Source organism: Rhizobium sp. AN73 (assembly GCF_030757975.1).
GTDB classification, from domain to species: domain Bacteria; phylum Pseudomonadota; class Alphaproteobacteria; order Rhizobiales; family Rhizobiaceae; genus Agrobacterium; species Agrobacterium arsenijevicii.
Genome location: NZ_JARWME010000001.1, coordinates 115,343 through 173,013, shown reverse-complemented (window position 1 = coordinate 173,013; position 57,671 = coordinate 115,343). Strand labels below are relative to the sequence as shown.

The window sequence follows — 57,671 nt, the reverse complement described above, 5'->3', positions numbered from 1 at the left end:
GGATGTTACGCCATGCCCGGCGGCACCGCGATCGTCGGTTTCAAGCGCACCAAATATCCTGAGGATGTCGCCCATTTCGTCGAATTCCTCGGCTCTGAAAAGGTGCAGCGGGAAATCGCCGAGAATTATGTGATCCTGACCGGCGCTGAAATCGTCAATCCGCAATACAAGCTGAAGAGCGAAAACGCCAAGGCGGCGATGCAGGTCTTCCTCGACAACAAGAAGAACGTGCCGCAGGCCGCCCGCGAATTCGAACATGCCAAGGGCGGTACCGCCATGTACCAGCAGATCGTTCAGCGTATGAGCCAGCTCATCGTCGGTGAGTTGACGCTCGACCAGACCTACAAGGTTCTGGAAGACGACGTCGCCAAGATCAACGAGGCCGTCGCGGTCAAGAAGTGATGAACGCCCGTTCTCTTCTGACGAAATAACGAGCTTTCGATCTGCCCGGAGTGACGCTCCGGGCAGATATCCCCGCTTGTGCGTGGGCCGCACCGGCATATGTGATCTGCCTAAATCAGCAAGTCGAAAAAAAACTGCAATACGCCCGGCATAAAGCTGTCGGCGTGGCGCGACGGAAGCTCTGCGCGCGCCCGCTCTAGTCACGCGTTAAATCATAGGATTCGTCATGGCCAAACTGAAGATGTCGTCTTTTCCGTCCGCACGGTCGACCTTGCTTGCCTCCGTCGCATTGCTGGTTCTTGTGCCGAACGCACTGGCATTCGAGCGCACTCAACCCGCAGGTCAGGGTTATGCCATTACGGTGCCCGAACCCACTGCTAAATACCCGCTGCCGCTTTCCGACACCTATCGCAACCAGACCGGCAAGAATGCCAAGGGCGAAGACGTCCGCGCCTATGACGACCGCGACAATCCCGTCATCGAAATCCTGTCCGGTTTTAATCGCATCTGGACGCTGGGCGATGAAAAATGGGCGGATGGCGGCGCCAATGGTGACGGACCTGCCGATTTCAGCCATGTGAAGGCCGTCGACCCTGATGTCTGGCAGGAAAACATGCGTTACGTGCTGTCCGTCACCGGCGAGAACCGCACCCCCGCTGCGGCTTTTGACGCCTATATGAACGACCGCCGCTCGCAGAGCTACAGCATGATCGACGGCATGGGACCGCTTGCCGACTGGTATCGCGAAGGCGCGGGCGCAACGACGACGATCAACCATACATTGGCGGATTTCGATCCGAACGAGGTCATCACCCGCAAGGAAGAGGACAAGGGCACCGAGGCCGGAACGGAGGATTCCGAGTTGAAGAATGTCGTCGCCCTCATGAAGGTGATGCGTGGCCCGGAAGGCACGACGTCGCCAGCGAAGTATTTCTATTCTTCGCCGCGTCCCTGGCGCATGAACGACAAGGGCGAGGTGATAGAGAACGGCACCGAAACGATCGGCGACCGCAAGTTCGAAAGTTACCAGTCCGGTGCCGGCGTTGTCGTGCCCGCGCTCAAATATGTGCGTGAAAATCGCGGACGCGCCAAGGATGGCGGTTTCCCGAGCGGTCACACCAATGCCGCCTATCTTGCCGCCATTGCTTATGCCTATGCCGTACCGGAGCGGTTTTCCGAATTGCTGACGGGTGCTTCCGAACTCGGTGAAAGCCGCATCGTCGCCGGCATGCATTCGCCGCTCGACGTGATCGGCGGCCGTATCACGGCAACCGCCATAGCCGCCGCCGTTCTGCAGGATCCGAAAAACGCCGGGATCAAGAAGGCCGCCCATGATGAATTGCAGGCCTATTTTGCAAAACGCCTGCCTGCGGGGCAATCCCTGATCGACTTTGCCCATGGTGGCAAAGCGGATGCCGGTCTTTCCGCCGATGACGCCGCCAACAAAGCCGATTATCGCCGGCGCATGACCTTCTCCTTCAGCCGGGACAACGCCGTTGGCGATGCGCCGATGGTGGTGCCGAAGGGCGCCGAGGTGCTGCTGGAAACGCGCCTGCCTTACCTCGATGCCGCACAGCGGCGGGCGGTTCTGTTTTCCACCGGCATCGAGGCGGGTTATCCGCTGCTCGATGACAGCAATGGCTGGGGCCGAATCAATCTGGTTGCCGCCGCTGGCGGTTACGGCTCGTTTAACGGCGATGTCGATGTGACGATGGATGCCAGTGCTGGCGGGTTCAACGCCGCCGACCGCTGGACGAACGACATTGCCGGGGCAGGGCGTCTCGTCAAATCGGGCAGCGGTGCGCTCACGCTCACCGGCGCCAACAGCTATAGCGGCGGCACGATCCTGCAGGACGGAACGCTCGTGGCTTCCTCCGCCGATGCGCTTGGCACTGGCGGCGTGCTGGTTTCCGGCGGAACGCTTTCGGTGAAGGGCGACCACGGCGTCGTCATCGGCGGCGATTATGCGCAGACGGGCGGCACGCTGGCGCTTGACTCGCAAAAGGCTCCGTTGCGGATCAAGGGCAAGGCGACGCTTGACGGCGCAACCCTGCGGCTTGCCTTCGATGGTGCCGCACCTGCCGCTGGTACGCGCTTCGACCTGATCGCCGCGGATGGCCTCACCGGCACCTTTGCCACGATCGATGCGGGCAACGTGAAGGTGCGTCCGGTCTATACCGGCTCGGCTTTGTCCGTGGTGGTCGAATAGTCCATTGGGATAGTGTTTCCGGGCGCGGTGCAAACCGCCGCGCCCGGTTGACCGGGCTACAGGAAATAACGGACCCTGAGCGGCAAAAGTGTTGCCCCGAGAGCCGAGGGGTCGCCTTCTGTTTCGCCGAGGACCAGCTTTGCTTCCTTCGGGCCGACGCCGTAGCGGTGTTCGCGTTGCGACGGCATGTGCGCGCGTTCGATCATCATCCGGCCGAGCGCGAGGCGATCGGTCACATCATTGATGCGACCCTGCCGCCGCTCGTCGACGTGTAGCCCCAAAACCATGCCGACGATTGCGACCGTATTACGCATCACGCCGCTATGTGGCGACTTATACCTTTCCCTAAGTGCCGAGCGCGTTCCGAATGTGCGCAAATTATGCGCATCCGGTTCGACATTCTGAATTCGCATCTTGCCGTCTTGCTGGATGACGCCGCCGCGGCCATGTCCATCGAAACGGTTAATGTCGACGAAAACGTGTGCGCCATCAATCACAATGGCGCAGAAGTTCGGCGCCTGCGGCAAGGCGGGAGATACAAGGAAATCAAAAGAGGCTGGAGCAAACTACACACAGGTGCGTCTTATAGACGAGACTGACGGCTTACTTGATTGCCACCAACATAGGTTGAGCTACGCCCCAGTATCCCAGTTCGATGTTCGCGTACAACTCTGCATAGCAGTCGGAGAAGCCGCATTGACGCATGTCGTCGATGAGGTCAAAACCGAAGCTCGTAAAGCACAGTGACGGCGGGCCGAGAGGGTTACCGTGGTACTCTTCCGGAAGAAGGTGAACAAGCTCACCTTTCTCGTCGATCTTAGCTCTGACGTGGCTAACGCGCGATGCCAAAGTAATCGGAACAGTGTAAAATAGGACACCGCCCGGCTTTAGAGTGCGATATATCTCGCGGAGAGCCTTTCGATAGTCGGGAACGTGTTCGATAACATCGAAACTCAAGACAAAGTCGAAGACGTTATTGTCAAAGGTCAAATTCATGATGTCCTGGCACAGGACACCGTCTTTCTTTTTACCAAGTGGCGTATCTAAGAGATACTCACTGCCGATAAGATTGGGAAAATCACGGGAGAGCTCCCGAAACATCGGCGTCACCTGTTCCGTTATATAAACGGATTGATTAGGCCGCGGATTGAACATCTCGAACAGGTATTGGAGCGACGCCCTCATGCGCGCATTCAGGCTGGTCTTGTTACAGCTCAAAGCCTCTCGGTACAGGAACCCATGACCTTCCAGCCATAATTCGAGCCCGAGACGAAAGGTCGTCTCGACGCCCGTCAGACCATTGAAGCCGTCGAGTACGATGTCGTGCGTCGGCTTTGTTTTGAAAGGATCAATCCAACGAGGCAACCGCAGTTGCTGGTATTCTTCATATGTCCTGATCTTGCCGAGCCAAGGCGATTGCCCCATGCTGTCTGTCCAAGGCGGCCCAGATTTGCTTAACGTATTTACATTTGACATACTGCCTCGGCGACTAACTAACTTTCGGGGGTCTGCGACGTAATTTCAGATGATTTGGCATCAAAAGTGATTCTTGGCAATTCGATCCTCTGATGGTTCATAAATTAACGCGGAAGCAAAAGAACTAAGAACCCTAGGTAATCTGCAGCCTTCTCGATCTTTGGAAACGATATTCGAGCTACCGCACCCTTGATCGCACTGATTTCAAATCATATCAAGCAGGCAGTCGATTGAGGTCTCGTTCACAAAGAACGAATTGTTTTTTTTAATTATAAAGGGGGAAATTATCAGTGCTCGCGCGGCGACAGCCATGCACCGATAGCGTATCCTACGCTGGCAGAAGCGACCTTGGACGAACTATATGTCGAACTCGCTGAGCACGGCGTCGATGTCCACAGTGCAATCGACGGGCGATTTCTGCATCGGCTTGGGCCGAGCAATAAAAAAGCCTGAAGGCAAGCGAGCAGCGCAGACCGGAGATCGCCAAAGCATGTGATCTGTGGATCAACCGCTGTAAGCGGTTCTTCAACAAGGCATAGTCGCGGCTCATCTTTATCGAGGGGACACCGACTAACGCACGCCTGACGAAACGCACCGGATGGTCTCAAAAGGGAAGCCGCTTCGCAGCCTTTGCTCCCTGCGGTCACTGGAAACGCAGACCTTCATCGCTGGGCTGCGCTGCCATAGCTTCACAGCACCATGGATCGTCGATACGCTGATGAACAGCCGCATCTTCGAGACTCGGATCGAGACGCAGCTTGCACGGACCCTGTCCAAGGGTGACGTCATCATCCTTGAGAAGGTCGGCTTTCACAAGAGCGAACGCGCCTAGCAACTAATCAAGGCCAAGGGGGGCTTCTGTTTCTGCCACGGTATTCGCCGGACATAAACCCCATCGAAATGGCGTTTTCAAAACTCAAGGCGCTTCTGCGAAAGCGCGCCGCCCGCAGTTTCGATACCATTGCCGAGGCTCTCGGCGACATTATCGCCTTTTTCTCTGTCATGGAGTGTAAAAACCTCTTCCCAGTAGGTGGCCAATCCGACTTGGACAAGCACATTGAGGAGATCCACGCGGCGCTCAATTCAAAATCTGACTAGAAGACATTTCCGTTATCTGCGGCACAAAATACAACTAAAGATTGTTATGGTGATTTACTGCGCCGACCTGAAAACTTGGCGAGGCTTCGCATCCTCCGTGGGTTCGAATCCCACACCTACGCCATCACGATTATAGGCTTTATCTTAAGCCAAAGAGGAATGGTTATTGGGGGGGGCGATCAGAGTTTGCTTGGGTTTGGCTATGCCCGGTCAATCGACGGGTGGCCGTTGCGAGATGGCGGAAAAAGAGTCGTCGTCCCGGCGACGGGACGGGTGCAGGTCAGCGACGGTGAAGGCCTTCGCCGTCTTGCGCTTGCCGGTGTCGGGTTGGTGTGCCTGGCGGCTTTTACTGTGCGGGAGGATATCGCCTCCGGCCGCCTCGTTTCCGTACTCGACCATCTCGATACGGCCAAAGGGAGACATTCCACACCGTTTATGTCGGCCAGCGCGGACCGCCGTCCTCACGCATCCGGGCACTGCTCGATTTCTCGGTGAACACGGACGGGTGAAATGAGGCACCACAGAGCGGTAGCCCGTTAAAGAAGACACCCGTTGTTAGTTTCACGACTGATCGTGGGGAAAACGGGATCGTTCAACCGATGGGCGGGGGCTTATTTTTTTGGACCCGTCAGCGTGAAAGCACCGACCGATTCCAGCCGTATGCGGGTATCGGCGGAAAGTGTGCTGGGTATCGCACCGCAGAGACTGCCCGTCGTCACCACGTTGCCTGCTTTCAGTATGCGACCCGTATTGAGTGCCCCATTGGCAAAGGCCAACAGCGGCGCGAGGGGATCGACATTCGGGTGTTTCACCGTGGCATTGAAGAGTTCCACTGATCCCTCGGTGACAACTAGCAGCGGCAGAGACTTACCGTTACCGGCAAAAACATCCACTATGTCCTCCTCTACCTGCGGACCGATGACGAAACCGTGGTTGGCGAGACGGTCTGCGAGGAAAAGCGGAAATGGCACCTGATTTTTCTCCGCCAGCCTGTAGCGGAGAAGTTCGACACCCAGATGGACCTTATCGATATAGCGCATCAGATCGGTTCTGGTCAGCGGCCCTTCGGTCGCGGCGGGGATGTCGGCGGAGAGCGTAAAGCATATCTCGACTTCTATTCCTTCGGTGCCATCAAGCGGAAAGGAAGCTACATGGTCATCGTTCAGCTGGCAGCAATCAAACATGGGTGCCCCAACGGCATCGCCGTCCGGGCGGATCGCCAGCTTCCAGCCGCCAATCGGTTTACCCCAATATCCGGCAAAGTCACGCTGAACCGCCATCGCCTCCCTCGGCGTGCCGGGAACAAGACCTTCCGCTTCCAGCGTCGCCAGGGAAATTCTCGCCCCGTCTCGACTTGCCTTTGCAAAGCGCTCCGCCAGTTGTTCAATCGCCGTCATTCCGCTCATGTCTCCTGATGATCTCACGTGCCGAATGCTGTCACGATTTGGCGCTGTTTGCCAAGGCCATCGATGCCAAGTTCGACAACGTCTCCGGCTTTCAGGAAGACCGGCGGCTTCATTCCAAGGCCGACACCGGGCGGTGTGCCGGTCGTGACCACGTCTCCGGGCATGAGGCGCATGAAGCGGCTGATGTAGGAGACGAGCGTGGCGATCGGGAAGATCATTTTCGCGGTCGATCCGGTCTGCATGCGCCGGCCGTTGACATCGAGCCACAGCCCGAGGTTTTGCACATCGTCGATTTCATCCGGGGTGACAAGCCATGGGCCGAGTGGTCCGAAGCTCGGGCCGCTCTTGCCCTTGGTCCACTGGCCACCGCGCTCGATCTGGAAGGCGCGTTCGGAAACGTCGTGGCAGACGCAATAACCGGCGACAACGGAAAGCGCTTCCTCTTCGCTGACGTTATAGGCGGGTTCGCCGATGACGAAGGCGATTTCCACCTCCCAGTCGGTCTTTTCCGAATCCTTCAGAAGCACGATCGGGTCATTCGGGCCGGAGATGCAGGAGGTGTGCTTGTTGAACAGCACCGGCTCCTCCGGAATAGGCGTGTTGGTTTCCAGCGCATGGTCGCTGTAGTTCAGGCCGACCGCCACGAAGTTGCCGACTGCGCCGACACAAGCGCCGATCCTGACATTGGGTGATACGATGGGGAGCGACGAGAGATCGATTTTCCGGAGATCGTCCAGGGAACGGCGCGAAAGCGTCTGACCGGTGATGTCGGTGAGAACGGAGGAGAGATCGCGGATATTGCCTTCGGTATCGATTGCTGCCGGCTTTTCATGACCGGCTGGGCCATAACGGAGAAGTTTCATGCTGTTTTCCTTATGCGGCGGATTGCTGAAGGGCGTTTTCGCCAAGCGAGAATTCGAGCCGGTAAAGCCCGCTTTCCACTGACCCCGTCAGGTCCTGTTTCGACAGTTTCTGTGCCAACGCGTCGCTGGCGTTTGTAACGGAAAGGGCCGAGCCGCCTTCGATCAGGATGATCCAGTTGGGTACGCCCACCTGCCGTCCCTTGCGTTCGGCGGTTTCAAGGCTGCTTGCGCCATTGTCCGCGATGCACAGATGCACGCCGCTGACGCCGTTCAGTTTGCCGATCTCGGTCAGGGCTTCGGATAGCGCCGATTGCAGCTCTGTCTTCCGCTCATCGGCGGCATCGAACCGGAAGGTGGCGATAAAGCCGCCGTCACCACATGCGTGCGAATATTCGGTGTTGCACACGCCGCGCGTCGTGTTGCGAAAGTCGGCGGTGGATTTTTTCGTCCAGGGCGTGGGGCTGTTCAGCCGCTCCAGATAGGGCTGCCCGACCAGCACCTGTGCGTCTGCCGCCTCGTAAAGCGTGAAATATTCCGGTGTGCCCTGTTCGGCGACATAACGGCGTCCGCGCAGGAAGCCGGGGATCGCCACGCGTTCCGGAATATGCTCGCGATTGTGCCATTCGATGAAGTTTTCGCGGCCTTCCGGCAAGATGTCGTTCCAGATGGCGACGACGGCCTTTCCCAAAAGAGACATAGGTTACCTCAATATGTTGCACGACCGCCGGACAGGTCAAAAACCGCGCCGGTCGAAAAACTGCATTCGGAAGAAGAGAGCCAGGCCACCATGTTGGCGACCTCGGCGGGTTCGAGAAAACGCCGCATCGGTATGCGGGAGAGAATGTCGTCCAGCCGTTCCTTCGGTGCGTCGATGCTCATCGCCGTCATGGAAGCGGCGGGTGTGATGGCATTGACGAGGATATCCGATGTCGCCAGTTCCTTGCCGAGGCTTTTCGTCAGTGCCACCAGTCCGGCCTTGGCGGCGCTGTAGGCCGCGGCCTGATGCATGCCCTCTTTCGCCTGGATCGAAGCGACATTGACGATGCGGCCGGAGCGGCTCGTCTTCGCCGTCTCGATCATCAGCGGCACGAGGGCGCGGCAGACCAGAAACGAACCAAAGAGATTAACGTCGATGATCTTGCGGAATTCCTCCACCGGGATTTCCCAGAGCGGCGCGACGTTGCCGACAATGCCGGCATTGTTGACGAGAATATCGAGCCTGCCGAATTGGCTGCGCAGTTCGGTAGCAGCCGCATCGATGCTGTGCGGTTCGGTGATGTCGACGCCGGATGACGCAAGACTCGCGAAGTGGCCCTGTTTTACGGAAGCCGGCAGATCCCAATGAACGACCGTTGCCCCGCAATCGCGAAGGCGCCGGCTGATGGCGGTGCCGAAGCCGCCCGCGGCGCCGGTGACAACCGCCACCTTGCCCTCTAAATCATAATATGTGGCCATGTTTTAAACCATTGTTCCGCGTCCCAGCCCGGCGGCATCCGCCGGACCGGGAGCGTCTGCGCTTACTTGGCGATGAGGCCGTTGGTGAAGAAGGCGTCAGCCGGCATATCGGTCTTGATGTCCTGATATTCCTTCATCAGGTCGAGCGTCTGCTGCCAGTCGGAGGTTGCCATTTCGCCCAGCGGGGCGGAGGGAGCGGACGGGGAGGGCAGAAGCTTGAGCGAGATTTCGAGCTGCTCCTTGAGGAGTTTCGGATCGCCGGTGGGCTTTTCCTTTACCGCTGCCGCAACCGCCGCATCTGGATCGGCCTTCGCCGCCTCGATGGATTTCAGCGATGCCGCGACAAAACGTTTGACAAGGTCCTCATTGCTTTCGATCAACTTCGTACTGGTGATGATCGTCAGGCCCTGCGTGTTGACGCCGAGTTCCGCAAAGGCAAACACCTTCTGTTGCAGACCCTTCGAATTGAGAACTACCACCTGGTTTTCAAGCCCGCCGAGAATGCCCGCCGCACGATCCTGCATGATTGCGATGATCTTGCCGGGGCCATCCACGTTCAGAATGTTGACCTTGGAGGCATCCACGCCGTTTTTCTTCCAGATGGCGGGCAGGAGGGCGAGCGATGCCTCGCCAGCGCTGGCCGCAACCGTTTTTCCTTCCACATCCTTGATGGACTTCACGCCGGAATCCGCCCGGAACGTCATCGCATAGGGCGAGGTGTTGAGCAGGCCAAGCACGGATTTGACCGGTGCGCCCTTCGAGGCGCCGGCAATCACGCTGCCGCCATCGGCAATGCCGAACATGTCGCCGCCGGTTGCGACCGACTGTACGGTGCGTGCCGAACCCTGGCCTTCGCCGATCTGCAGATCTGCAGATCGATGCCAGCATCCTTGTAAAAGCCCTTCTCGGCGCCGTAATAAAAGATGGTGTGGACGCCGCTCAAAAGGAAATTGAGCCGCAGCGTTACCTTGTCCTCGGCCGCGGCCGACTGCACGCCCGCCAGACCGACGGCGAGGGCAAGCACGCTGCCTGCCAGTGTTTTCTTCATTGTATTGAACATTTTATCCTCCCTTTTTAATTGAAGCATTCCTAGTAAAAGTGCGTAGCGGTTTTACGTCCGGAAAATGGCGCACTCTAAAGTCCTGGTTCAGGTCGCGCTCTTGCCCACGGTGAAATCATCCCGGCGCTGGGAGACATGCCAGGGGATGGCGAAACGCTCGATCAGTTCCACGATGCCGTAAAGAAGCAGGCCGAGCAGGCTCAGCACGATGATGACGGCGAAGGTCATGCTGGTGTTCATGTTGCCGTTATAGTTCAGCAGCAGGTAGCCAAGCCCGTTATCGGAAGCGACGAACTCCGCCACCACGGCTGCCGTGGCCGAGAGCGCGGCGGCAACCTTGAACCCGGCGAAAAGCGAGGGCAGGGCGCCGGGCAGTTCCACTTTCCAGAAAATCTTGAGGCGTCCGGCGCGATAGCTTTTGGCGAGATCATAGACGTCAGGCTCGATGGATTTGAAGGCCACGATGGAATTGACGACGATCGGGAAAAAGGAAAGCAGGAAGACCAGCAGGATTTTGGAGGGCAGGCCGAAGCCGACCCAGATGATGAAAAGCGGCGCGATGGCGATCTTCGGGATGATCTGAAGGATCACCAGCAGCGGGTAGAAGATAGCTTCGAAAGCGCGCGAATAAACCACGAGAAGTGCTAGCAGCGTTCCCATGACCACCGCGACAAGGAAGCCCAACACCATGGGCTGCAGCGTGTAGAGCGATGCCGTAAATACGATGGGCATATTGCTGTAAAGATCTGCAAACACTCGGCTCGGGGCCGGCAGAATATATTCCGGCACCTTGAGCGCCCGGACCGCGATCTCCCACACGATCCCAGCGCCCACGAGACTGCCAATCGTGTGGGCTTGGCCTTTGACGGCCCCCATGACTTTCGAAAACATGTTTCCTCCCGAAATTGCCCGATCGTTCAGCGGACAATTTTTAATTCATGGAACAATGTTCCATATGGACTGATGTTTCGTCAAGTGGTAATTCAGACAGAACAAGAGAATTGGAATGCAGCGGGAGGAGTGCATGTTGCAGAAGAAAAACGAACGGACGGCCTATGAGCCCGGCGTGCTGCTGGAGGGAGTCAGCAAATATTTCGGGCACCCGGATGCACCGGTCGTGGCGCTGGAAAAGCTCGATCTGACGATTGGCGACGGGGAGTTTGTGGCGATTGTTGGCCCTTCCGGCTGCGGAAAATCAACGATGATGCGGTTGATCTCGCGGCTTTCGCACGCGAGCACCGGCCAGATTTCCGTCTTTGGTGACGTTTCAAAGGACCCACCGCCCGGCATGAGCATCGTTTTCCAGAATCACGTGCTTCTGGCCTGGCGAACGATTATCGACAATGTGCTGTTCCCCGCCGAAATGACCGGGCGGAACCGGGAGGAATTGAGACCTCACGCTCTGGCGCTTCTTGAATCCGTCGGCCTGAAGGACTTTGCCGACCGATATCCGCACGAATTGTCCGGCGGCATGAAGCAGCGCGCCTCCATTGCGCGGGCGCTTCTGCTTCAGCCGAGGCTTTTGCTGATGGATGAGCCTTTCGGTGCGCTGGATGCGCTGACACGCGAACAGATGCGTATCGACCTTGAGGCGCTCTGGCTGAAGAGCCGCATGACGGTGGTGTTCATCACCCATTCCATCGACGAGGCGGTTCTTCTGGCGGACCGCGTCATTGTCATGACGCCGAGGCCGGGCCGGATCGAGAAAGTACTGGAGATCGACATGCCGCGTCCACGCGGACTGGCAGCGCGACGCGAGCCGGAATTTATCGAAAAATCCGAGGAAATCACCGAGATATTCCTTTCGCGTGGCATTCTGCAGCGCCATGCCTGAGCAGGCGGCGTCTCTTGTTTTCAGTTGAAGCAAGAGACGCCGCAACAACCTATTTTCGCATCGCCCGGGGTTCCCTCCCGATAAAGGCCGTGCACCTTCGACCGGAGAGTGAGATGGACAGGACGATCAATATACCAAGCGGCGGTGTCGAGCGGACGATCGCCATGCTGGAGCTTCTCGCCCTGGCCGAGGAGCCGCTGAAACTATCCGATGTCGCGCACCAGCTCGATATTCCCAAAAGCGCGTGCCACCGCATCCTGACATCGCTCATCGAAAACGGCTGGGCGTGGCAGAGCTCTGAAAGCGATTGTTACGCGCTGACCATGCGCATGGCACTGGTGGGCCAGAAACAGCTGGCACGGCTGCAGGTATCGGATCTGCGCCAACCGATCCTCAACGATCTGGCGGAGCGCACCCGCGAACTCGTTCGCCTGACCGCCGTGCAGAACAACACGCTTGTCTGGGTCGGTTCAGCCCGCGGCCGTCGTTCCGGTCTGGTGTTTGAGCCGGATATGAGCGCCGGCATCGTTCCTTATGCTACGGCGAACGGCAAGATTTGGCTGGCAAGCCTCGAAAGGGAGAGGGCGCTGAGGATCGCGCTTGAGGCGGGGCTCGGGCAACCCGGCCAGCAGGCTGCCAACGCGATCAACACCATCGAGGCACTCAACAGGGAGCTGGATGCTGTCGCCCGCCTCGGTTACGGCCGCGCGGTTGGCGAGGCCGAGGAGGGGGTAGGGGCAATTGCGGTTGCTATCCGTCAGGGAAAGGAAGTCGTCGGCACCATGAGTGTTGCCGCGCCGCTGACCCGGCTGACCGATGAACGGGTGGCGGAAATTCTGCCACTTCTGGTGAGGTCAGCGAGTGATATGGAAATCGCCTGGTAACGGACACCAGTCGGCCCGGGTGCCGCCGAGTATCATGAAAACGAAAAAGCGAAGGTTTGGGCGGCGTTGCCGCCCAAATTTGTTGGCTTATGCGACGTCCGCATCGAACTGGATAGTGTGCAGGCGCTTGTAGAGACCATCCGTTTCAAGCAGTTCGCGGCGGCTTCCCTGTTCCACGACCTCGCCATTATCCATGACGACGATCTTGTCGGCACGGTTGATGGTGGAAAGCCGGTGAGCAATGACGATCGACGTCTTGTTGTGTGTCAGCCGTTCCAGGGCGTCGCGCACGAGAGCCTCGGATTCGGAATCCAGTGCGCTCGTTGCTTCGTCGAGGATCAATATGTCCGCGTCTCTCAGCATGGCACGGGCGATGGCAACACGCTGCCTTTGGCCGCCCGACAGGCCGGAGCCGTTTTCGCCGAGCTTGGTGTCGTAACCGTTCGCCATTTTCATGATGAAATCATGCGCATTGGCGGCCTTGGCCGCAGCGATGATCTCCTCTTCCGTCGCGTTGTCGCGACCGACGGAAATATTGTGCTTTACGGTTCCCGAAAACAGGAAGGTTTCCTGGCCGACGTAAGAAACATGCTCGCGCAGGCTGGCGAAGGAAACGTCGCGCAAATCCATGCCGTTGATTTCGACAGAACCGTTCTGCGGGTCGTAAAGACGCATCATGAGATTGATGATGGTGGACTTGCCGCTGCCGGAAGGACCGACAAGAGCCGTCATCTTACCGCCTTCGAAGAGGACGCTGACGTCCTTCAGAACCGGCTGACCCGAAACATATTCGAAGCTGACGTTTTTCAGCGCCACGTCGCCGCTTGCCTTGGGAAGAGGTGCGGCGTCCTTCTTTTCGGTGAGCGTGAGCGGGGCGTCCAGAACTTCGAACATCATCCGCACACCGATCATGCCGCCTTCGATCTGCACGCGCATGCGTGCGAGACGCTTGGCAGGCTCATAGGCGAGAAGGAGGGCAGTAATGAAGGCCATCAGGTCGCCCGGCGAACCGCCTTTTTCGAGAACAGTGTAACCGGACACGGCGATGACGACCGCAATGGCGAGACCGGACAGAGTCTCCATGATCGGGCTCGTTGCAGCCTCAAGCTTCGCAATGCCATTGGCGCGTTGCTCGACGTCAGATACCGCCTTGTTCATGCGCTGGCGCATCAGCTTCTCAAGCGAAAACGCCTTGATGACGCGAACGCCGATGCTGGTCTCCTGCACGACATTGACGATTTCGCCAAGCGACGCGAGTTCCGCTTCCATGATCTTGCGAACTCGACGCAAAACAAGGCGAACGCTGAGGATCGCGATCGGTCCGATAATCATGGAAATCGCACTCAGAAGGAAATTCTGGGCGAACATCACGATGATCAAGCCGACGAGCGAAAGCAGATCGCGGATAAAGGATGTGACGATGGTGTCTATGACACTACGGGCGGCCTGGGCGTTATAGGTGACGCGAATCAGCAGTTCCGAGGACGGCAGGTTCTGAAAGAAGGAAACCCCCTGCTTCAAAAGCCTGTCGTAGATTTTGCGCTGTTGCTCTGCGACAATGCTGTTACCCGCTTTGCTCAGGTAATAGCTCTGCACGAAGGTGGCGAGGCCCTTCACAATGAAGATAGTCGCAACCGCGAAGGCAATCTTCAGGACAACGTCGAAGCCCTGCTTCAAATAAACGCTGTTGACGATATCGCGCATGATCCAGGCGCTGAGAGATGTCGTGCCTGCGACAACAACCATTGCAGCAATTGCCGCAGCGTACCATCCAACGTGTTTTTTGAAGTTTTCTTTAAAAAGTCGCGCCAGCAACTTCTTGTCGTTTGGCGACAAAAACGATCCGATCACTGCGATATCCTTGCGAATTCAAGATAGATAGAGTTCCGAAGCAAGACCTGCTCACTGCCCAATGGCGAAGGAAATTGTCGTGTCACCTTGTCGGCATGTCACTTGTATTCACCTTGTTACACCATCAATTCGCGCTGCGCGGGGATGTGCAGAACACGGATAGAGATAGTCCGGCAAAGACTTGCGCTTGCGAGGACTAAAAGCTCCAATTCGAAGCCATATGTGACCCACATTAGTCGCTAGCAGATAGTCTTCATCATTCTGTCTGTCAATATCCTCGTGCTGGACTGGCTCGCAGCCAATGCACGATCAGAACTCTCCGTCCTGGTTGCCCGAAATAATCGTATTAATTGTGTGTCGTCTGCAAAAAAATATGTGTATATATCCACCATATAAATGTATTGATTGAATTAATGAAATTAATTATAAGTGAATTTGTCTGAAAGTTCATGGTTTTTTCAAATTATATTAATATATTATAATAATAATTTTTCGTTTAATTAAAATATACTACAAATAATAAAGATATAATATTTTAGTGTAAACTAAGATTATTTGATTGATCGCATAAAATTATTTGGTGAAATATATGGATATATCATTAAAAATTCGTAGAAAGCATTATTGTCATTGGTGCGCCGAATTACTATCCCCGCGAGGTGTTTCGATTTGTCCGTAGTTCGATATTTTGAGATTGGCTCCAATCATCCTCTTGCTATCAGTGCGACGTATCTTCTTTCTCGCGAATTGGGGATGAGTGGCGTCCTCGTTGAGGTAAATCTGGCACTTATAGCCAATTTGAAACAGGTCTGAAAACAAGGCTTGTTTTGAACAAAGCGATCGTTGGCAAATCCGACGCCGATCTTCGTCCTTCGAATCTGGCGCTCTGAATTATCGCGCATACGCGTGGCTCGCCGCGTTTGAATGCGAGCGATGTGCGCGTCAGAGCCTCTCCATCGATCTTATCGGTCTTTTGCACGCCGACGTCGACGGGAGGTCGCGATCGAAGCTGTGTCGACGACGTAGCTCTCGATGCCGTGAGCCGCCACAAGCGGTGTATCCAGAAGCCGTCCAATCCGGCCTCTTGGATTGTCACGATGGGAAAGAACTTCCCTGTTCTCAACCGCGCCTTCTGTTGTAGCTGCTCAAACCGATCCAGCAGCTCTGCCGCATTGCCGCCGGCCACTGCTTCGACATCTTCTCGCCACTGCCCGGCGACAACGAAGTGATCAACGGGGTCGATCGGCCCAGTTCCAATGACACAAAATTGCGCCACGATCAGTGCGGACAGCGGTTGAATGAATGGATGCAGGTTCCATAAGCTGCTCCGCCTGAGCGAGTATTTTGATGCGACGTCACTTTGCCAGAGCGGCGGCGGCTGTTCACTCCTCATGGGATCTGAAGCCGAAGATACCAATTACCCGCACTTGGTCTACCCTCTGTAATCCCGGCCAGCGCCGAGCAGGCCAAGCGCGCTGATCGCCTATAGGGGTGGAAGTTTGATAAGTGAAAGGGGTGAATGTTCGATGTTGATTGGCATGCGTGGCGAGATAGTGTCTTCGTCGAGCGGCTCTGGTGTTTGATCAAATACGAAGAAGTCTACCACCATGACTACAAAAGCGTGGCGGAGGCCCGAATTGGCATCGGTCGATATCTGACTTTTTACAACACCGGACGCCCACATTCATCCCTTGATCGGCAGGCGCCGGATCAGGCTTACTTTAACGCGCTGACAACAATGATGATGGCGGCATAATCGAGGCGAAAAATGCACTTAGCGAAACGTCGCAAGCTGTTCAGACCAACCGAGCCACCTGATCGCGTGTATCGCGCGCCTGCTGTCGAGACTCGCGCATACCCGTAAATCATACCCGTTTTTCGGAACAGATTTTCGGAGTTCGCAAGCCCGTAATTTTGAGCTCGAAAAGCGTTCCATAATTCTTGATTTTGCGACAGAGCGACTTTTTGTTCAGGCTGGCGGATTGCAGTGATGGCGCGGACGATTTACAAGCTTCGTCAAGAAAGCGGTACGGTTACGCTAAAATCATCGAAATCAGGGACGATAAATATGGATCAGCCGGTTAAGCAATCAAATCGTCAAGATGACGTGATGGATTATTTTTCCGAAACGGAAAAAGCCATACGGGCTTCCCGAGTGCTTGCTGCCGACATTGACCGTGCCGCAGATCTCTGCGTTTCGGCCTTGCGCAATGGCGGCAAAATCATTTTTTGTGGGAATGGAGGTTCAGCGGCAGATGCTCAGCATTTGGCAGCCGAACTTATGGGGCGCTTTCTGATCGACCGGAATCCGCTTCCGGCATTATCCCTCACTGTTGATACGTCGGCATTGACCGCGATTGGCAATGATTACGGCTTTGATAAGGTGTTCTCGCGCCAGCTTCGCGGTATCGCCCAGAAGGGGGACGTCGTCTTCGGATTGTCGACAAGCGGCAACAGCGCGAATGTCGTTGAGGCATTCGAAGCTGCGCGTTCGCTTGGCCTTGGCACGATCGGACTGACTGGCCAAGGTGGCGGTAAGATGAAGCCGCTTTCTGACGTCCTGATTGCTGTCCCACATGCCAAAACTAATCATATTCAGGAAGTGCATATCGCGATTGGCCATCTGATTTGTGCATTCGTAGAGGCTGAGCTGTGTCAGCCAAACCACTGATCCTCTGCGAAGGGTTGGTAGCCTGGGCAACTTCTACGGCGAACCTTATGGTGACGGTCGCTTGGCGAACAGATCAAGGATCGTTATGATGGGAGAGGCATTTCGGCCCCATCTCCGGCCTCCCCGAAGATCACCATTAGGCAGTATTGGGTGGGTCATTGTTCTTTCGGATGACAATTTCCTTTGAAGGTTGACAACCTCAAACCGATTGCTTTAAAGCACCTGTAGACCAAGGAAAACTTGATGTTTTATTATGCATCATGATGCAAATTCCTAGCTTTACTGTCAGATCGCGTTGATAAAATAGGTTTGAGTTGTCCATGGTAGTTGAGCAGGCAGTCCTCCTTGTCGGCGGACAGGGTACGCGATTGCGATCAATGGGTTTCGACTGTCCAAAGCCTATGGTCGAGATTGGCGGGCGTCCTTTTCTCGAACACGTTATTCGTCATCTCTCCCGTTATAGTATACGCAGGATCGTTTTGGTCGCCGGATACAAGGGTGAGATGGTCGCGGATCGTTATCACGGCAAGAGCCTTTACGATGTCGAACTGACCGTCGTAGTCGAGCCCCGTCCTCTTGGCACGGCTGGCGCTTTGGCGTTTGCAGTTGAACACCTAGATGAATTTTTCGTCATGTCTAACGGAGATTCATTGTTTGATGCGGATCTGAGCACACTGCTTGGGCAGGCGCTGAAATCTGGCTCCAACGGTCGCCTCCTATTGTCTGAGGCGGAAGACGCATCGCGCTATGGAACGGTGCATGTCGGTCAGGACGGTATTGTCCAAGCATTTCTTGAGAAACGGCCCAACAGCGGTCGACAGATGATTAACAGCGGTGTTTGTTTGCTTCGACGAGAGGCTATCCTCAGCGAAAATATAGAATTTCCTGCATCAATTGAAGCGGATGTTTTTCCATCATGGGTTGCTTCTGGCAATTTGGAAGCATGCGTGGGTGAAGGTTATTTCATCGATATCGGGCTTCCTGAAAGCTATAGTCAGGCGAGTGCCGAACTGGTTGACGCAATTTCCCGGCCTGCAGCATTTCTCGACCGTGATGGCGTTATCAATGTCGATAACGGCTATACCCACACCGTAGAAGATCTCGTTTTTACACCAACCGCAATCGACGGAATCCGGGCGCTCAACAGAGGTGGGTATTACGTCATCGTTGTCTCCAATCAAGCAGGTGTGGCCCGTGGATACTATGACGAGGCGGCCGTGCACCGCTTTCATGCGGTAATGAACGCCGAACTTATCAGACACGGCGCTCATATCGATGCCTTCTATTTTTGCCCCTACCACCCGGATGCCGTCATTGAGCGCTATAAAGCCGATCATTCGCACAGAAAGCCCAACCCCGGCATGATAGAGGATGCGTTCAATGATTGGCCGATAACTCGGGCAGGCAGTTTCCTGATTGGCGACAAGGCATCTGACGTAGACGCGGCCCGGAATGTCGGCATTCCGGGCACGCTGGTCGAAGCGAATTCGTGTGATCTTGCTGCCGTTGTTCGCAGCGCAACAACCGGTTACTGAACCCTACTAAAGGCTTCCTGGAATGCTGACCATTGCGAAATCACCCTTGCGCGTGAGCTTCTTCGGCGGAGGAACGGACTACCCGGATTACTTTCAGGAGTTTCCCGGAGCCGTGCTCGGGACGGCGATCGACAAGTTCATTTATACCGTCACCTTGCCGATGGCAGGAGTGGCGGAGACGAAGTACCGAATTACGTATCGCAATGTTGAAACGGTCGATAACGTTTGTGAGATAAAGCACAATGTTATCCGTGCCGTCCTGCAAGATAAGCAGTATGACGCACCGATGAACATTGCCATCATCTCGGATTTGCCGGGGGGCTCGGGACTCGGGTCTTCTTCATCATTCACTGTCGGTTTCGTAAAGCTGATCTCTCACCTCCAGGGTCGTTCGATCACCAAGCTGGACCTCATGCGTGAGGCTGTCCGGGTTGAAACCGAGCTTCTGCACGAAAACTGTGGAATTCAGGATCAGTCGCATGCTTCGTTTGGCGGGCTCAATCACTATCGGTTCCATGGAAATGATTTCTCGCTCCAACCCGTGCGCATGACAACCGATTGCAGAGATGCGGTGAATGCGTCGATGTGCCTTATCTACACGGGCGTGCAGCGCTCCGCGTCGAAGACCTTGGAAACCCAGATCAGCAACACCCGTGAACGCAAGATCGTCAAAGAACTGAGACATCTCTATGAGCTTTGCGAGGAAGGTGTGCGTATCCTTGAAGGCAACGATTCTCAGAGAGCGTTGACGGACCTGGGCAAGCTGATAAGTGAGGGGTGGATGACGAAGAGAAGCCTTTCGCCTGCGGTCTCCTCGGCGCGCATTGATGATATTTACAAGACCGCTATGTCACTGGGTGGGTATGGTGGAAAGCTCTGCGGGGCAGGTGGTGGTGGATTTATGCTCTTCCTCGCGTCGGACCATGTCCAGGCAAAGTTGCGTGAGCGCTTCGGCGACAAGAATTTCGTGAAGATATCGACCGAGGACAACGGCGCCAGCATCGTACATAGTTTTGCGTGAGCACCAGACATCAACCGACGTCTTCCAAGGCGACGTGTTACTGCAACAACAGACCAAAAAAAGAAAGCTAATTTCATGGTGAAGCGAGCCTTTATTACGGGAATCACGGGCATGGTCGGTTCCCATCTTGCCGACTATCTCCTCGAGAACACGGATTGGGAAATTCACGGTATGCTGCGTTGGCGCAGCCCACTCGACAACCTGACCGCCCATATTGATCGCATAAACCAGAAAGATCGTTTCCGGTTACATTACGCCGATTTGCGCGACACGATGTCGATCGACAATGCGATCAAGGAAGCAAATCCCGACTACGTCTTTCATCTGGCTGCGCAGAGTTATCCCAAAACATCCTTTACTGCACCGCTGGATACCATGGACACGAACATTCAGGGGACTGAGCGCGTTCTCGGCGCACTGCGGAAGTATGCGCCTGAAGCGGTGATTCACGTTTGCGCCTCCTCGGAGGTTTTCGGCAGAGTGCCGAAGGAAAAGCTTCCGATCGATGAGGAATGCAGCTTCCACCCGGCTTCGCCTTATGCGATTTCGAAGGTCGGAACCGATCTAATCGGTCGCTATTATGCCGAAGCCTATGGCATGACCGTCATGACTACCCGCATGTTCACGCATACCGGTCCGAGACGCGGTGACGTTTTCGCTGAGTCGACGTTTGCAAAACAGATCGCAATGATCGAGCACAACAAATTGCCGCCTGTGGTCAATGTGGGCAATCTTGATTCTCTTCGGACCTGGGCGGATGTTCGTGATGCTGTACGTGCATACTATATGCTTGTTACGGTCAACCCGACACCTGGTGCCTATTACAACATCGGCGGAACGTACACTTGCTCGGTTCGGGAAATGCTCGATACTCTGCTTTCGAAGTCGACCTGCAAGGATATCAAGGTCGAAATCGATCCGGATCGCCTGAGACCAATCGATGCAGACCTGCAGGTGCCGAACACCAAGAAATTCCAGAGCCATACCGGTTGGCAACCTGAAATTTCCTTCGATCAGACCATGGTAGATCTTCTCGATTACTGGCGCGAGCGTGTCGGTACGAGCAATTCCTTCCTTTCCCGCTGATCGATCGGCATATTCTAGTCTGGATAAGCTATGAAAAAAGACGAAACCATTCTGGTTACCGGCGCGCGCGGGCTTGTGGGCTCCGCGCTGGTGGAACACCTTCGTTCTGAAGGTTACGAGAACGTCGTTGCGCTGGGACGGGAAGACTGCGATCTGACGGATCGTCAAGCCACCGTGTCAGCGTTCGAAGCTCACAAACCGAAATATGTCTTCCATGCCGCTGCTCGAGTCTACGGCATTATGGGAAACATGAAAAATCAGGCGCTTTCGTTCCGCGATAACGTGGTCATCAACACCAACGTCGTTGAGGCGTCGCATCTTTCGTCTGTTGATAAGATTACTGTTATGGGAACCGGCGCCGTTTACCCCTTCCCGTCACCGGGCCCGCTTTTGAAAGAAGATATGATCTTTATGGGACGGCCGCACGGTTCGGAAAGCGCTTACGCGCATGCAAAACGTGCTATGCTTGCCATGCTGGAGGCCTATGAAGATAGCTATCGGCTGAAATGGGCTTATGTCGTTTCGTGCAATCTTTTCGGTGCACGCGATAAATTCGACACCGAGTTCGGACATGTGGTCCCATCGCTCATCAAGAAGTTCCATCAGGCAAAGGTTTACGGTGGTCCGGTCGTGGTTTGGGGCGATGGGTCGGCCCAGCGTGACTTCATGTATGTGAAAGATACGGCGCGGGTCGCCAGCCTCATCATGAACGATATCGAAGGCCCAACCAATATCGGAAGTGGCCGAGTGTTCGCTATCCGCGAGATTGTCGAGACCCTTGGTAAGATTACCGGCCTCTCCGACAGGATTCAGTGGGATTCGTCCAAACCAAATGGGCAGGACTATCGCGCTTACGACCTGACCAAGATCAGTTCGGCTGGCTTCAGCTGCAAATATACCATCGAGCAGGGCCTCAAAGAGACTTGGGAATGGTATTGCGAAAATCACGACTAAACACGCGCGATAGCCCAGAATTGCCGAGTTCCGAAGGAGGAAATGTGTGATCAGCAACGCTTTGCATATTTGATTCCACAAGTATTTGACCGGAGCCCCGAATGATCGGAAAAAACCTTGGCAAACGACTGACCGGTTGTGCGGATGCGGCTCGCGCATCGTTTTTTCAAGGAACTGCTCCGAGATGGATCGCGCGAGCGATCGCAAGGTGTTACTCGTTATCCGAGCGATACTCCGCTCTGGTGCGCCTAGTCCGTTTGATCCTTGTCTATCCGTTCAGGCACGGTCAATCTATTCGTCTCTCAGCATCGGAGCCTTAGGCTGGCACGACAATTTACGCGAACGATCCATCGAGCGTCTTGAGCACATTCTGCGAAAGGGAAGACATGCGGACAGATTCTCTATCCATGAGTTTGCGTTTGATGGTTCTGTGGCAGATCTTTATGATCAGGCATTCGAGCAGGAAAATGCTCCGGCCAGCTCACTTTATCACATTGTTAACAATTATTGCGAAATGGTCACGTTTACCGAAAGTAGTCCGGCGCTCAAGGAAATCTGAGGGGCAGATACCAGTGTTTGCAACAGTTCAAAATGTCGACGATACTTGTAGGCATTCAACGGATCAACTCCGAAACGAGCGTCCTTTTCAATCGAAACGACCCAGATAGATGAATAAATACGCCAACGACTCAGCTTTGAAGTTAAGAATCCTGACCGCGTCTGCCAGAGTAGCGCGTTTTCTTCCCTTTCTATCAAAGCGCAGAAAGGAACGCTTTCTGATCTCCATATCGAGGCGCAAGGCGGAACTGGAGGCTCGAAAGATCAGTGTTATGGTCGCCCGACGAACCTTCAACCAGCGTGGTCAGATCGCGGCATTGAAGTTGGCCTTGATGTTTCCATGGCTGAGTGAACGCACGAAGTATCGATTCAACCGCTCTCTAGCTAAACGAAAAAACAATATTCAGCTTCTGCTGGCTGCAGGAATGGTCGCAAGGTCCCAAGGTGACCCAAAGCCCGCGCCCGCAACATTCTCCGAAAAGGAGGCCATGCATAGACTTGGGCTCGTTGTCGAGGAAAACCAGATCGCGGTGGACCGTCAACTCGACCGCGAGTGCCACTCAATCTTGATCGTTAGTACCCACATGCCGACCACCCGGCATGCGGGCGGGCTTCGCATTCTGGATATGATCGAAGTCATCAAGAGTCGCAACAGCAAGGTCTATATTGAGCTTTTTGTGAGCTCCAACAAGTCGCTGTTGGGCGGGGCAGGAGAGCTCTTTGCGCTCGTTGACAGGGTCGTCTATGCCGAGAATTATAACTTCTCTCTCGCTCAGTATCGTGAGAAGTCGGGAATTGTTCGCTATTTTGATGTTGTCGATTTCCAATTCCCGCAGCCGGCAGAAACGATCAAGGCGTATCGCGAGATCGGAGACCGATTGATTTTCACGCCGATGGAGAGCCTCATCCGCACTGAATGTCTGAAGCGCGGCGTATCAAGCATTCCTGAAGCAGAACTTGCCGAAGCCGACGCCAAGCTTGAGGCCCAGATTTGTCGACTGGTTGACGAGGTCGTCTGCGTGTCACAGATCGACGCCGACTGTATCGCAGACTCGGTTGGGATCAACACGATCACTTCGATCGAAACGGGCGTTTCATCAATCGAGTTTCTCGACTCGGACACGGTAGTTCGGTCCCGCAACGCAGTGTGCTTCATCGCGTACTTCGGCTCGCTCACCAACCGCGATGCCCTGCAATGGTATCTGGACGAAGTTCATCCTCATATCATCGAAGAATTCGGAGATTATGATTTCCGCATCGTCGGTCGGGGGGACGTCTCTGATATTCTCGCAAAACCACGACCATGCGTTACCTATGTTGGTGAGGTGGATCGGGTTGGGGCCGAGATCGGTCATGCTGCGGTTGGAATAGCTCCGGCCTTATCCGGCGCTGGCTTTCGAGGGAAAATCAATCAATACGCGCATCTTGGACTGCCTACGGTTGCAACTCCTATTTCTGCCAATGGCCTTAAGTACGAACACGGCCACTCAATCTTGGTCAGCGAGGATCCCCGCCAGTTCGCCGCTTATGTTGTGGAATTACTCAAAGACAGCAAACGTCGGGATCAAATGGGACAGGCCGCTTATGACGTCTGCGAGCAATACTACGGCTGGGAATCAAAGTGGCCTGCAATTAAGCGAACCTATGCGATCCCGGCCTCAGTTTCGGCAAAGGGACTTCCGAGTGTTCATGCCATCGTGCCCTCATACCAGCATGGCAGTTATATAGAACAGCGTATCCGAAGTATTGCTAACCAGGAGTATGACAAGCTTCGGATCACTGTGATTGACGACTGCTCTAACGACAATTCGGACGCTGTTATCCAGAAACTGCAGGAAGAGTTTGAGTTTGAATACATCCGCAACGAAAGGAATAGCGGAACCCCCTTTAGTGCGTGGGAATATGCGGCAAAAAACACGACCGAGGATCTGATCTGGATCTGCGAAAGCGATGATTCCTGCGACCGCACAATGCTGCCAAAGCTGGTAAAGACCATGAGGACACGATCAGATATCAACATGGCCTATTGCGGTTCTTTGATCATCGACGAGCACAATAATATTATCGATACAACTGCGGACGGATATTTCCCATCGGTGTTCCACCCCACGAGATGGCGTCGAAGCTTTGCCGTGAACGGCAAACACGAGCTGAAAGAGTTCCAGGCGAGCGGCATGGTAGTTCCAAATATGAGCAGCCTTTTGGTGAAGACCGACACGTTCCAGAAGGCGTTCGATAAGGATATAAAGAAGTATCGCCTCGCCGGAGACTGGCTTTTTGTTGGTAGGGCGATGCAATATGGGGCGATCGCGTATCTCGCCGAAAACCTGAATCACTTTCGTCGGCATCCGCAGACAGCACGCGCACAGACCAAGATTGCCCAGAGCTACGCAGAGCATATAATTGTCAGGGTACAGCTTTCATTGCGTGCCGAGGCCGGGCGGACCGAACTTTTCTTCAACCTGAAACACGATATCGTCGATCTATATCGTAATGAAAGCCTCTTGGCTGATGTCATGATACTCTTAAAGAGCCTCGATGCCGACGTCTACGATTTCTTCAAAAAGGCGTATGACGAATACACCTCTCCCACCAAAGTCGAAGATTTGATCCGCTGCGTATCTTTCAGGCGGTATCTCTACGATCATACATCGCAATGATCGGGTAGGGTGATCGAGTAAAGTCGTTACCGCAAACGCCTTCGTGAGCGGTTAGCTGATGGCGTCAGGCCTGAAACTCCATGGCATGAGCGCGTGGAGTTTGGATGCTGGCCAGCCGTAGCTATGTGTCCAGGCAGGCGCCTCATGATCGAGCTACGCAGCAAGAGTCTTGAATGTGGACTACGCATTCATCTTAAACGGCGACGCAACTCCATCGGTTCATTTTCTTCTTTTGTATATTTGTATATTCACTTTTGGCAGCTAGAAACTCCACGAAACGAAGAGCATAATGAAACTCAGAGCCAACCCTTGAAAAAATCTCATTTACGCCGATTTGACGCCGTGCTGGCACCAACTCGTTATTACAAGCTAGGGTACTTTGAATAACAGTTTCTGGGAATACCGATGAAGACCATCAGCGAAATTTCACCGATCCGCACCATCCTTCGGTGCTTGAACCGGAATCGACATCACGAAGACTTCGACGACGTAGAGCTTTTCAGGGTATTTAGTGATGATTTGCTGCCGGCTGCAGCAGCTCTATTGCCGCAGGCGAAGGCCCAGTTGCGGCAGGATATTCTTGTGGCGGTTCTATCTCGTTTTAAACGAAACGGCTATTTTGTTGAATTTGGTGCCACCGATGGCGTCTATCTAAGCAATACGTTTCTACTTGAGGAGCAGTTGGGATGGACAGGCATTCTGGCTGAGCCGGCACGAGTCTGGCTTGAGGCGCTTCGAGAAAACCGCCCGCGTGCGGTCATCGACGACAGATGTGTCTATGAGAAGACCGGCGCCCAACTGATGTTTAGAGAAGTCCAGTCGGATTTTGCGCTTTCGACCATCGTTGAGTTCTCGGATGTGGATCTGCATCGAAATACCAGGAAGATTGGGGAAACGTATCCTGTAGAAACTATCACTCTTGAGGATCTTCTGACTCAGAATGGTGCTCCCGAAGTGATCGACTTTATCTCGATCGACACCGAGGGCAGTGAACTCTCCATCCTAAAAGGTTTCGACTTCTCACTATTTCAATTCAATATGATAGCGTGTGAGCACAATTACTCGTCGACGCGCGACCAGGTTCTCAACCTGCTAAAAGCGAATGGGTATTACCGTATCCTCAACGAAATCTCCATGTTCGATGACTGGTTTGTGCACGAGTCTCTTCTGCCACAGCTCGATTTAATCATGCCAGGGTGGGAGGGTTTATCTGATCAGCAGGAGACGGGTACTCGGTCGCCGAAGTCGAAGAAAGACATCGTAATCGAGCTACTTCAGGAGACAGTAGAAAGCCTGGTAATTGATCGGGACTCAAGGATTGCGCACGTTGATCAGCTGAAGAACGATGCAGACCTGATGGTTGATGGCTATGAGAGAGCGATTTCGGACTTGAGGAACACGATCGAAAACCTGATCGTCGAGCGAGATGCACTCAAAGCAGCTAGTGACGCGACGCGTTCAAATGGCAAGAAATGGTTGGCGGTTATGAGAAGGCAGTAGCAGAGCTTAAATCTACGATCGACATCTGGTTATCGAGCGAGATGCGCATCGTGGGGTCTGATGCTGGAGAGTACGGGGTTCTGGCTTGGAGCTGACCACTCGTTCCCCGTAACCACACAAATTTTCATTGGGATCGACATACCGATATAGCGTGGGCGGTTCATCCTCAGTACTCGCAGAGTTCAGAAACTGATTTGTCGCAACTGGCCATAGCGATCTGGGCTATTCGACTCGGAGGTGCGGACGAATTTGTGGACTAACAGGAGATAGTTCATGTATTCGTACAAAGACCGCACGAGAGCGGTGCAGCTCTATATCAAGCTCGGCAAACGGGGGATTACCCAATATCGTCGAGCGCGCGATCAGGCCCCAAACGATCACAAGGAAGAATAGTCTATTCGCCGGCAGCTAGGGCGATGGACGGGTCTGGGCGACGCTGGTCACGCTTCTCCAGACCGCCAGGATGAATAACGTCGATCCGCTCGACTGGCTCTCCCAGAGAATGACCCGCATCGCTAGCGGCTGACCAGTATCCGAACTCGACGCGCTCCTGCCCTGGAACTTCAGGCCTGACGCCATCAGCTAATCGCTTACTTTAAGTCCAAGTCAGGATGAAATTCCACTTATCCTTGCGTTCAAATTTCCCGGGCCATTCCCTACGTTGCCTCGACTTGGCCCTAAGAATAGGGTATCCGCCTCAACACATGACAAGCTACGTATTTTGCCGAGGAAAAATATGACCGACGATCTCGATTTTACCGGCGAACGTTATCTGCCGACGATTGGCGGGAATATCCATCTCGAGCATATGCATCGATATCATCTGGCGAAAAATTTTGTCCGAGGAAAAGATGTTCTGGATATCGCAAGTGGCGAAGGTTATGGCACCTCACTTCTGGCGGAAACTGCCCGCTCTGCTATTGGCGTGGATATTTCAGGCGAAGCTATCCACCACGCGCAGGCAAAGTATAAAGCTCGAAATATTTCCTTCAAAGCTGGGTCGTGTGAAGACATTCCGCTGCCGTCGGCGTCCGTGGACGTTGTCGTATCCTTTGAGACACTTGAGCATATCGAGGCCCATGATCGCTTTATGCTCGAGATCAAGCGCGTCTTGCGCGCCGACGGAATATTGATCATCTCGACGCCGGAAAAATACGCCTACACTGTCGCTACGGGGCAGGTTAATCCCTTTCATGTCAAGGAGCTTTTTAAGAACGAATTCAGTAGGCTCCTGGCGCAGCACTTTGCCCATGTGTCGATGCATGGCCAAAAAATAGGTTTCGGTTCGATTGTAGCATCTGAAAACCAGTCAGCGGCCTTTTTTGAAACTGATTCCGGAAGCGGCGCAATTATTGCTGGCGTCGAAGCGCCGATGTACATGATCGGTGTCGCATCGGATCAGCCGGTTGACAATATGGGTATGAGCGGGATTTTCTCACAGGATATCCAGTCTTCCGAACCGGTGTTGAAGCGTGTGGAATTCGAAGAGGCAAAATGGTCTGATGTGTTGATGAAAGACGTTGACCATATTTCTGGTCAAGTGGATGCGCTCCAGCGAAGTAATTGGATGAGCAGGGCGTCTTTGGGAAAACTATTGACGCGTCTGCTTTATACACGACTGCTTTATACACTGTCCGACGTAAAAGCCTTCAGCACACGTAGACGCAAAAGATTTTTGAAGTCTGCCGAGAAGCGTGATCCTATGTTGTTGTCACGCAAGGTCGATAAATTTTGCCTTGATTATTACCAGAAGATTACGACCAATAAAATTATCGCAGCTAGCCGTTCAAGTCTTGGTGTGCGTAGCGGCGTGACGGTGACGGCCATCGTTCCCAATTTCAACCACGCCCGTTATCTTCCTCAGCGCCTAGACAGTATTTTGGCGCAAACATATCCGCTTATCGATATTCTGGTCCTTGATGACTGTTCCACCGACGACAGCAGGTCGGTGATCGATTCTTACGTCGAACGTTATCCAGACCGCATCAGGGCGATCTATAATACCGAAAACTCGGGTAATGTTTTTCGCCAGTGGCAAAAGGGCCATTCTCAGGCGAAGGGTGACCTCGTGTGGATCTGCGAAAGCGATGATTTTTGCGAGCCGACATTCATTGAGCGAATGATCAGCTCGTTTCGAGATCCTAGTGTTATGTTGGCGTTTGGTCGCATCCAGTTCGCCAACGGCGAAGGCAATTACGTAGCCGGGCTAGATCATTACAGGGAAGATAGCGAACCTGGTATCTGGGATGCACGGACTGTCCGTCCTGCTGCAGAATGGTTCCGCGGCGGCTTCGGCATAAAGAACGTGATCGCTAATGTTGGCGGTAGTTTGTGGCGTCGCTTTGATATTGCGGACGAAACTTGGGAAGAAGCACGAAGCTTCAAGATAATGGGGGACTGGTACCTTTATTCGGTTATCGCGGGTGGAGGGCAGATTGCATATGAACCAAGTGCCATAAGCTATTTCCGAATTCACGGTAACAATACTTCGGGTAGTCAAGCGCAATCTAATCCTGAATATTATCGGGAGTATTTTCGGTTTATGCGTGCGCTAAAGTCCCGGTGGGATATCCCCGAGAAGACGCTGGAACGTTTCTTGGAGTCCTGCAGTGCAGTATTCCGGCATTCTCAAATTAACGGGTTTGAATTTAATCAGCTGGTAGATACGACAGCCTTGAGGGAAATTCCCCGAAGTAACCGGCACGTATTAATTGGGTTTTTAGGTTTTTCCTTTGGTGGCGGAGAGATTTTTCCAATTCACCTCGCGAACGCGCTGCATAAACAAGGAATCACGGTTTCCATGTTGCAAATGCATGATGCCGATGATCATAGGACGGTCAGGAGTATGCTGAATCCTGCAATACCTGTTTATACAGCAAATCAGATTAGAGATATCGGGATCAGGAAATTTATTGACGAAGCCGGGATTTCCGTCGTGCATTCACATATTTCGACTGTCGAGGATTTTTTGCTTGCCGACTTCGATGTCTCCCGCGCGTATGTTTCAACATTGCACGGGTCATATGAAGCGATGAAGGTACCTAAGGGGAAAATCGCTCAATGGTGTAAGAAAATTGATAAATTCGCATATCTTGCGGACCGAAATTTGCGGCCCTTTGAGGGGCTGAACGTTCCATCAGATAAGTTTATCAAAATACGAAACGCTATGCCTGTCGATAATACTGAGTTTACCAAGACACGCGCTGAACTCGGGATAGCAGATAATGCGGTCGTTTTTGCTTTGGCAGCGCGAGGGGTTGAGGGTAAGGGTTGGATCGAGGCAGTAAACGCTTATCTGAGATTACGTGAGCAACATCCGGATGTTCCGATGGCATTGCTCATGGCAGGAGAAGGGCCGAGTGCTGACGCTGCGCAGCGGGTGGGAGCCTCGGATGCAACTATTCATTTTTTGGGTTTCGTCAGAGAGGTTCATGGTCTCTATCGGATGAGCGACGTTGCTTTACTTCCAACACGCTTTCCAGGTGAATCTTTTCCGCTCACCCTGATACAGGCTTTTCAAGTGGGAGTGCCTTGCATCGCAACAGATGTGGGTGAGATCAGAAACATGTCGCAAGTTGATGGAAAGCAAGCTGGCATCATAATTGAAAATACTGCCGACAATGATCGGTTCGTCAGCTCTCTCATCAGAGCCATGGCATCTATGCTAGATGAAACTACTATTGCCGATTTCAAAAGCATAACCCGGCAACTAAGCAAAACGTATGATATCGATGATTTGGCTGCAGAATATGCAAGAGAATATCAATCGATACTCGTGCAGAAGGGCCACTCCATCCAGAATTGGCCACCTCTCTAGTCAATTGTTGAGGGCAACAATGATGGTGTTTTGCCAGATTTTCACCTAGACAGCTGTTTGGAAGCGTTGATTTGGGGCACGAAACATCCACTCGACATAGATAGATGCTCTAAAAACATGCTTCTTGCTTGACGCTTTTAAGATCGAACCATTACTTCCATTTTATCGTTCCTTCTAAAAAACCGAGAGCCTTCGCTCGCCGCCGCGCTGAAAAAAGAACGGCGGGCGAAAACAGGAGCGCGAGGACCTGAACGAAAGTCGAGGTTTTGGTAAAGGGTCTTTTATGTTTGATGCCCGTATAAATCCTCGATCGGGCCATATGGAAGGCCTTCAGATGTGCGATCTCAGGGGATCGTCCCGAAGAATGTCCTGCAGCATGAATGATGAGGGAATTTCTCACGAACATGAGTTGCCCTAGTTGCGCCAGGCGCAGAGAAAGATCGTCATCTTCGTGATAGAGGAAAATATTGGGGTCAAAGCCACCAACTTTTTCGAAATTTTGCTTCGAAACAAAAAATGCGGCGCCACTCAAGATCGGTACCGGGCTGTCGTCGTCAGGCCATCCCTTTTTCATGTAGCGGCTGCGCGGCAAGAGCCATGAGCGTCGCTTGAAATATTGGCTTCCATCCGCATTGGCGATTCGTGGATTGAAAGCGGCAGCTGAAGAATGACGCTCGACCGCTTCAAGAAGTGCCTCGAGAGCCCCCGGTTCCAATCTTGCGTCCGGGTTCAAAAAAAGGATCCAAGGTGTTTGGGCGACTTCGGCTCCTGCATTGCAGCCTCGACCGAATCCCAAATTGTCAGCAAGCCGCACAATGTTGATGTTTCTTCTTGCAGGAAGATTCACGAAACTGTTGGTTCGCCCGTTGTCGACAAGAACGATGGGCGTCTCATCAGGGATCGAAGCGATCATATCAACAATGAGCGCATCGCTCCTGTAGCAGACGGAGACGACCGTTACGGCTGAAAGTGGTAGTTTTGCCATTGCATATCCAACGGTTGGGGAACGAGCTCACGCCTGTATTCATTATTACGTGCTGTCCGTCCGACGAAGAGGCTTCTAACGAAGCCAGTCTTAGTCGCACTCACTGGCAAGTCGTCGAAGCAATTGCTAAGACGCCGCAAGTCTTCTCAAATAAACGCCGTAATCACCCTTGCCTGCGTTGTCAGCGATTTCTGAAAAATCAGCCTTCGTGATAAAACCTTTGCTGAAAGCGATTTCTTCAGGGCAAGCTATCTTGAAACCCTGACGCTTTTCCAGCGTGCGCACAAATTCCCCAGCTTCAAGCAGGCTATCCGGCGTTCCAGTGTCGAGCCAAGCGTAACCGCGCCCCATGATGGATACTTTCAGCTTGCCGCGTTCCAGATAAATGCGGTTCACATCCGTTATCTCATACTCGCCGCGCGCGGACGGCTTGAGATTGGCCGCGATGTCTACCACACCGGCATCATAAAAATACAGACCGGTAACGGCCCAGTTGGATTTTGGCTTTGCGGGCTTTTCTTCAATAGACAGCGCCCGCATCTCGCCATCGAACTCCACCACACCGTAACGCTCAGGATCGTTCACGTGATAGGCGAAAACGGTAGCTCCGTCATCGACGTCCGTACCGGCTTGCAAAAGCTCCGGCAATCCGTGACCGTAATAGATATTGTCGCCTAGGATCAGGCAGGACGGGGAGCCACCGATGAAGTCAGCGCCAATCATGTAGGCTTGAGCAAGCCCATCGGGGCTTGGCTGAACGGCGTATTCGATGGAGAGACCCCATTGCGAACCGTCTTTCAGAAGGTTCTGGAAAAGCGGCATGTCATGGGGTGTCGATATAATCAGGATTTCGCGAATACCCGCCAACATCAGCGTCGTCAGCGGATAATAGATCATTGGTTTGTCGTAGACCGGCAGAATCTGCTTCGAGACCGCCAATGTCATCGGATGCAGACGGGTTCCGCTGCCTCCGGCAAGAATGATACCCTTCATGGCGTTTCCTTTTTGCTCTGCGCCAAGGCGGCCACGACCGCGCGCGTTGATGCCTGCCATTCCGGCAATCTAATTCCGTAAACCTCTTCCAGCTTGCTGCAATCAAGCCGGGAGTTTGCCGGGCGTCGGGCCGGGGTAGGGTATTGTGCGGTCGTGATGTCGTTGACGATCACCGACTTTACGCCGCTTTCGGCAGAAAATGCGAATATCTGTTTCGCGAAATCCGCCCAGTTGGTTTCACCTGTTCCGGACAGATGAAACACGCCGCGAAGACGCGCGGAGGGATCCGTCGCAAGTTTTCTCGCAATCGCCACGATTGCCACGGCGATGTCGTTTGCCGATGTGGGACATCCGAACTGATCCGCAACCACATTGATTTCGTCACGGCTCTCGCTTAAGCGGAGCATGGTTTTTACGAAGTTGCTGCCATATTCCGAGTAGACCCATGCGGTTCGCAAAATGGCGTAATTGGCGGTGCTTTCAGAGACTGCCTGTTCGCCTTCGAGCTTTGAGCGGCCGTAGACGGACGTCGGGCCTGTCAGATCGCCCTCGACATAAGCACCGGCCTTGGTGCCATCGAACACATAATCCGTGGAAAGATGGATGATCGGAACGCCGAGGTCATTTGCGGCTTGCGCAACGGCTCTTGCTCCATCCCGATTGACGGCGAAGGCGATGTCCGGTTCGCTTTCCGCCTTGTCGACAGCAGTATAGGCGGCGGCCGATATCACAACGTCTGGTTTTGCGTCACGTAGCGCTTTGGAAACGGTGTCCGGTTGAGCGAGGTCGAGTTCCGGACGGCCCAGAGCCACGATCTCCAGATCGTGACCCGCCAGCGCCTGAAGAGCACTGACGACCTGTCCATTTTTTCCGGTGACTACCAACCGCATCCGGTTCAGTCCTTCGTCAGAACGCCGAGGCGCTCTCCCGCGTATACGCCTTGACGCAGCGGCTCCCACCACCATCCATTGTCCAGATACCATTCCACCGTTTTACGGATGCCGGTCGCGAAATTTTCCTCTGCCTTCCAACCCAGCTCCGTTTCGAGCTTGGTTGCGTCAATGGCGTAGCGGGCATCGTGACCAGGGCGATCCGTGACGTACTTGATCAGCTCGGCATAAGGCTTTGACTGCGGGCGCAGCTCGTCCAGAATGGAGCAGATGCAATTGACCACATCGATGTTTTTCTGCTCGTTTCTGCCGCCGACATTGTACTTCTCGCCGGCAAGGCCCTTCTGAACGATGAGCCACAGGGCACGGGCATGGTCTTCCACATAAAGCCAGTCGCGGATGTTCGCGCCGTTTCCATAAACCGGCAGAGGCTTGCCTTCCAGCGCATTGAGAATGATCAATGGAATAAGCTTTTCCGGGAAATGGAACGGCCCATAATTGTTGGAGCAGTTGGAAATCACGACCGGAAGGCCGTACGTACGCTGCCAGGCCGTGGCGAGATGGTCGCTTGCGGCTTTCGAAGCGGAATACGGCGACGACGGATCGTAGGGTGTTGTTTCTTCGAACAGGCCATGCTCTCCGAGCGAACCATAAACCTCGTCGGTCGAGACGTGAAGCATGCGGAAGTCTGATTTTGCGTCTTCGGCAAGACCGTTCCAATATTGCCGCGCGGCTTCCAGCATCGTGAACGTGCCGTTGACATTGGTCTGAATAAAATCAGCAGCCCCGGTAATGGAGCGGTCGACATGGCTCTCGGCTGCCAGATGCATCACGTAGTCCGGCTGAAATGTCGCGAAAGCGTCATTCATTGCGGCCCGGTCGCATATATCCGCCTGAAGAAAGCGGTGGTTTGGCGCGTTTTCGATTGGCTTGAGCGAGGCCAGATTTCCAGCGTAGGTCAGCTTGTCGACGGTGAGAACATCCGCGCCAACCTCGCTTACGAGATAGCGTACAAGGGCCGACCCGATAAATCCGGCGCCACCGGTGACTAGAACGCGCATCATCAGTTCCCAGTTTTTTTGTAGGTGAAATATTCAGGCAAGTCGGAGAGAGTCGGCTGCTTGGCATCCTTGTCGGAAAGCACGCAACTGTCCATCTTTGGCCAGTTGATGCCGATGGCCGGATCATCCCATTTGACACCGCGATCATGGGCCGCGCTGTAGGGAGCTGTGACCTTGTATGAGATAACGGTGTCGTCAACCAGCGTCATGAAACCATGGGCAAAGCCTGCCGGGACCCACAGCTGGTTGCCGTTTTCCGGTGAAAGCTCAACGGCGATCCATTGTCCGAAAGTGGGCGATCCAACTCTGATATCAACCGCGACGTCCAGCAGTCGTCCGCGGATGCAGCGGACGAGCTTGCCCTGTGCGAAGGGTTCCGTCTGGAAGTGGAGTCCTCGAACAGTTCCAGCCTGTGCGGACAAGGATTCATTGTCCTGCACGAACTCCACATCCGAGACGTTCTCGCGAAACCATTCCCGTTTGAAAACTTCGCTGAAGTAACCCCTGCTGTCTCCAAACCGAGCCGGAGTTATCTTTTTTACGCCTGATATCGAGAATGCTTCTAACTGCACTTCGCGGATCCTGTCTGGTCTGCCTGCTCACGGTGGTATGACTTTATCGGTACGGACAGTCAATAACGCTTTATCGGTCGACCACACAAGAGTATCCCGCTCCCTGCCGGGGCATGCCCGGATAGATGCCTTGGTGTTCGAGGATGCCATCTGTCGAGGCAAGCGCTCGATGAATTTTGTGCGTCATATCAGCTGGACGCGGCGCCTTCCATTCCGGCCCTCTGTTCTGTCCGCAGCGGCCGCTTCAGCGGCTTTCTTTGTCCCAATATGGCTCAAAGATTATCACAACATTACGTTTTAAGTCACATTGCAGATTTTATCCCTAGTTGTATTAGAGATTTATAAATAAACCAACTCCATAGTGCGGTCGTGAGCGGTTCTTCGAAGGCTGGGAGAGTGCATTATGTTCACGGTGCTGGAATGCGTTGCCGTACAACACGACCATGCGATCGTGCTTCTTGCGGCGGTTATTTGTCTGCTGGGCATGCTTGCTTTTTTCCATCTGTTGTTACGTGCGGAAGAGAGCCCGGCCACCCGCAAGCCTTACTGGGTGCTGGTGGCCGCCTTTGCGGCCGGGCTCAGTGTCTGGGCCACGCATTTCGTCGCTATGCTGGCCTATAAGGGTGCCGTTCCGATCGGCTTTGATTTTCAGTTCACGGCTCTTTCGGCGGTTCTGGCGGTTCTGGGTTTCTGGTTGGCACTCAAGGTCCGTTCGCAGGAGATCTACAGTCCCGTTATCGTTGGAACGCTGGTAACAATTTCCGTCGCCGTCATGCATTTCGTCGGAATGGCGGGAATGGATGTGGCCGCCACGATCAGCTACCGCTGGGGTCCCGTTTTCGGCGGTTTTGTTGTCGCCGGTGTGTTCTTCCTTCTGGCCTTTTTCCTGTTCTGCCGTCCCGGCTCGTGGAAGCGCATCCTCATGCCGGCCGGATGTTCCATTCTGGCGATTTGCGCGCTGCATTTCACCGCCGTATCGGCCACGATCCTGTCGCCGGATCCGTCCGTTTCCGGTCCAGATCCCGATAGCCTTGCCCGAGTAATCATGATCGGTGCCGTTTCCGGCGTGACGTTCCTCATCCTGGCCGCCACTGCCACCGCAGCGCTGGTGGACCGTTATCTTGTCGACCTCAAGGGTCTTGTCGATGCGACGCTGGATGGCCTTGCCGTGGTGCGCGATGGTCGCATCGTCGAGCTTAACACCCGCTTTGCCGGGCTTCTCGGCAGCGATGAGGCATCTCTGATCGGTAAAAATCCCGATGATCTCTTCAAGGCCATCGATGGGCAGCCCACCTATTTGCCGCGCCAAGCGCCGGTGGAGGCTATCCGTGACCGTGCCGACCGGGCGCAGGTGTTTGAGCTTGCCGTGCGCACCATCGAATATCGCGGCCACCCGTGCGAGGTGCTGGCCATTCGCGACCTGACAGAAAACCGGGAAGCGCAACGGGAGATCGAATATCTGGCGCGCCACGATGTGCTGACCGGCCTTTCGAACCGCACCATGTTCCAGACACGGCTGCACCAACAGATCGAACATTGCAGCACGGAGGATGAGTTTGCGCTGCTGGCGCTTGATCTCGACCGGTTCAAGGCGGTCAACGACATATTCGGCCACGCCGAGGGCGACCGGGTGTTGAAGAGAGTAGCCGCTATTCTCGATGAATGCGCAAGGGCAGGCGATATTGTCGCACGTCTCGGCGGCGACGAGTTCGTGATCCTCACTTCTCGACATACCAAATCGGAAGAGGCGCGGTTGCTGGCTGAGACGATCCTTGCCATGTTCGGACTGAAAATGAATGCCGCCAACGATCCGACCGCCGTCGGCGTCAGCATCGGCATTGCCGTTTTCCCGCGCGATGGTGGAAGCGACGAAAGCATCATGCACGCGGCTGACCTCGCGCTTTACCGCGCCAAGATGGGCGGGCGCGGTATCCTGGCCTTTTACGATCCGCTGATGGATCAAGAGGCGCGTGAACGCCGCCAGCTCGAGACGGATTTGCGGCTTGCCATCAATCGCAACGAATTGCTGTTGAACTACCAGCCGGTGCTTTCCGTCGAGTGCGGTCAGGTCGTCGGATACGAGGCGCTGGTGCGCTGGCAGCATCCGACAAGGGGCGTCGTGCCGCCGGATGTCTTCATTCCGATTGCCGAGGAAAGCGGGATCATCATCTCGCTCGGCGAATGGGTGTTGCGCGAGGCCTGCCGTCAGGCAAGCACCTGGGCGCCGCATCTGAAAATCGCGGTCAATGTTTCTCCATTGCAGTTTTCGCTGGCAAATCTTGGCCATGTCGTCTGCACGGTGCTGATGCAGTCCGGCCTTTCGCCGAACCGGCTGGAACTCGAAATCACCGAAGCCGCTTTGCTGAAAGACCGCAAGGCGACGTTGACCATCCTCAACCAGCTGAAGGCGCTGGGTGTTGCCATCGTCATGGACGATTTCGGCACCGGTTACTCCTCGCTCAGCAACCTGCAGAGCTTCCCCTTCGACAAGATAAAGATCGACCGCAGCTTCATTGCCGCCATGAGCGAGGACGACAATGCCCGCGCCATCGTGCGCGCGGTGATCGGCCTTGGCCGCAGCCTTGATCTGCCGGTGACGGCGGAGGGTATCGAAACGGACGCGCAATACCGCATGGTTGTCGATGAGGGCTGCGCGCAGGCGCAGGGGTATCTTTTCGGCAAACCGGGTGTGGTGCCCGCCGAGGCCAAAAACGCCACCAAACGGAAGAAATATTCCGTTTGAAAGAAGAGTGCGGCGGTATGATGCCGTCGCCCTTCATTCCCATAGTCGATGGAACGAGAGCGAACCCAAATCGTTAGAGTTACGCGTGGCGCGTCTGCGCTGTCCTCGTCAAGGGCAAGGATGGCGTATTCGGCCGTCCAGGACAGCCCGTGTGCTGGCCCCGCGGGTTGAGGATTTGACATGAAACGGCAGGCAGAACGTTCAGACAGAGATGTAAAACCCTTCGATGTCCGTGACCGGCTGATACTGGCGCTTTATGCGCAGCTGAAGGCCGAGAGGCAAACCCGCGAGGCGATGGAGTGGGTGATCCGCAACGGTGGGCTTTCGCCGGAGGTGCTGGAGGCGATGGCATCCGACCCAGTGCCGGTGCTGGCGGAGGCGGATGTGCCCGCCATCGAACGCATTCTCGCCGCCGACCGCAGCAGTGAGCATTCATCCCGTAGCGGCGATCATGGACGGCGATCATGAACCGGAGAGCAAGCTGGAAAGGCCATCTGACATTTGCCGATTTCAGCTGTGAAATCGGTCTCTATTCCGCGCTCACCGCATCCGAGAAAATCTCCTTTAACATCGTCAACCGCAAGACCGGGCATCGGGTCGAGCGGCAATATGTCGATGGCGATACCGGTGAGGCTGTCGAGCGCGACGATCAGGTCAAGGGATACGAACTCGACAATGGCGATCATATCGTCATCGAGGGAGACGAGATCGCGACGCTGATGCCGGAAAACGACAAGGTCATTCGCATCAGGCATTTTTTGAGCCGCGAGGAGATCGACAAGCTCTATTTCGACAAGCCCTATTATCTGGCGCCAACGCAGGAGGGCGGCGAGGAAACCCTGACGCTGTTGGCGAAGGCGATGGAGGACGAGAAGGTCGTCGCACTTGGCGAAGCGGTGCTTTTCCGCCGCAACCGCGTGGTGCTGATCCGGCCGAGCGGCAAGGCGCTTATCGCGACGACGCTGAATTTCGGTTATGAGGTGCGCTCGCAAACCACTGTCTTCAAGTCCATTCCCGATATTCAGTTCGATGATGAGATGCTGGAACTCGCCGGCCACATCATCGGGAAACGCGCAGGCACATTCGATCCGGCGGAATATACCGACCGTTACAATGATGCGCTGGCGGAGCTGGTGAAAGCCAAGATCGAAGGCCGGGAAATCAGCAGACAGCCGCCGCGCGGCCAAGACAACATCATCGATCTCAAGGAGGCGCTGCGTCGCAGTGCCGGTGCCGGGGGCAGCGGGAAATCCACCACCGGTGCAGGACGCAAATCTTCCCGCGAAGCGAGCTGAACCATGGGCTTGCAGACCTATAACGCCAAGCGCAGTTTCGATAAAACGCCGGAGCCGAAAGGCGACAAGACCGATGCGCATGGCTCGAGCTTCGTGGTGCAGAAACACGATGCCCGCCGGTTGCATTACGATTTCCGGTTGGAGATGGACGGCGTGCTGAAAAGCTGGGCGGTGACGCGCGGCCCAAGCCTTGATCCGGAAGACAAGCGCCTTGCCGTGCATGTCGAGGACCATCCCTTGAGTTACGGCGATTTCGAAGGCGTGATCCCCAAAGGCCAATATGGCGGCGGCACCGTCATCCTGTGGGATCGTGGCAGCTGGCGTCCGATTGGCGATGCGAAGAAGGGTTATCGTAAGGGCCATCTCGAATTCGAGCTGGATGGCGAAAAGCTGAGGGGGCGCTGGCATCTGGTGCGCATGCACGGAAAACCCGGCGAAAGCCACGAGAACTGGTTGTTGATCAAGGGTGATGACGGGGAGGCGAGGCACGATGGCGGTGCCGATATTCTGGAGGAACGACCGGAATCCGTAGCCACTGGCCGCAGCGTCGAGGACGTCGCGGCAAATCCGAAAGACACCTGGAATTCGAAGTCTATATCGAAAAAGACGGCCGCCTCGTCCTCCGGCAAAAAACAGGCGCATGCCTTGCCGAAAGGGGCGCGCAAACAGGCGTTGCCGTCCTTCGTAGCGCCGGCGCTCGCGACGCTGAAACCGAAGCCGCCTGAAGGTTCGCGCTGGCTGCATGAAATCAAATTCGATGGCTACCGGCTGCAGGCGCGTCTCGATCACGGCAAACTTCAGTTTCTGACCCGCAGCGGGCTGGACTGGACTGAGAAGTTCGGCGACGCCGTAGCAGGAGCGCTGAAAGCCCTGCCGGCTGAAACGCTGCTGATCGACGGCGAAATCGTGGTCGAACGGGAGAGCGGCGCTTCGGATTTTTCCGCCTTGCAGCAGGACTTGAGCGAAGGGCGCAGCGACCGTTTCGTTTTTTACGCCTTCGACCTTCTGTATCTCGATGGCGCAGACCTGCGCGGCGCGGCGCTGGCCGACCGCAAGGCGCTGCTTGAAAAGCTGCTGCCCGCCGGAGAGCCACTTCTCCGCTACAGCCAGCATTTCGAGGAAAACGGCGCGCTTGTGCTGGATCACGTCTGCCGCCTCAGCCTGGAGGGCGTCATTTCCAAGGTCAAGGACAGCAAATATGCCTCCGGCCGCAAGGGGGACTGGGTAAAGTCCAAATGTTCGATGCGGCAGGAATTCGTCATAGGCGGTTACACGCTGTCCTCCACCTCGGAACATGCCATCGGCTCGCTGGCGCTGGGCGTTTATGAGGATGGCAGGTTGCGTCATGTCGGCCGCGTCGGCACCGGCTTTACTGCAGACGTTGCCGAAATGCTGCTCGGCCGCCTGAAGCCGCTGGAAAGCAGGGAAAGTCCCTTCGGCGAAAAACTCACGGCACTTGCCCGCCGTGACCTCAATTTCGTCAAGCCGGAACTGGTGGCCGAAGTGGAGTTCCGTGCCTGGTCGGCGGATGGTATTTTGCGCCATGCTTCCTTTCAGGGCCTGCGCGAAGACAAGCCGGCGGTTGAAATCGAACGCGAGGAAAAAACTGTGTCCGAAACCAAGGCAGCGCAGAGCAAGATCAAGTTCACCCATCCGGACCGTCTCTACTGGCCGAAGGATGGCGTAACGAAAGAGGGGTTGGCCGACTATTATGCGCAGGTCTGGTCCTTTATGGCTCCCTTTGTCGTCAACCGGCCACTGGCGCTGCTGCGCTGCCCGGAAGGCATAGAAGGCCCGCGTTTCTTCCAGAAACACGCCTGGCGCGGCATCAACAAAGCGGTGGAGCAGATAGTCGATCCGAAGGACAGGGGCGGTGATCCGCTGATCCGCATTGCCGATTTCGACGGCATGATGGCGCTGGTGCAATCCGCAGCCCTTGAAATTCACCCATGGGGTGCGACGACCGACAATTGGGAAAAACCCGATATGATTACCATGGATATCGATCCCGACGACGGGGTCGAGTGGTCGGATGTCATCGGTGCGGCGTTGGAACTGAAACGGCGCTTCGAGGATGCCGGGCTTGCGGCTTTCGTGAAAACCTCCGGCGGCAAGGGCTTCCATGTGGTCGCGCCCTTGAAGCCTGATGCCGGCTGGCCAGCCGTGAAGGCTTTTGCAAAAGCGATGGCGGACGACATGGCCAAGGCCGAGCCGGACAAATATCTGGCGGTGGCGACGAAATCGAAGCGGACCAGCCGCATCTTCATCGATTATCTGCGCAACGGCAGGGGCAATACGGCGGTCGCACCCTATTCGACCCGCGCCCGGCAGGGAGCCGCCATTTCCGCACCGCTCGAATGGGACGAGCTGTCGGAAGAGATCGGCCCCGCGCATTTCACCGTCAACAATATCGGCGCACGCCTTTCGGCTCTGAAGAAAGAGCCGTGGGAGGGGTTTTTCGCTGCGGCCCGGCCGCTGTCGAAAAAAGGTCGCTGAAGCGTTAGAGCGTTGTCGCATTTCCGGACGGAAAACCGGGGTCCGCTTTTCCTGCGAATACTCTAGCGTCGTTTGTCGGCGGCAAGGCTTTTCTTCAGGGCATCCATGATGTTGATGACGTTGCCGCCGGTGCGGGCTTTCGTGCCGGTTTTCTTTTCCGGGGAAGGCACGGCCTTGCTCTTGGTTTTCAGCAGGGCGCTGATCTTTTTCTGGATCGGATTCTGCACCAAAGCCGGTTTCCACGTTGTCATCTGTTTGCCGATGTGTTTTTCCATGGCTTCCAGAAGCGGCTTGTCGATCTTCATCTTCGGGTCCAGCGCGTCGATGCTCTCGCGCACCTCCTCGCCGTAATGCAGCGTCCACAGGATGATGCCCTTGCCTGATGGTTCCAGCAGCACCGCTCTTTCATGGCGGTAGAGAACGAGCCGCGCGATGCCGAAAACACCGTTCGCCCGCATGGCCTCGCGAATGACGCTGAAAGCCTCGGTGCCGATCTTGTCTTCCGGGCGCAGGAAGTGCGGACGGTCGTACCAGATCCAGTCGATGGAACCGGTGGGAACGAAGGTCTTGATATCGATGGTGCGGGTGCTTTCCAGCGCGACCGCATCGATCTCGTCATCCTCCAGCAGCACATAATCGTCCTCAGCGCGGGGAAAACCCTTCACCTGATTTTTCGCGGCCACCGGCCTATGGGTGACGCTGTCGACATAACGGCTTTCGACGCGATTGCCGGTCTTGCGATTGAGAATGTGGAACCGGTATTTGTTGCTTTCAGTGGTGGCGGGCGTCAGCGAAACGGCAGCCGTCACCAGCGACAGCTTCAGATAACCTTTCCAGAAAACCTGCCGTGCCATGATCGCGATCCGCCTCGTCGCCAATGTCTCCCGGATCAAACAGCCATGGACAGGCTTTTGTTCCGGGAGCACAGGCAAATCGGGCGTGGTCGGCGTTGTCAGCCGAACAGCGACGTCAGACCATAGACGGCCGCGGATATGAGGGCGGCGGCCGGCATGGTCACGACCCAGGCAATAACGATGTTGCCGGCAAGGCCCCAACGCACCGCCGAGACACGGCGGGCAGCACCGACGCCGATGATGGCGCCCGTGATGGTATGGGTTGTCGATACCGGAATGCCGAGCCATGTCGCGCCGAACAAAGTCAGCGCTCCACCGGTTTCGGCGCAGAACCCCTGCATCGGGTTAAGCCGGGTGATTTTCGACCCCATGGTATGCACGATCCGCCAGCCGCCGAACAGCGTGCCGAGCGCCATGGCCGACTGGCACGAGATGACCACCCAGAACGGCACGTAAAAGCTTTCCCCCAGATGTCCCTGACTGAAGAGCAGCACGGCGATGATACCCATGGTCTTCTGCGCGTCATTGCCGCCATGGCCAAGTGAATAGAGCGAGGCGGAAATAAACTGCATGATGCGGAAGGTGCGGTCCACCGCAAAAGGTGTCTGGCGCACGAACAGCCAGGAGACGGCCAGCACCAAGAGCAGCGCGAGGAAAAAGCCGATTGCCGGTGACATGAAGATCGCGCCCACGGTTTTCAGAAGTCCCGACCAGACGATCGAATTGAAACCGACTTTCGCAAACCCAGCACCGACGAGACCGCCGATCAGCGCATGCGACGAGCTGGAGGGGATGCCGAAGATCCAGGTGACGATGTTCCAGACGATGGCGCCCATCAGTGCCGCGAAGATGACCTGCGGCGAAACGATGGCCGGATCGATGATGCCGGTGCCGAGCGTTTCGGCCACATGCAGGCCGAAGAACAGAAAGGCGATGAAATTGAAGAAGGCCGCCCATGCCACCGCATATTGCGGGCGCAGCACGCGGGTGGAGACAATGGTGGCGATGGAATTTGCGGCGTCGTGCAGACCGTTCAGAAAATCGAAGAACAGCGCGATGGCGATAAGGCCGACAAGCAGCGGCAGTGCAAGCGCGACATCCATCAGACGTTCTCGATAACAATGCCGCTGATCTCGTTCGCCACGTCCTCGAAGCGGTCGACGACCTTTTCGAGTTCGCCGTAGATCTCGCTGCCGATCATGTAGGCCATGGCATCGCCGGCGGCGCCGTGGCGCCGGAACAGGTCCTTGAGGCCTTGATCGTGAAGTTCGTCGGAGTGGCCTTCTACGCGGGTGACCTCTTCGGCAATGACAGACAGGCGCTGCGCGTTGGTGCCGACCTTTTCCAGAAGCGGGAGGGCTTCGGCGACGAGGTTTGCTGCACGGACGATCTCATGGCCCATTTCGCGCATCAGCGGGTCGAACTGCGTTTGTTCGAAAAGACGGATGGTCTTGACGGTCTTGTGCATCATGTCGATGGCGTCATCCATGGACTGGATGAGGTCCTTGATATCGCCACGATCGAAGGGAGTAATGAAGCTGCGCCGCACCGCGAGCAGTACTTCGCGGGTAATATCGTCCGCCTGATGTTCGAGAGCGACGATAAGGTCGCAATTTTTCTCGACGTCGATGCCGCTTAGAAGTTGGTCCAGAGCTGCGGCGGCTTTGACGACGGTTTCCGAATGTTTGCTAAACAGGTCGAAGAAACGGTCCTCGCGCGGCATCAGCTTGCGAAAAATGCTCATCATGCGAATTGGCCCTCAATGGCGCTTTATTAGTTGTGGGGGGTGATTGTCATAAAACTGTCATAAATGCACGCGGGGCATTGATGCAACCCGCAAAATAAGCACTATCAACGGATATGAAATCCACGAAGAAAAGCCGGAAAGCCCGTCCGGCCCGCTCCCTGACATTGCTCCAGCAGCTCGCTGCGGTTCCCGAAAAGCTGTTCACCGGCGCTTTCCGGCAGCAATATGCCGCCCTGTGCTTCCGTTATGCCGGCCGCGGCGAAGAGATCGAAGTCCTCGTCGTCACCTCGCGCATGAGTGGACGCTGGATCATTCCGCGCGGCTGGCCGATGAAACGCAAGAATCCGCATCAGGCCGCCGCTATCGAGGCATGGGAGGAGGCCGGCGTGCGCGGCCGGGTGAGGAAGGATGCGGTCGGCCGCTACACCTATCTCAAGATGCTCGACAATGGCGACGTCGCGCCCTGCGTCGTCGATGTTTTCCAGATCGAGGTGACCGGAGCGGAAACGAGTTTCAAGGAGCGCGGCGAACGCCTGGTCGAATGGGTTCGCCCCGACGAGGCGGCAAGGCGCGTTCGCGAAATCGAACTGAAGTCGCTACTGGTCGATTTCCGCCCGAAGGGCAAAAAGAAGCGCTTGACCGGAGAGGAGCCCTGACTGCAAGGTCGAGGGCTGATCTCAAGAAGAGGGTGCCGGGCGATCTGGCAGTCCGGTTTCGCCCGCCTCATCCGGTGCTTTCGGCAGCAGGCGGGCAAGACGCCGGGTGAGGCTGTCTATGTAGGACAGGATCGTCGGCACGACGATCAGGGTGAGCAACGTGGAGCTGATGAGGCCGCCGATCACCGCATGCGCCATCGGCGCTCGTTGCGCCCCGCCACCGCCGACGGCCATGCCGAGCGGGATCATGCCGAAGATCATTGCCAGCGTCGTCATGATGATCGGGCGGAAACGGATGATGCCGGCGCTTGCCAGCGCTTCGTTCAGCGTAAGCCCGCGTTTCCGTTCTCGATTGGCGAAGTCGACCAGCAATATGCCGTTCTTGGTGACGAGGCCCATCAGCATGATGAAGCCGATCAGCGAGAACATGTTGATCGTGCTGCCGGCCACCATCAATCCGATAAGGACGCCGATGAGCGATAGCGGCAGCGACGCCATGATGGCGAGCGGCTGCAGGAAACTGCCGAATTGCGAGGCGAGCACGATGTAGATGAAGATGACCGCCATGGCGAGCGCAGTGACCATGTGGCCAACGGTCTCCTCCATGGTTTCGGCGTCGCCGCCGAAGCGGATACGATATCCGTCCGGCAGGTCGCGGGCGGCGGTGAGGGTCTTCAACTCGTCCGTCACCTCGCCGAGCGGTCGCCCGGTGATATTGGCCGAAACCAGCACTTCGCGGCGATTTTCGATGCGGCGGATTTCGGCGGGCGCCTCGACGGTGGTGATTTCGGCGACCTGATCGAGACGGACCATCAGGGGAGCGCCGTTCGATGCCGTGCGACCGGTCGCGATCATCAATTCGCCGAGCAAGGTTGTATCGGAACGGCGTTCGCCGGGCAGTCGCACGACGATGTCGTAGCTGTTGCCGCCCGCATCCGTCCATTTCGAGACATCCTCGCCTCCGATAAGGGGGGAGAGTGCTGTGGCGAGATCGGATCTGGCAATGCCGAGATCGCTTGCCGCCTCGCGCTTCAGGCGCACCGAAAGGACGGAGGTCACGTCCCGGGTGCTCGACGTTACATCCACGAGGCCGGGGATCTTTTTCATGTCTTCCATGAGACCGGTAGCGATCTTTTCGAGGATCGCCCTGTCGTCGCCGAGGATGCTGAGCTGCACCGGGCTCTCGCCGCCGCCAAGGCCAGTCTGCAGGATTGCGACCTCTATGCCTGATATGGCCGACAGGCGCTTACGGATCGGTTCGGCAAGCGTAACCGGGGTTCGGCTGCGCATCTCCAGCGGCACCAGCGCCACCAGAACGGTGGCGCGATGTTTGCCGACGGTGCCGCCGGTATTGACGGTGGAATAGAGCGTCTCGACTTCCGGAAATTCCCTGAGCGCCTTTTCGACCTGCCGGACCTTTGCCGTCGTATAATCCAGCGAGGAGCCGACCGGTGCCGAGATGGTGATCTGGAAGCGACCTTCATCCGTGTTCGGCACGAATTCCGCGCCGACCAGCGGCACCATGAGCAGGCTGCCGACAAAAATGCCTGATGTGACAAGCAGGGTGACAAACCGGTGGCGCAATGTCCAGCCGATCACATGCCGGTACTGGCCAGCCAGCCATTCGAAGCCGCGGTCGAAACGCGCGATCAGCCGTCCGATCGGCCCACGTTTCGCGTCGGGTTGCGCATCCGGATCGTACCAGACGCTCGACAGCATCGGATCGAGCGTGAAGGCGACGAAGAGCGAAATGAGCACGGCGGCGGAAACAGTAACGCCGAATTCGTAGAAAAACCGGCCGACGATGCCGTCCATGAAGGCAACCGGCAGAAAGACCGCCACGATCGTCGCCGTCGTCGCGATTACCGCAAGACCGATTTCATTCGTACCGTCGAGTGCGGCGCGGATATGGGATTTGCCCATATGCAGGTGGCGGGTGATGTTTTCGCGCACGACGATGGCGTCGTCCACGAGAATACCGATGGAAAGCGTCAGCGCCAACAGGCTGAGTGTATTGAGCGTGAAACCGAGAACATCGATGACCGCGAGCGTGCCGATGATCGCGATCGGCAGTGTCAGCCCGGTGATGACGGTGCTGCGCCAGGAATTGAGGAACAGGAAGACGATGGCAACGGCGAGCGCCGCCCCTTCGATCAGTGTCGTCTGCACCTGATCGACGGATTCTGCGGATGGGTATGGACGTGTCCGAAATGATGCGCAATTGCACGTTTTGCGGGGCAAGTTCGGTGTTGAGAAGTGCCAGATGTTTTCTCACATCCGTCACGACCTGAACCGTGTTGGCGTCCTGAACCTTGACGATGTCGATCGCCAGTGCGGTCTGGCCATTATAGAGGGCGCGGTTTTCGGGATCGGCGGCTCCCTCCGAAAGCGTCGCGAGGTCACGGAGATAGATGGCCGCGCCACCGCGCCTTGCGACGACCATATCCAGCAGCGCCTGCGGCTCGGCGATACGGCCCTGCACCTGGATCGTGCGTTCGGAGACGGTGTCGATGAGGCTGCCGGCCGGGCTGTTGCTGTTGCCGTTGCGCAGCGCGGTCACCACCTCGTTGATGCCCACTCCGAGCGCGCGCATGCGGGTATCGTCGATCACGATGTCGATCTGCCGCTTGCGGGCGCCGACGAGCGTTGCCTGCCCCACACCGGGAACGGTCGTCAGTTGCCGCAGCACCCTTTGGTCGGCAAGGGTAGTGAGCGCGGGCACGTCGAGCGATGTCGAGCTGATCGCCACCGACAGGATCGGCTCGGCGGCGGGATCGAACCGGGAGATGACCGGTTTCTTGGCATCCTTGGGGAAATTCCCGTCGATGGCGGCGATCTTGTCGCGCACGTCCTGTGCCGCGGTTGCGCCCTTAACTTCGAGTCTGAATTTTGCGACGACGACGGAGCGCCCCTCGTAGGAGGTCGATGTGATCTCGTCGAGGCCGCCAATGGCGTTCAGCGCATCCTCGACGGGGCGCGTCAACTCCGTCTCCACCGTCTCCGGCGTGGCGCCGGGATAGGCGGTGACCACCACCACGACCGGAACGTCGACATTGGGGTACAGATCCAGCCCCAGCCGCTGCAATGAGAAGAGGCCCATGACCAGAAGCGCCACCATCATCATGGTAGCGAAAACGGGGTGGGTGACGGATATACGGGTCAGAAACATTTCAGCCTGCCTTATCGACCGTGACAGCCATGTCGGGCTGCAATTCGGGAAGTGGTGCGGTCAGGATCGTCTCGCCGTCATTCAGACCGGCGCCGATTTCGACCAGGCTGCCGCCGTTCCAGCGCGATCCGACTGCCACCGTCTGGCGGCGCAGATGGCCGTTCAGGACTTTAAGGACATGATAGCCGGTCTCGTCTTTCCGAAGCGCGATTGCGGGAACGACAAGAGCATCGTTTTTCTCGCGCACGAGGATCGACCCGCTGGCGAACATTCCGCCCCATAGCCGGCCGTCGCGATTGGCAAGCCGAAGATAGACGGCGACGAAGCGTGTGCCGTCTTCGGCAACCGGGCTGATGCGGTCAACGGTGCTTTTGAGGGACTGGCCGCCCATGCCGTCAATATCCAGTTCCGCCGTCTGGCCAAGGGTGACGCGTGAAATATCGCGCGTGGCGACAAGAACCTTCGCCTCCAGCGTGCTCGTGTCGACCAGTGTGAGAAGCTCGCCATCGGCACCAATGCGTGAACCGGCCTCGGCCTGCCGGCGGGTGACGGTGCCGCCGAAGGGTGCGCGGATTTCGGCATTACGAAGGGCAAGACGAGCGATATCCACCTGCGCCGAAAGGCTCTGGAGCCTTGCCGTTTTTACCACGACGTCGCTCTTTGCCTTATCGAGTTGTTCCGCCGATGCGACGTTTTTCGAAGCGAGCTGTTCGGTTCGGGTGAGGGCCTGCATCGCCAGCGCCAGTTCGGCCTCGGCCGCATCGCGATCGCTCTGCCGCAGTAGCAGCGTCGATTGCAGTTCCTCGGTTTCGAACCGCACGAGCAGATCGCCCGCCCGCACCGCCTGTCCGTCCTTGACGTTCATATCGAGAATCTTTCCGGCCTCGCGGGCGCGGATGACGACACGGCTGATCGGTTGAAGCTCGCCGCTGATGCTGAGCCGTTCCACCATCGGGCGCGTGCCGATTTTTGCGATTTCCGCAGAGGTCAGTTCGAACGGGATACCAGCCGGGCTCATCGATGTCGCCTCAACGATACCCTTCACGCGCTCGTTCGCATCGACGCTTCCGCGCGCCGGATCGAGAGCAGTGACAACGAGAGCGCAGCCCGCAAGCGCGATCCCTGCCTTGATCGTTCTTTTCACCCACATAACATAATCCTTCCAGGCAAAACTCATCCTGTGACCGCTTGTCGAACGGTCGCGTCGCCTGTCCTGCAGGCGGATGTTTTCTGGATAAGCGTCCATAATTGCAGCAGCATTACCCTGCCGCGTCTTTCGCGCCGCAATACTGCCGCAACCTTTTTGGCAGACAAGGGATGGCGAAGGGATGGTGACGAATGAGACTTCTGTTGATTGAGGACGAAAAGGAAATGGCGGATGCGCTGTCGACGACGCTCGGCAAGCAGGGGATCGTCATCGACCATACGATGCGGCTCGGCGATGCCATGGAACTGGCGCGCCAGCATGTCTATGACGCCATCCTGCTTGATCGTCGCCTGCCGGATGGGGAGGGGCTTACCTTTATTCCAAAGCTGCGCCGCGCCGGTATCGATACTCCGATTATCCTGTTGACGGCGATGAACGAACCGGAAGAGCGGATCGAGGGTCTGAATGGCGGCGCCGACGACTATCTGGGCAAACCATTTCTGGTCGGCGAACTTTTGGCGCGGGTGCGCGCGGTTCTGAGAAGACCGGCGAGCATCGCCCCGTCGCAGATTGTTGCCGGCCGCATCCTGATCGATCCGCTTCATCTCAGCGTCACGATCAACTCCGCGCCTTTCGATCTGCCAAGACGGGAGCTTATGGTTCTCATCACGCTGGCGAAACGAAAAGGCAAATCCGTGCTGCGTGCGACGCTCGAGGCCGCCGTCTACAATTACGAGGAGGAAATCCAGTCCAATGCGCTCGACGCGCATATATCGCGACTGCGCAAACGCCTTCTCGATGCCTCGGCCGGGGTCAGCGTGCACAATATTCGCGGTATCGGCTATCTGCTGAAGGAAGAGACATGAAAGCGCAGGGCAAGTCCAATCCGTCATTGTGGTGGCAACTGAGCTGGCAGCTCAGTATTGTCGTCTCCTCGATGATCGCGGTGGTCATCGTCGGGCTGTGCGTTTACGGGGTGATGAAGCTCTCACCCAATGTCGGGCTCTGGCGCGAATTGTCGGCGACGATTGACGAGTCGCTTTCGCTCGATCCGCAGAGGGGCCTTGTCATTACCGAGGGACCGGCGCTGCGCGCCTTGAAGGCGAAGAATGAAAAGCTCTGGTTCGTGATATCGACGCTTGACGGTAAGGCGGCGACCTATGGCACCGTGCCGGCGGCCTATGCCGAACTGTCGCGTTACCTTCGTCTGATGATGGACGCCGATATTCGCGGCGGCAGCGGCATATCCGAAGTGGCTTCGGTTGAGAGTGTCGACACGACGGCGGGACCTGTCAGGATCATGTTCGGCGGAACCTCCCATGCGGGCGCCTCGTTTCTGACGCTCCTTGCCGAAACCTACAAGATTTATGTTCCTCTGCTGGCGGTCATTTTGCCTGCGGTGTTCTTCTCCGTGCCGCGCATCGTGCGCCGGGCGCTTGCCGGTCTTAGTTCCGTCGTCAAAAAAGCACCGGAGATCGACCCGCGACGACCGGGTTCGAAGCTTCCCGTCGAGGAAGTGCCGCGCGAAGTCGTTCCGTTGATCGTCTCTTTCAACAGTATTCTCGAGCGGCTCGAAGAGCAGTTCCAGGCGCGGCAACGGTTTCTGATCGATGCGGCGCACGAGTTGAGGACACCGATTGCGATCATGCAGACCCGGATTGAAGGGTTGCCGGGACCGGAACAGCAGCGTTTGATGGGGGACGTCGCGCGGCTCGGCGAAACTGCCGAACAGCTTCTGGCCTTCGAGCGAAACGATCAGGTCAACGACCGGCGCGAGGCGGTGAACCTTGTCGAGATCGCCCGCACGGTGGTTGCCGATCTTGCGCCGCTGGCACTCTCGGCGGGTTATGACATCTCCTTCGAAACGCAGATTGAGCAATACGAAACGCAGGGCAATCCGTTCGCCCTGCCGCGCGCCATCAGCAACATCGTGCGCAACGCAATCGACCATGGGGGGAACAAGGGGTTGATCCATGTTTCGGTTCTCGCAAACGGCGAAATCGCGATTTCCGACGAGGGGCAGGGGATACCTGAGGACCAGCAGGAGCGGATATTCGAGCCTTTTTATCGCGTCACGCCACGAAGCACGGGGGCCGGACTTGGCCTCAGCCTCGTCAAGCAGATCGTTGCCAATCACAACGGCCGCATCGTGCTGGAAAGCACCCCCTTCGGAAGCACGTTCCGGGTCCGTTTCTGACCGTGCTTTGATAACTGGCTTTCGGAAGGGCAATTGTAATGTTGCCGCAATTTTCGCCGTCGTAATGTGCGGGGCACAGGATCATCTGTCCCAACCCGGAGTACGCGCAGTGATACGCCAGCGGAATCTGTTTCCCCCGGGCTTTCGCCCACAAGGCGGCGCGCTGTTGCGGCATCGCCCCGGAATTTAACGCAATGCCGGAGTGCCGGTGATCGCAGCGTAACGTCTCCCGATTTCATATTCGGTTCATCCTAGGCGCGCAGGGTCCCGACCAAATCACTCTGAGACTCAGTCCAAACAGTCATACTCCCCGGAATTTTACGATGTCGCATACTGAAATCGCCGCATTCGTTGCGGAAAAAAACTCGGCGAAACCCGAGCTGGTGCCCATCGCTGCGCAAACCATGCCCGGCGATGGTCTGGAACTTCCCCGTTTTCCTCTGGCATTGAGCGTCGCGACGTTCGTTCTGCGCGCGCACTGGAAACGGGGCTTCCTTTTCTGGATGCGTTTTTTTGCACACCCGATCGTAACCCTGCGATGGTGGCGGTTTCTGTCCCGGTTTTCGGCGACGCAAAAACTGCCTCCGCCGCATGACGAGCTTCTTCAGAAACCGCTGTCGAAATTCCTCGTCGGCAAAATCTCCTATGCCAGGCGGCTGGATTTTCTCATGGAGAATTTCGTCATCGCCAGCGGTTGTTTCTCCGAAGAGGTGATGGCGGCACTGTGGACCGGCAAGACGATCGAGGTCGGTAGCGTCCACGGCCGTGCAGGTGAATATCGCTGCACGCTGGCCCTTGCGGATTTATGTGGTGGCCGCCATGAGGGCGCCTTCGCCGTGCGGCTGATCCGAACCAGCGACGACGTAACCCTGTGGACGACGAAGTTCATCTTCGTGGCGCGGGATGCGGGCGGGAACAGGACAATTGCCGTTGGCGGTATGCAGGGGCCGCGCGCCGCAAAACAGGAGATGGTGGCGGTGACACGCGACCTCGCGGGTCTTCGTCCGAAAGACGCGGTGTTGATGCTGCTGCAAGGCCTCATCCAGGAGGATGCGGGTTCCTATTTCGCAGTCTCCCACGCCAGACACCCGATCAATTACCGGCGCGCCCGGCGGCAAAAAATGCTGCTGTCCGACATAGACGCTTTCTGGCGGGAGCGCTCGGCCGAGCCGGACGATATGTTCGGTTTTCAGGTGCCGGTTTCAAGCCTTGAAGGTGCGGACAAGCGCAGCAAGATGAAACTTGCCTTTTTTGCCATGGCCGACCGGCTTTGCGAGGGCAAAACCGCGGACGTTGCGAAAAGTTAGAGCTTCAGGCTGCGGAATCGACAACACGGCCGAGTTTCTCGAGACCGCATTCGCGGACGATCTCGGCAATGTGGGTGAATTGCGCCGAGAGCGGATTGCTCTTGCGCCATACCATGCCGATGGTGCGCGACGGCCGGGGCTCCGCCAGCCGGAAGACCGAGACGGTGGATTGTCGTGTCTCCATATCGACGGCCATCTGCGGAATGAGCGTGACGCCGATGCCTGCACCAACCATCTGCACGAGCGTCGAGAGCGAACTGCCCTCCATCAGCACGCGCGGCGGCGCGTTCGTCGTGCTGCAGAAAGAAAGCGCCTGATTGCGGAAACAGTGGCCTTCCTCGAGCAGCAGCAGGCGCATTTCGCCCAGTTTGTCGGCGCTCGGCACCGGCATTCCCGCATCTTCCATCGGCCGGACCAGAATGAATTCCTCCGAAAACAGCGGAACCTCTTCCAGCGACGGTTCCGAGACGGGAAGGGCGACGATTGCCATATCCAGCCGGGCTTCCAGCAGGTCTTCGATGAGTTTCTGCGTCACCGCCTCGCGCGGGCGCGCCTCCAGCCCGGGGTAATGACGGGTGAGTGTCTTGATGACCTGTGGTAAAAGATAGGGTGCTACGGTTGGAATGACGCCGATGCGCAGGCGGCCGCTGAGCGGGCCGTGCCGCGCCCGTGCCAAATCCTGCAATTCATCAACGGAGCGCAGGATCAGGCGGGTGCGTTCGGCAAATTCCTCACCAAGTGCGGTCAGCCTGATCCGGCGGCTGCCGCGTTCGACCAGCGGAGCGCCGATCAATTCTTCCAGTTCCCTGATCTGCAGCGAAAGCGCTGGTTGGGAAATGGCGCATGCTTCCGCCGCCCGCCCGAAATGGCCGATCTTGGCCAGGGCGTCGAAATATCGAAGATGTTTCATGGAGAGGCTAATCATAAGCTCAGCATATCGCAGCCTTTAGAATATACAATTGGAAATTATGGAACCCGGCTGTTAGTCATCTTCATGACAGAAAGAGGATGTAGCTGTGAAGGATCATCAGCGTCGCCGCACGGTTCCCATCGGGATTACCTGCTGTGGGCTCCTGGCTCGAACATGCTGCACCTGTCGAATTGATTATTTCGTTTAATTGCTAAACCCATCGGAGGGCGAAATGGACGCAACTTCAAAACCGGCTGGCAAGTGTCCCGTCATGCATGGAGGCAACACGGCCTCCGGTAAATCGGTGACCGAATGGTGGCCGAACGCGCTGAACCTCGACATCCTGCATCAGCACGACACCAAGACCAATCCGCTCGGCACCTCCTTCAACTATCGCGAAGCGCTCAAGACACTTGATGTCGAGGCCCTGAAAGCCGATCTGCGCGCCCTGATGACAGATAGCCAGGACTGGTGGCCGGCCGACTGGGGCAGCTATGTGGGTATGATGGCCCGCGTCACCTGGCATGCGGCCGGTTCCTACCGCGTGACCGACGGTCGTGGCGGCGCCAACACCGGCAACCAGCGTTTTGCACCGCTGAATTCCTGGCCTGATAATGTGAACACCGACAAGGGCCGCCGCCTGCTGTGGCCGATCAAGAAGAAATACGGCAACAAGATTTCCTGGGCCGACCTTATCGCGCTCGCCGGCACGATTGCCTATGACGTCGCCGGTCTGAAGACCTTCGGTTTTGCCTTCGGTCGTGAAGATATCTGGGCTCCGGAAAAGGACACCTATTGGGGTGACGAGAAGGAATGGCTGGCGCCGAGCGACGGCCGTTACGGCGACGTAACAAAGCCCGAGACGCTGGAAAACCCGCTTGCCGCCGTGCAGATGGGTCTGATCTACGTCAACCCGGAAGGCGTCAACGGCAAGTCCGATCCGCTGGCAACAGCGGCGCAGATGCGCGAAACCTTCGCCCGCATGGGTATGGATGACGAGGAAACGGTTGCCCTGACCGCCGGTGGCCACACCATCGGCAAGTCGCACGGCAATGGCAGTGCCGCCAACCTCAGCCCCGATCCGGAGGCCGCAGGTCCCGAATATCAGGGTCTCGGCTGGATCAACACCAAGGGCCGCGGCATCGGCCGCGACACTGTGGTGTCCGGTATTGAAGGCGCATGGACGAGCGAGCCGACCAAGTGGGACAATGGCTTCTTCGAAATGCTGTTCAAGCATGAGTGGACATTGACGCACAGCCCCGCTGGCGCATCGCAATGGGCGCCGATCACCATCGCCGAGGAAGACAAGCCTGTTGACGTCGAGGATGCCTCGATCCGCACCATCCCGATGATGACCGATGCCGACATGGCCCTGAAGGTCGATCCGATCTACCGCGAGATTTCGCTGAAGTTTAAGGATGATCAGGACCATTTCTCCGACGTCTTCGCCCGCGCATGGTTCAAGCTGACGCACCGCGACATGGGACCGAAGGCCCGTTACATCGGCCCTGATGTTCCCGCCGAAGACCTGATCTGGCAGGATCCGATCCCTGCAGGCTCCACGAGCTACGATGTCGCCGCCGTAAAGGCGAAGATCGCCGCTTCCGGTCTGACGGTTGCCGATCTGGTCTCGACCGCATGGGACAGCGCCCGCACCTTCCGTGGTTCGGACAAACGCGGCGGTGCCAATGGTGCACGTATCCGCCTTGCGCCGCAGAAGGACTGGGAAGGCAACGAGCCCGCCCGTCTCGCCAGCGTGCTTTCGGTTCTCGAGCCGATCGCCCGTGAAGCCGGCGCCAGCATTGCGGATGTGATCGTTCTCGCCGGCAATTACGGTGTGGAACAGGCGGCGAAGGCGGCCGGCTTCGACATTGCCGTGCCTTTCGCACCCGGCCGTGGTGACGCCTCTGCCGAGCAGACCGATGCGGACAGCTTTGCACCGCTCGAGCCGCTGGCGGATGGTTTCCGCAACTGGGTGAAGAAGGACTATGTCGTCAGCCCCGAGGAACTCCTGCTAGACCGGGCGCAGCTTCTTGGCCTCACCGCGCCGGAACTGACCGTCCTCATCGGCGGCCTGCGCGTCATCGGCGCCAACTACGGCGGCTCGGCACATGGCGTGTTCACGCAGAAGCCGGGTGCACTGACCACCGACTTCTTCGCGACGCTGACGGACATGGCCTATTCCTGGGTTCCGACCGGCGGCAATCTCTATGAGATCCGCGATCGCAAGTCCGGTGCGACCAAATATACGGCGACCCGCGTGGACCTCGTAATCGGCTCCAACTCCATCCTGCGCGCCTATGCGGAAGTTTATGCGCAGGACGACAGCAGGGAAAAGTTCGTTCGCGACTTCATCGCCGCCTGGACCAAGGTGATGAGCGCCGACCGTTTCGACCTTCTCTGAGGGAACGTGAAACGATCAAATAAAAAGCACCTTCCTGAGTGATCAGGGAGGTGCATTTTTCTATCTGCGGTCAGAGGACGAAACCGGCTTGTCCGGTGACGGTTTTTCGGCCTTTCCCGACGGCGCTTTGCCGCCCTTTTCATTCTCATGCGCATCCGGCCCGGCAACGATCACACCGCGACCCTGTTCTTCGCGCTTCTTGTCGGCGAAATCGCCCGGTTCCTTTTTATGATCCATGACAAACTCCCTTTGTGTTTCCTTTTGTCTGGAGTTCAACGGATGGCGGGGAGCGGAGTTCCAGTCATTGATGCGCATCTTCAGGGCCATGCGGCATAGGAAGGTGGCGGAACGTTTTGCATGCGTGTTGCCGTCCGTCGAAAACGGCCGGGTGATATTCCCTCGTTGCGCGTGAAGAAGCGGTTGAAATAACCGGGATCCTGAAAACCCAATCGGAACGCTATTTCAGCAACTTGCAGGGAAGAGTTAAGAAGAAGGTCGCGCGCCTCGGATAGCAGCTCGCGGTGAATATAGGCCTGCGGCGCAAGCCCCGTCGCCTTGCGGACAGCGGTGCCAAGGCGCTCGCGGCTGACGCCGAGGTAGCGGGCATAATCCTCCACATCCCATTGGTCACGCTTGTGCTGGGCGACCAGCAATACGAAACGTTCGGTGAGGCTGCCCGGCAGGGAAATGGTGGCGGCATCTGCGGTGGCATGTTGGCAGATACGGATCAGCGTCACCGAAAGCAGGCTGGCGATGATTGTGTCCGAGCCGGCTGTCGGCCGCAGATTTTCGTTTGCTATGGTCTCGAGATAACCCGCCAGCTCCAACTGGTCCTTTTCCACAAGCACCTGTGTGAGAATACGCTGCAAGGCGTTGCGTATGCTGATCGCACTCGTTCCGGTCGGCATCGCATGGGCGAGGCCGATTTCGGATGCGGTCAGCAGCGATCCGCGGCTTCCCGCATTCAGCCGCAGCTGGCCGGTCGGGCCAGTCGGCAGCCAGGCGAATGCAGGGGCGGATAGCGTCAGGTTATTCTCGCCGCGAATGACATGTGCTTCACCCGACGCGAGCAGGATGAGATGAGCGCCGTCCGATGCCAGTTTGACTTCGCTCACGCGCAGGGACGAATTCAGCATGCGCGCCGCTGTCCTTTTTCGGACACCGGTAATCGGCTTGTGAAGCGGCATTCATCCTCCAAAAGTACAATAATGCACCATGTTAGTGCATTTTATGTGGGCCTGTCGTTGTTAAACTTTGCCCATGCGGGATGAAAACCTTGAGGAGATTGGTTGCCCGCCAGGAGGATGAACATGCAGACTGTCAATCTTTTCATCGGCGGCGACCATAGCGCGGCCGCAAACGGAAAGCGTTTTGAACGCAACAACCCCATTACCGGCGAGGTGGCGACCAGCGCCGCGGCTGCAACGCCTGAGGATGCAACGCGCGCAGCCGATGCTGCAGCTGCCGCTTTCCCGCAATGGTCCGCAACCACGCCCGGTGAACGCCGCCGTTATCTTCTTGCCGCTGCCGAAGCGCTTCGCGCCGCCGCGCCGGATATTATCAAGGCGATGAAAGAGGAAATCGGCGCTACGGAAGCCTGGGCCGGTTTCAACGTCATGCTTGCCAGCGACATGCTGGTGGAAGCGGCCAGTCTCACGACCCAGATCAAGGGGGAGGTTATCCCCTCCAACCGTCCGGGCACCATGGCCATGGCGTTGCGCCAGCCGGCGGGTGTCGTGCTGTCGATGGCGCCCTGGAATGCGCCGGTCATTCTTGGCGTGCGCTCGATCGCGACGCCGCTTGCCTGCGGCAATACCGTGGTGATGAAGACATCGGAACTCTGCCCACGCACCCACGCCCTGATCATCGAGGCGATCGCGTCCGCCGGCCTGCCGAAAGGCGTGC

General features: G+C 56.5%; 46 protein-coding genes and 7 pseudogenes (2 of these 53 running past the window's edge). 28 read left to right on the top strand and 25 right to left on the bottom strand.

All coding sequences use genetic code 11. The features are described 5' to 3' along the window. Together RBH10_RS00715 and RBH10_RS00710 are read left to right on the top strand one after the other, a co-directional pair. Positions 1-402, top strand: partial view of an ABC transporter substrate-binding protein gene (locus RBH10_RS00715; protein ID WP_281039244.1) — the end only. 879 nt of this gene lie to the left of the window's left edge; only the last 402 of its 1,281 coding nucleotides appear in the window; its start codon lies off the left edge, out of view; it ends in the stop codon at positions 400-402. 226 nt (positions 403-628) lie between these two features. Further along, on the top strand, positions 629-2,611 hold the full coding sequence (locus RBH10_RS00710) for a phosphatase PAP2 family protein (RefSeq protein WP_281039243.1): 1,983 nt from the start codon (positions 629-631) through the stop codon (positions 2,609-2,611). Between the two features lie 56 nt (positions 2,612-2,667). Here RBH10_RS00710 and RBH10_RS00705 read toward each other — a convergent pair. Both RBH10_RS00705 and RBH10_RS00700 read right to left on the bottom strand, forming a co-directional pair. Further along, positions 2,668-2,832 (bottom strand): annotated as a pseudogene (locus tag RBH10_RS00705) (NagC family transcriptional regulator); the annotation flags it as partial. Positions 2,833-3,214: 382 nt separating this feature from the next. After that, positions 3,215-4,036 carry a class I SAM-dependent methyltransferase gene (locus tag RBH10_RS00700; protein WP_281039242.1) on the bottom strand — a complete coding sequence of 274 codons (822 nt, stop codon included), beginning with the start codon at positions 4,034-4,036 and terminating at the stop codon, positions 3,215-3,217. A gap of 649 nt (positions 4,037-4,685) precedes the next feature. Here RBH10_RS00700 and RBH10_RS00695 point away from each other — a divergent pair. Further along, on the top strand, positions 4,686-4,919 hold the full coding sequence (locus tag RBH10_RS00695; protein WP_281039240.1) for a hypothetical protein: 234 nt from the start codon (positions 4,686-4,688) through the stop codon (positions 4,917-4,919). Positions 4,920-4,945: 26 nt separating this feature from the next. Continuing rightward, a pseudogene (locus RBH10_RS24835) lies at positions 4,946-4,993 on the top strand (hypothetical protein); the annotation flags it as partial. A gap of 3 nt (positions 4,994-4,996) precedes the next feature. Here the strand turns inward: RBH10_RS24835 and RBH10_RS00690 are convergent. Continuing rightward, entirely contained in the window at positions 4,997-5,158 is a 162-nt protein-coding gene (locus RBH10_RS00690) for a hypothetical protein (protein ID WP_281039330.1), read from the bottom strand. Between the two features lie 216 nt (positions 5,159-5,374). On the opposite strand from RBH10_RS00690, the pseudogene RBH10_RS00685 reads away from it, so the two are divergent. Next, positions 5,375-5,699, top strand: a pseudogene (locus RBH10_RS00685) (LysR substrate-binding domain-containing protein); the annotation flags it as partial. 97 nt (positions 5,700-5,796) lie between these two features. Here RBH10_RS00685 and RBH10_RS00680 read toward each other — a convergent pair. The 7 genes from RBH10_RS00680 to RBH10_RS00650 form a co-directional block, all read right to left on the bottom strand. Continuing rightward, complete coding sequence (locus tag RBH10_RS00680; RefSeq protein ID WP_281039239.1) at positions 5,797-6,582, bottom strand: 2-keto-4-pentenoate hydratase; 786 nt, start codon at positions 6,580-6,582, stop codon at positions 5,797-5,799. Positions 6,583-6,605: 23 nt separating this feature from the next. Next, positions 6,606-7,454: a fumarylacetoacetate hydrolase family protein gene (locus RBH10_RS00675; protein ID WP_281039238.1), complete on the bottom strand. Its 849-nt coding sequence runs from the start codon at positions 7,452-7,454 to the stop codon at positions 6,606-6,608. A 10-nt stretch (positions 7,455-7,464) separates the two neighbouring features. Beyond that, a complete protein-coding gene (locus RBH10_RS00670) occupies positions 7,465-8,151 on the bottom strand; it encodes a DUF4286 family protein (protein ID WP_281039237.1) in 687 nt (228 codons plus the stop codon). Between the two features lie 8 nt (positions 8,152-8,159). Further along, on the bottom strand, positions 8,160-8,909 hold the full coding sequence (locus tag RBH10_RS00665) for an SDR family NAD(P)-dependent oxidoreductase (protein ID WP_281039236.1): 750 nt from the start codon (positions 8,907-8,909) through the stop codon (positions 8,160-8,162). Positions 8,910-8,971: 62 nt separating this feature from the next. Then, positions 8,972-9,769, bottom strand: coding sequence for an ABC transporter substrate-binding protein (locus tag RBH10_RS00660; protein ID WP_281039325.1), 798 nt, complete (start codon positions 9,767-9,769; stop codon positions 8,972-8,974). Further along, positions 9,682-9,969, bottom strand: a complete 288-nt coding sequence (locus RBH10_RS00655; RefSeq protein WP_281039235.1) for an ABC transporter substrate-binding protein — start codon at positions 9,967-9,969, stop codon at positions 9,682-9,684. The genes RBH10_RS00660 and RBH10_RS00655 overlap by 88 nt, the downstream gene beginning before the upstream one ends. Before the next feature lie 87 nt (positions 9,970-10,056). Further along, the gene (locus RBH10_RS00650) at positions 10,057-10,860 is read right to left on the bottom strand and encodes an ABC transporter permease (RefSeq protein WP_281039234.1); all 804 of its coding nucleotides are present in this window, start codon (positions 10,858-10,860) and stop codon (positions 10,057-10,059) included. A 133-nt stretch (positions 10,861-10,993) separates the two neighbouring features. Here RBH10_RS00650 and RBH10_RS00645 point away from each other — a divergent pair, with 133 nt between their 5' ends. Then, positions 10,994-11,803 (top strand): ABC transporter ATP-binding protein, encoded by an 810-nt coding sequence (locus RBH10_RS00645; protein ID WP_281039233.1) that lies wholly within the window; start codon positions 10,994-10,996, stop codon positions 11,801-11,803. A gap of 113 nt (positions 11,804-11,916) precedes the next feature. Next, on the top strand, positions 11,917-12,687 hold the full coding sequence (locus tag RBH10_RS00640) for an IclR family transcriptional regulator (protein ID WP_281039232.1): 771 nt from the start codon (positions 11,917-11,919) through the stop codon (positions 12,685-12,687). An 87-nt stretch (positions 12,688-12,774) separates the two neighbouring features. On the opposite strand, the gene RBH10_RS00635 is transcribed toward RBH10_RS00640, so the two are convergent. Next, entirely contained in the window at positions 12,775-14,538 is a 1,764-nt protein-coding gene (locus RBH10_RS00635) for an ABC transporter ATP-binding protein (RefSeq protein ID WP_045023983.1), read from the bottom strand. An 843-nt stretch (positions 14,539-15,381) separates the two neighbouring features. Next, positions 15,382-15,857, bottom strand: a pseudogene (locus RBH10_RS00630) (IS110 family transposase); the annotation flags it as partial. Between the two features lie 221 nt (positions 15,858-16,078). Here RBH10_RS00630 and RBH10_RS00625 point away from each other — a divergent pair. From RBH10_RS00625 to RBH10_RS00575, 11 genes and pseudogenes are all read left to right on the top strand, one after another. Then, positions 16,079-16,294: pseudogene (locus RBH10_RS00625) on the top strand (integrase core domain-containing protein); the annotation flags it as partial. A 234-nt stretch (positions 16,295-16,528) separates the two neighbouring features. After that, positions 16,529-17,209: an SIS domain-containing protein gene (locus RBH10_RS00620; RefSeq protein WP_281039231.1), complete on the top strand. Its 681-nt coding sequence runs from the start codon at positions 16,529-16,531 to the stop codon at positions 17,207-17,209. Between the two features lie 320 nt (positions 17,210-17,529). Then, positions 17,530-18,744 (top strand): HAD-IIIA family hydrolase, encoded by a 1,215-nt coding sequence (locus RBH10_RS00615; protein WP_281039230.1) that lies wholly within the window; start codon positions 17,530-17,532, stop codon positions 18,742-18,744. A 22-nt stretch (positions 18,745-18,766) separates the two neighbouring features. Then, entirely contained in the window at positions 18,767-19,765 is a 999-nt protein-coding gene (locus tag RBH10_RS00610) for a hypothetical protein (protein ID WP_281039229.1), read from the top strand. A gap of 75 nt (positions 19,766-19,840) precedes the next feature. Beyond that, positions 19,841-20,851 carry a GDP-mannose 4,6-dehydratase gene (locus RBH10_RS00605; RefSeq protein WP_281039228.1) on the top strand — a complete coding sequence of 337 codons (1,011 nt, stop codon included), beginning with the start codon at positions 19,841-19,843 and terminating at the stop codon, positions 20,849-20,851. Positions 20,852-20,881: 30 nt separating this feature from the next. Further along, on the top strand, positions 20,882-21,805 hold the full coding sequence (locus tag RBH10_RS00600) for a GDP-L-fucose synthase (protein WP_281039227.1): 924 nt from the start codon (positions 20,882-20,884) through the stop codon (positions 21,803-21,805). Positions 21,806-21,989: 184 nt separating this feature from the next. Next, positions 21,990-22,364: a hypothetical protein gene (locus tag RBH10_RS00595; RefSeq protein ID WP_281039226.1), complete on the top strand. Its 375-nt coding sequence runs from the start codon at positions 21,990-21,992 to the stop codon at positions 22,362-22,364. Positions 22,365-22,473: 109 nt separating this feature from the next. Continuing rightward, positions 22,474-25,023: a glycosyltransferase gene (locus RBH10_RS00590; protein WP_281039225.1), complete on the top strand. Its 2,550-nt coding sequence runs from the start codon at positions 22,474-22,476 to the stop codon at positions 25,021-25,023. 405 nt (positions 25,024-25,428) lie between these two features. After that, positions 25,429-26,523 carry an FkbM family methyltransferase gene (locus RBH10_RS00585; protein WP_281039224.1) on the top strand — a complete coding sequence of 365 codons (1,095 nt, stop codon included), beginning with the start codon at positions 25,429-25,431 and terminating at the stop codon, positions 26,521-26,523. Positions 26,524-26,866: 343 nt separating this feature from the next. Continuing rightward, a pseudogene (locus RBH10_RS00580) lies at positions 26,867-27,049 on the top strand (transposase); the annotation flags it as partial. A gap of 210 nt (positions 27,050-27,259) precedes the next feature. Then, complete coding sequence (locus tag RBH10_RS00575) at positions 27,260-30,340, top strand: glycosyltransferase (protein WP_281039223.1); 3,081 nt, start codon at positions 27,260-27,262, stop codon at positions 30,338-30,340. Positions 30,341-30,491: 151 nt separating this feature from the next. Here the strand turns inward: RBH10_RS00575 and RBH10_RS00570 are convergent, their stop codons facing one another. The 5 genes from RBH10_RS00570 to rfbC all read right to left on the bottom strand — a co-directional run bounded on the left by RBH10_RS00570 (position 30,492) and on the right by rfbC (position 34,841). After that, entirely contained in the window at positions 30,492-31,325 is an 834-nt protein-coding gene (locus RBH10_RS00570; protein WP_281039222.1) for a glycosyltransferase family 2 protein, read from the bottom strand. 126 nt (positions 31,326-31,451) lie between these two features. Next, on the bottom strand, positions 31,452-32,318 hold the full coding sequence (gene rfbA / locus RBH10_RS00565; protein ID WP_281039221.1) for a glucose-1-phosphate thymidylyltransferase RfbA: 867 nt from the start codon (positions 32,316-32,318) through the stop codon (positions 31,452-31,454). Beyond that, positions 32,315-33,208 carry a dTDP-4-dehydrorhamnose reductase gene (gene rfbD / locus RBH10_RS00560; RefSeq protein ID WP_281039220.1) on the bottom strand — a complete coding sequence of 298 codons (894 nt, stop codon included), beginning with the start codon at positions 33,206-33,208 and terminating at the stop codon, positions 32,315-32,317. The genes rfbA and rfbD overlap by 4 nt, the downstream gene beginning before the upstream one ends. 5 nt (positions 33,209-33,213) lie before the next feature. Then, positions 33,214-34,269: a dTDP-glucose 4,6-dehydratase gene (gene rfbB, locus RBH10_RS00555; protein ID WP_281039219.1), complete on the bottom strand. Its 1,056-nt coding sequence runs from the start codon at positions 34,267-34,269 to the stop codon at positions 33,214-33,216. Between the two features lie 2 nt (positions 34,270-34,271). Then, entirely contained in the window at positions 34,272-34,841 is a 570-nt protein-coding gene (gene rfbC, locus RBH10_RS00550; RefSeq protein WP_281039218.1) for a dTDP-4-dehydrorhamnose 3,5-epimerase, read from the bottom strand. A 403-nt stretch (positions 34,842-35,244) separates the two neighbouring features. On the opposite strand from rfbC, the gene RBH10_RS00545 reads away from it, so the two are divergent. From RBH10_RS00545 to ligD, 4 genes are all read left to right on the top strand, one after another. After that, positions 35,245-37,584, top strand: coding sequence for an EAL domain-containing protein (locus tag RBH10_RS00545; RefSeq protein ID WP_281039217.1), 2,340 nt, complete (start codon positions 35,245-35,247; stop codon positions 37,582-37,584). Positions 37,585-37,764: 180 nt separating this feature from the next. Further along, a complete protein-coding gene (locus RBH10_RS00540; RefSeq protein WP_281039216.1) occupies positions 37,765-38,052 on the top strand; it encodes a hypothetical protein in 288 nt (95 codons plus the stop codon). Then, a complete protein-coding gene (locus tag RBH10_RS00535; protein WP_281039215.1) occupies positions 38,049-38,879 on the top strand; it encodes a Ku protein in 831 nt (276 codons plus the stop codon). Before RBH10_RS00540 ends, RBH10_RS00535 begins: the two co-directional genes overlap by 4 nt. 3 nt (positions 38,880-38,882) lie before the next feature. Then, positions 38,883-41,375, top strand: a complete 2,493-nt coding sequence (gene ligD / locus RBH10_RS00530) for a DNA ligase D (protein ID WP_281039214.1) — start codon at positions 38,883-38,885, stop codon at positions 41,373-41,375. 62 nt (positions 41,376-41,437) lie between these two features. On the opposite strand, the gene RBH10_RS00525 is transcribed toward ligD, so the two are convergent. The 3 genes from RBH10_RS00525 to RBH10_RS00515 form a co-directional block, all read right to left on the bottom strand. Continuing rightward, a complete protein-coding gene (locus tag RBH10_RS00525) occupies positions 41,438-42,229 on the bottom strand; it encodes a Ku protein (RefSeq protein ID WP_281039213.1) in 792 nt (263 codons plus the stop codon). 98 nt (positions 42,230-42,327) lie between these two features. Beyond that, a complete protein-coding gene (locus tag RBH10_RS00520; RefSeq protein ID WP_045020994.1) occupies positions 42,328-43,332 on the bottom strand; it encodes an inorganic phosphate transporter in 1,005 nt (334 codons plus the stop codon). Next, positions 43,332-43,976 carry a DUF47 domain-containing protein gene (locus tag RBH10_RS00515; protein ID WP_281039212.1) on the bottom strand — a complete coding sequence of 215 codons (645 nt, stop codon included), beginning with the start codon at positions 43,974-43,976 and terminating at the stop codon, positions 43,332-43,334. Before RBH10_RS00515 ends, RBH10_RS00520 begins: the two co-directional genes overlap by 1 nt. Positions 43,977-44,089: 113 nt before the next feature. Here RBH10_RS00515 and RBH10_RS00510 point away from each other — a divergent pair, with 113 nt between their 5' ends. Beyond that, complete coding sequence (locus RBH10_RS00510; RefSeq protein ID WP_281039211.1) at positions 44,090-44,632, top strand: NUDIX hydrolase; 543 nt, start codon at positions 44,090-44,092, stop codon at positions 44,630-44,632. A 21-nt stretch (positions 44,633-44,653) separates the two neighbouring features. Here RBH10_RS00510 and RBH10_RS00505 read toward each other — a convergent pair. Together RBH10_RS00505 and RBH10_RS00500 are read right to left on the bottom strand one after the other, a co-directional pair. Continuing rightward, positions 44,654-47,801, bottom strand: a pseudogene (locus RBH10_RS00505) (efflux RND transporter permease subunit). 1 nt (position 47,802) lies between these two features. Further along, positions 47,803-48,951: an efflux RND transporter periplasmic adaptor subunit gene (locus RBH10_RS00500; protein WP_281039209.1), complete on the bottom strand. Its 1,149-nt coding sequence runs from the start codon at positions 48,949-48,951 to the stop codon at positions 47,803-47,805. 188 nt (positions 48,952-49,139) lie between these two features. Between RBH10_RS00500 and RBH10_RS00495 the strand changes: the two genes are divergently transcribed. The 3 genes from RBH10_RS00495 to RBH10_RS00485 all read left to right on the top strand — a co-directional run bounded on the left by RBH10_RS00495 (position 49,140) and on the right by RBH10_RS00485 (position 52,452). Further along, entirely contained in the window at positions 49,140-49,814 is a 675-nt protein-coding gene (locus tag RBH10_RS00495; RefSeq protein WP_281039208.1) for a response regulator transcription factor, read from the top strand. Beyond that, a complete protein-coding gene (locus tag RBH10_RS00490; RefSeq protein ID WP_281039207.1) occupies positions 49,811-51,145 on the top strand; it encodes a HAMP domain-containing sensor histidine kinase in 1,335 nt (444 codons plus the stop codon). The genes RBH10_RS00495 and RBH10_RS00490 overlap by 4 nt, the downstream gene beginning before the upstream one ends. A 323-nt stretch (positions 51,146-51,468) precedes the next feature. Beyond that, positions 51,469-52,452 carry a DUF535 family protein gene (locus tag RBH10_RS00485; protein WP_281039206.1) on the top strand — a complete coding sequence of 328 codons (984 nt, stop codon included), beginning with the start codon at positions 51,469-51,471 and terminating at the stop codon, positions 52,450-52,452. Positions 52,453-52,456: 4 nt separating this feature from the next. On the opposite strand, the gene RBH10_RS00480 is transcribed toward RBH10_RS00485, so the two are convergent. After that, complete coding sequence (locus RBH10_RS00480; RefSeq protein ID WP_281039205.1) at positions 52,457-53,377, bottom strand: hydrogen peroxide-inducible genes activator; 921 nt, start codon at positions 53,375-53,377, stop codon at positions 52,457-52,459. A 217-nt stretch (positions 53,378-53,594) separates the two neighbouring features. Between RBH10_RS00480 and katG the strand changes: the two genes are divergently transcribed. Next, positions 53,595-55,766, top strand: a complete 2,172-nt coding sequence (gene katG / locus RBH10_RS00475; protein ID WP_281039204.1) for a catalase/peroxidase HPI — start codon at positions 53,595-53,597, stop codon at positions 55,764-55,766. 60 nt (positions 55,767-55,826) lie between these two features. On the opposite strand, the gene RBH10_RS00470 is transcribed toward katG, so the two are convergent. Together RBH10_RS00470 and RBH10_RS00465 are read right to left on the bottom strand one after the other, a co-directional pair. Next, complete coding sequence (locus RBH10_RS00470) at positions 55,827-56,003, bottom strand: hypothetical protein (protein ID WP_281039203.1); 177 nt, start codon at positions 56,001-56,003, stop codon at positions 55,827-55,829. A gap of 80 nt (positions 56,004-56,083) precedes the next feature. After that, positions 56,084-56,953 carry a helix-turn-helix transcriptional regulator gene (locus RBH10_RS00465; protein ID WP_306180355.1) on the bottom strand — a complete coding sequence of 290 codons (870 nt, stop codon included), beginning with the start codon at positions 56,951-56,953 and terminating at the stop codon, positions 56,084-56,086. Between the two features lie 123 nt (positions 56,954-57,076). On the opposite strand from RBH10_RS00465, the gene RBH10_RS00460 reads away from it, so the two are divergent. Next, positions 57,077-57,671, top strand: the 5' end (the start) of a protein-coding gene (locus tag RBH10_RS00460; protein ID WP_281039201.1) for an aldehyde dehydrogenase. 857 nt of this gene lie beyond the right edge of the window; the window shows 595 of its 1,452 coding nt (coding positions 1-595); it begins with the start codon at positions 57,077-57,079; the stop codon falls past the right edge of the window.

Bases quoted from the DNA above. Each gene is read 5' to 3' on its own strand.
- RBH10_RS00655 (WP_281039235.1), bottom strand. From the start codon at position 9,969: ATGTTCAATACAATGAAGAAAACACTGGCAGGCAGCGTGCTTGCCCTC.
- RBH10_RS00605 (WP_281039228.1), top strand. From the start codon at position 19,841: ATGGTGAAGCGAGCCTTTATTACGGGAATCACGGGCATGGTCGGTTCC.
- rfbD (WP_281039220.1), bottom strand. From the start codon at position 33,208: ATGCGGTTGGTAGTCACCGGAAAAAATGGACAGGTCGTCAGTGCTCTT.
- RBH10_RS00695 (WP_281039240.1), top strand. From the start codon at position 4,686: ATGGTCTCAAAAGGGAAGCCGCTTCGCAGCCTTTGCTCCCTGCGGTCA.
- RBH10_RS00680 (WP_281039239.1), bottom strand. From the start codon at position 6,582: ATGACGGCGATTGAACAACTGGCGGAGCGCTTTGCAAAGGCAAGTCGA.
- rfbA (WP_281039221.1), bottom strand. From the start codon at position 32,318: ATGAAGGGTATCATTCTTGCCGGAGGCAGCGGAACCCGTCTGCATCCG.
- RBH10_RS00490 (WP_281039207.1), top strand. From the start codon at position 49,811: ATGAAAGCGCAGGGCAAGTCCAATCCGTCATTGTGGTGGCAACTGAGC.
- RBH10_RS00570 (WP_281039222.1), bottom strand. From the start codon at position 31,325: ATGGCAAAACTACCACTTTCAGCCGTAACGGTCGTCTCCGTCTGCTAC.
- RBH10_RS00480 (WP_281039205.1), bottom strand. From the start codon at position 53,377: ATGATTAGCCTCTCCATGAAACATCTTCGATATTTCGACGCCCTGGCC.
- RBH10_RS00620 (WP_281039231.1), top strand. From the start codon at position 16,529: ATGGCGCGGACGATTTACAAGCTTCGTCAAGAAAGCGGTACGGTTACG.
- RBH10_RS00575 (WP_281039223.1), top strand. From the start codon at position 27,260: ATGACCGACGATCTCGATTTTACCGGCGAACGTTATCTGCCGACGATT.
- RBH10_RS00465 (WP_306180355.1), bottom strand. From the start codon at position 56,953: ATGCCGCTTCACAAGCCGATTACCGGTGTCCGAAAAAGGACAGCGGCG.
- RBH10_RS00535 (WP_281039215.1), top strand. From the start codon at position 38,049: ATGAACCGGAGAGCAAGCTGGAAAGGCCATCTGACATTTGCCGATTTC.
- RBH10_RS00610 (WP_281039229.1), top strand. From the start codon at position 18,767: ATGCTGACCATTGCGAAATCACCCTTGCGCGTGAGCTTCTTCGGCGGA.
- RBH10_RS00615 (WP_281039230.1), top strand. From the start codon at position 17,530: ATGGTAGTTGAGCAGGCAGTCCTCCTTGTCGGCGGACAGGGTACGCGA.
- RBH10_RS00590 (WP_281039225.1), top strand. From the start codon at position 22,474: ATGAATAAATACGCCAACGACTCAGCTTTGAAGTTAAGAATCCTGACC.
- RBH10_RS00710 (WP_281039243.1), top strand. From the start codon at position 629: ATGGCCAAACTGAAGATGTCGTCTTTTCCGTCCGCACGGTCGACCTTG.
- RBH10_RS00675 (WP_281039238.1), bottom strand. From the start codon at position 7,454: ATGAAACTTCTCCGTTATGGCCCAGCCGGTCATGAAAAGCCGGCAGCA.
- RBH10_RS00540 (WP_281039216.1), top strand. From the start codon at position 37,765: ATGAAACGGCAGGCAGAACGTTCAGACAGAGATGTAAAACCCTTCGAT.
- RBH10_RS00525 (WP_281039213.1), bottom strand. From the start codon at position 42,229: ATGGCACGGCAGGTTTTCTGGAAAGGTTATCTGAAGCTGTCGCTGGTG.
- RBH10_RS00665 (WP_281039236.1), bottom strand. From the start codon at position 8,909: ATGGCCACATATTATGATTTAGAGGGCAAGGTGGCGGTTGTCACCGGC.
- RBH10_RS00650 (WP_281039234.1), bottom strand. From the start codon at position 10,860: ATGTTTTCGAAAGTCATGGGGGCCGTCAAAGGCCAAGCCCACACGATT.
- RBH10_RS00515 (WP_281039212.1), bottom strand. From the start codon at position 43,976: ATGATGAGCATTTTTCGCAAGCTGATGCCGCGCGAGGACCGTTTCTTC.
- RBH10_RS00595 (WP_281039226.1), top strand. From the start codon at position 21,990: ATGGATCGCGCGAGCGATCGCAAGGTGTTACTCGTTATCCGAGCGATA.
- RBH10_RS00485 (WP_281039206.1), top strand. From the start codon at position 51,469: ATGTCGCATACTGAAATCGCCGCATTCGTTGCGGAAAAAAACTCGGCG.
- RBH10_RS00500 (WP_281039209.1), bottom strand. From the start codon at position 48,951: ATGTGGGTGAAAAGAACGATCAAGGCAGGGATCGCGCTTGCGGGCTGC.
- RBH10_RS00495 (WP_281039208.1), top strand. From the start codon at position 49,140: ATGAGACTTCTGTTGATTGAGGACGAAAAGGAAATGGCGGATGCGCTG.
- RBH10_RS00585 (WP_281039224.1), top strand. From the start codon at position 25,429: ATGAAGACCATCAGCGAAATTTCACCGATCCGCACCATCCTTCGGTGC.
- RBH10_RS00670 (WP_281039237.1), bottom strand. From the start codon at position 8,151: ATGTCTCTTTTGGGAAAGGCCGTCGTCGCCATCTGGAACGACATCTTG.
- rfbB (WP_281039219.1), bottom strand. From the start codon at position 34,269: ATGCGCGTTCTAGTCACCGGTGGCGCCGGATTTATCGGGTCGGCCCTT.
- RBH10_RS00545 (WP_281039217.1), top strand. From the start codon at position 35,245: ATGTTCACGGTGCTGGAATGCGTTGCCGTACAACACGACCATGCGATC.
- RBH10_RS00470 (WP_281039203.1), bottom strand. From the start codon at position 56,003: ATGGATCATAAAAAGGAACCGGGCGATTTCGCCGACAAGAAGCGCGAA.
- ligD (WP_281039214.1), top strand. From the start codon at position 38,883: ATGGGCTTGCAGACCTATAACGCCAAGCGCAGTTTCGATAAAACGCCG.
- RBH10_RS00700 (WP_281039242.1), bottom strand. From the start codon at position 4,036: ATGGGGCAATCGCCTTGGCTCGGCAAGATCAGGACATATGAAGAATAC.
- RBH10_RS00640 (WP_281039232.1), top strand. From the start codon at position 11,917: ATGGACAGGACGATCAATATACCAAGCGGCGGTGTCGAGCGGACGATC.
- RBH10_RS00600 (WP_281039227.1), top strand. From the start codon at position 20,882: ATGAAAAAAGACGAAACCATTCTGGTTACCGGCGCGCGCGGGCTTGTG.
- RBH10_RS00510 (WP_281039211.1), top strand. From the start codon at position 44,090: ATGAAATCCACGAAGAAAAGCCGGAAAGCCCGTCCGGCCCGCTCCCTG.
- RBH10_RS00520 (WP_045020994.1), bottom strand. From the start codon at position 43,332: ATGGATGTCGCGCTTGCACTGCCGCTGCTTGTCGGCCTTATCGCCATC.
- RBH10_RS00645 (WP_281039233.1), top strand. From the start codon at position 10,994: ATGTTGCAGAAGAAAAACGAACGGACGGCCTATGAGCCCGGCGTGCTG.
- katG (WP_281039204.1), top strand. From the start codon at position 53,595: ATGGACGCAACTTCAAAACCGGCTGGCAAGTGTCCCGTCATGCATGGA.